This window comes from Streptomyces sp. NPDC002888, assembly GCF_042888465.1.
Lineage (GTDB): Bacteria > Actinomycetota > Actinomycetes > Streptomycetales > Streptomycetaceae > Streptomyces.
The window spans coordinates 106,415-164,085 of the sequence record NZ_JBIAPU010000025.1 but is presented as its reverse complement, the minus strand read 5'-3'; the positions used below and the strand labels follow the sequence as shown (position 1 = coordinate 164,085).

Annotated in this window: 40 protein-coding genes and 11 pseudogenes (1 of these 51 cut by a window edge); 16 read left to right on the top strand and 35 right to left on the bottom strand. The window is 70.6% G+C overall.

Annotated features, from left to right (window positions below):
• The 11 genes and pseudogenes from ACFYWX_RS34215 to ACFYWX_RS34165 all read right to left on the bottom strand — a co-directional run.
• On the bottom strand, positions 1–167 hold part of the coding region annotated (locus ACFYWX_RS34215) for an aromatic ring-hydroxylating dioxygenase subunit alpha (protein ID WP_389428709.1) (this coding region is incomplete at its 3' end). 471 nt of the annotated region lie to the left of the window's left edge; 167 of 638 annotated nt are visible.
• A gap of 130 nt (positions 168–297) precedes the next feature.
• On the bottom strand, positions 298–1,500 hold the full coding sequence (locus ACFYWX_RS34210) for an NAD(P)/FAD-dependent oxidoreductase (protein WP_389428708.1): 1,203 nt from the start codon (positions 1,498–1,500) through the stop codon (positions 298–300).
• Positions 1,497–1,859 carry a bifunctional 3-phenylpropionate/cinnamic acid dioxygenase ferredoxin subunit gene (locus tag ACFYWX_RS34205; RefSeq protein ID WP_389428707.1) on the bottom strand — a complete coding sequence of 121 codons (363 nt, stop codon included), beginning with the start codon at positions 1,857–1,859 and terminating at the stop codon, positions 1,497–1,499. The genes ACFYWX_RS34210 and ACFYWX_RS34205 overlap by 4 nt, the downstream gene beginning before the upstream one ends.
• A 248-nt stretch (positions 1,860–2,107) precedes the next feature.
• On the bottom strand, positions 2,108–2,740 hold the full coding sequence (locus tag ACFYWX_RS34200) for an MBL fold metallo-hydrolase (RefSeq protein WP_389428706.1): 633 nt from the start codon (positions 2,738–2,740) through the stop codon (positions 2,108–2,110).
• Positions 2,740–3,825: an S-(hydroxymethyl)mycothiol dehydrogenase gene (locus tag ACFYWX_RS34195; RefSeq protein ID WP_389428705.1), complete on the bottom strand. Its 1,086-nt coding sequence runs from the start codon at positions 3,823–3,825 to the stop codon at positions 2,740–2,742. The genes ACFYWX_RS34200 and ACFYWX_RS34195 overlap by 1 nt, the downstream gene beginning before the upstream one ends.
• A gap of 129 nt (positions 3,826–3,954) precedes the next feature.
• Positions 3,955–4,538: pseudogene (locus ACFYWX_RS34190) on the bottom strand (dihydropteroate synthase).
• Between the two features lie 77 nt (positions 4,539–4,615).
• Positions 4,616–4,870 carry a hypothetical protein gene (locus tag ACFYWX_RS34185; protein ID WP_389428704.1) on the bottom strand — a complete coding sequence of 85 codons (255 nt, stop codon included), beginning with the start codon at positions 4,868–4,870 and terminating at the stop codon, positions 4,616–4,618.
• Positions 4,867–5,292 (bottom strand): hypothetical protein, encoded by a 426-nt coding sequence (locus tag ACFYWX_RS34180; protein ID WP_389428703.1) that lies wholly within the window; start codon positions 5,290–5,292, stop codon positions 4,867–4,869. The genes ACFYWX_RS34185 and ACFYWX_RS34180 overlap by 4 nt, the downstream gene beginning before the upstream one ends.
• 14 nt (positions 5,293–5,306) lie before the next feature.
• Positions 5,307–5,471 (bottom strand): annotated as a pseudogene (locus ACFYWX_RS34175) (bifunctional 3-phenylpropionate/cinnamic acid dioxygenase ferredoxin subunit); the annotation flags it as partial.
• Positions 5,472–5,597: 126 nt separating this feature from the next.
• Positions 5,598–5,834: an RICIN domain-containing protein gene (locus ACFYWX_RS34170; RefSeq protein ID WP_389428718.1), complete on the bottom strand. Its 237-nt coding sequence runs from the start codon at positions 5,832–5,834 to the stop codon at positions 5,598–5,600.
• A 32-nt stretch (positions 5,835–5,866) separates the two neighbouring features.
• Positions 5,867–8,299, bottom strand: a complete 2,433-nt coding sequence (locus ACFYWX_RS34165) for a SpoIIE family protein phosphatase (RefSeq protein WP_389428702.1) — start codon at positions 8,297–8,299, stop codon at positions 5,867–5,869.
• Here ACFYWX_RS34165 and ACFYWX_RS34160 point away from each other — a divergent pair.
• Positions 8,208–8,966, top strand: a pseudogene (locus ACFYWX_RS34160) (DUF6805 domain-containing protein); the annotation flags it as partial. The gene ACFYWX_RS34165 and the pseudogene ACFYWX_RS34160 overlap by 92 nt on opposite strands.
• Before the next feature lie 35 nt (positions 8,967–9,001).
• On the opposite strand, the gene ACFYWX_RS34155 reads toward ACFYWX_RS34160, so the two are convergent.
• The 12 genes and pseudogenes from ACFYWX_RS34155 to ACFYWX_RS34100 form a co-directional block, all read right to left on the bottom strand.
• Positions 9,002–9,724: a FadR/GntR family transcriptional regulator gene (locus tag ACFYWX_RS34155; RefSeq protein WP_389428701.1), complete on the bottom strand. Its 723-nt coding sequence runs from the start codon at positions 9,722–9,724 to the stop codon at positions 9,002–9,004.
• The gene (locus tag ACFYWX_RS34150; RefSeq protein WP_389428700.1) at positions 9,715–10,728 is read right to left on the bottom strand and encodes an aldo/keto reductase; all 1,014 of its coding nucleotides are present in this window, start codon (positions 10,726–10,728) and stop codon (positions 9,715–9,717) included. The genes ACFYWX_RS34155 and ACFYWX_RS34150 overlap by 10 nt, the downstream gene beginning before the upstream one ends.
• Before the next feature lie 35 nt (positions 10,729–10,763).
• Entirely contained in the window at positions 10,764–11,801 is a 1,038-nt protein-coding gene (locus ACFYWX_RS34145; protein WP_389428699.1) for a sugar kinase, read from the bottom strand.
• Positions 11,798–12,430 carry a bifunctional 4-hydroxy-2-oxoglutarate aldolase/2-dehydro-3-deoxy-phosphogluconate aldolase gene (locus tag ACFYWX_RS34140; protein WP_389428698.1) on the bottom strand — a complete coding sequence of 211 codons (633 nt, stop codon included), beginning with the start codon at positions 12,428–12,430 and terminating at the stop codon, positions 11,798–11,800. Before ACFYWX_RS34140 ends, ACFYWX_RS34145 begins: the two co-directional genes overlap by 4 nt.
• Positions 12,427–13,188, bottom strand: a complete 762-nt coding sequence (locus ACFYWX_RS34135) for an SDR family oxidoreductase (RefSeq protein ID WP_389428697.1) — start codon at positions 13,186–13,188, stop codon at positions 12,427–12,429. The genes ACFYWX_RS34140 and ACFYWX_RS34135 overlap by 4 nt, the downstream gene beginning before the upstream one ends.
• The gene (locus ACFYWX_RS34130; RefSeq protein WP_389428696.1) at positions 13,185–14,228 is read right to left on the bottom strand and encodes a zinc-binding dehydrogenase; all 1,044 of its coding nucleotides are present in this window, start codon (positions 14,226–14,228) and stop codon (positions 13,185–13,187) included. Before ACFYWX_RS34130 ends, ACFYWX_RS34135 begins: the two co-directional genes overlap by 4 nt.
• Positions 14,225–14,662 carry an RbsD/FucU domain-containing protein gene (locus ACFYWX_RS34125; protein ID WP_389428695.1) on the bottom strand — a complete coding sequence of 146 codons (438 nt, stop codon included), beginning with the start codon at positions 14,660–14,662 and terminating at the stop codon, positions 14,225–14,227. The genes ACFYWX_RS34130 and ACFYWX_RS34125 overlap by 4 nt, the downstream gene beginning before the upstream one ends.
• Positions 14,653–15,209 (bottom strand): annotated as a pseudogene (locus ACFYWX_RS34120) (amidohydrolase family protein). Before ACFYWX_RS34120 ends, ACFYWX_RS34125 begins: the two are co-directional and overlap by 10 nt.
• Positions 15,202–16,536 carry an L-fuconate dehydratase gene (locus ACFYWX_RS34115; RefSeq protein WP_389428694.1) on the bottom strand — a complete coding sequence of 445 codons (1,335 nt, stop codon included), beginning with the start codon at positions 16,534–16,536 and terminating at the stop codon, positions 15,202–15,204. The pseudogene ACFYWX_RS34120 and the gene ACFYWX_RS34115 overlap by 8 nt, the downstream one beginning before the upstream one ends.
• 96 nt (positions 16,537–16,632) lie before the next feature.
• Entirely contained in the window at positions 16,633–17,679 is a 1,047-nt protein-coding gene (locus tag ACFYWX_RS34110; protein ID WP_389428717.1) for an ABC transporter permease, read from the bottom strand.
• 4 nt (positions 17,680–17,683) lie between these two features.
• Complete coding sequence (locus tag ACFYWX_RS34105) at positions 17,684–19,246, bottom strand: sugar ABC transporter ATP-binding protein (RefSeq protein ID WP_389428693.1); 1,563 nt, start codon at positions 19,244–19,246, stop codon at positions 17,684–17,686.
• A gap of 63 nt (positions 19,247–19,309) precedes the next feature.
• Positions 19,310–20,374, bottom strand: a complete 1,065-nt coding sequence (locus ACFYWX_RS34100; RefSeq protein ID WP_389428692.1) for a sugar ABC transporter substrate-binding protein — start codon at positions 20,372–20,374, stop codon at positions 19,310–19,312.
• Between the two features lie 463 nt (positions 20,375–20,837).
• Between ACFYWX_RS34100 and ACFYWX_RS34095 the strand changes: the two genes are divergently transcribed.
• The gene (locus tag ACFYWX_RS34095) at positions 20,838–23,069 is read left to right on the top strand and encodes an alpha-L-fucosidase (protein WP_389428691.1); all 2,232 of its coding nucleotides are present in this window, start codon (positions 20,838–20,840) and stop codon (positions 23,067–23,069) included.
• Positions 23,070–23,380: 311 nt separating this feature from the next.
• Here the strand turns inward: ACFYWX_RS34095 and ACFYWX_RS34090 are convergent.
• Positions 23,381–23,653, bottom strand: a pseudogene (locus ACFYWX_RS34090) (hypothetical protein); the annotation flags it as partial.
• Positions 23,654–24,154: 501 nt separating this feature from the next.
• On the opposite strand from ACFYWX_RS34090, the gene ACFYWX_RS34085 reads away from it, so the two are divergent.
• The 4 genes and pseudogenes from ACFYWX_RS34085 (at position 24,155) to ACFYWX_RS34070 (ending at position 28,401) form a co-directional block, all read left to right on the top strand.
• Complete coding sequence (locus ACFYWX_RS34085; RefSeq protein ID WP_389428690.1) at positions 24,155–24,538, top strand: hypothetical protein; 384 nt, start codon at positions 24,155–24,157, stop codon at positions 24,536–24,538.
• Positions 24,535–24,979 (top strand): annotated as a pseudogene (locus tag ACFYWX_RS34080) (beta-galactosidase); the annotation flags it as partial. The gene ACFYWX_RS34085 and the pseudogene ACFYWX_RS34080, both read left to right, overlap by 4 nt.
• A 39-nt stretch (positions 24,980–25,018) precedes the next feature.
• Positions 25,019–26,533, top strand: a complete 1,515-nt coding sequence (locus ACFYWX_RS34075) for a glycoside hydrolase family 43 protein (RefSeq protein ID WP_389428716.1) — start codon at positions 25,019–25,021, stop codon at positions 26,531–26,533.
• A 102-nt stretch (positions 26,534–26,635) separates the two neighbouring features.
• Positions 26,636–28,401 (top strand): annotated as a pseudogene (locus tag ACFYWX_RS34070) (cellulase family glycosylhydrolase).
• Positions 28,402–28,470: 69 nt separating this feature from the next.
• Here ACFYWX_RS34070 and ACFYWX_RS34065 read toward each other — a convergent pair.
• Entirely contained in the window at positions 28,471–29,451 is a 981-nt protein-coding gene (locus ACFYWX_RS34065; RefSeq protein ID WP_389428689.1) for a LacI family DNA-binding transcriptional regulator, read from the bottom strand.
• Between the two features lie 149 nt (positions 29,452–29,600).
• On the opposite strand from ACFYWX_RS34065, the pseudogene ACFYWX_RS34060 reads away from it, so the two are divergent.
• Positions 29,601–29,735: pseudogene (locus ACFYWX_RS34060) on the top strand (glycosyl hydrolase family 5); the annotation flags it as partial.
• A 121-nt stretch (positions 29,736–29,856) separates the two neighbouring features.
• On the opposite strand, the gene ACFYWX_RS34055 reads toward ACFYWX_RS34060, so the two are convergent.
• Both ACFYWX_RS34055 and ACFYWX_RS34050 read right to left on the bottom strand, forming a co-directional pair.
• Complete coding sequence (locus ACFYWX_RS34055; protein WP_389428688.1) at positions 29,857–31,158, bottom strand: cellulose binding domain-containing protein; 1,302 nt, start codon at positions 31,156–31,158, stop codon at positions 29,857–29,859.
• A gap of 31 nt (positions 31,159–31,189) precedes the next feature.
• Complete coding sequence (locus ACFYWX_RS34050; protein WP_389428687.1) at positions 31,190–32,836, bottom strand: glycoside hydrolase family 27 protein; 1,647 nt, start codon at positions 32,834–32,836, stop codon at positions 31,190–31,192.
• 660 nt (positions 32,837–33,496) lie between these two features.
• Here ACFYWX_RS34050 and ACFYWX_RS34045 point away from each other — a divergent pair.
• The 3 genes and pseudogenes from ACFYWX_RS34045 to ACFYWX_RS34035 form a co-directional block, all read left to right on the top strand.
• A pseudogene (locus ACFYWX_RS34045) lies at positions 33,497–34,104 on the top strand (xylosidase); the annotation flags it as partial.
• A gap of 52 nt (positions 34,105–34,156) precedes the next feature.
• Positions 34,157–36,205, top strand: a complete 2,049-nt coding sequence (locus ACFYWX_RS34040; RefSeq protein ID WP_389428686.1) for a non-reducing end alpha-L-arabinofuranosidase family hydrolase — start codon at positions 34,157–34,159, stop codon at positions 36,203–36,205.
• A gap of 95 nt (positions 36,206–36,300) precedes the next feature.
• Positions 36,301–37,266, top strand: a complete 966-nt coding sequence (locus ACFYWX_RS34035; RefSeq protein ID WP_389428685.1) for a glycoside hydrolase family 6 protein — start codon at positions 36,301–36,303, stop codon at positions 37,264–37,266.
• A gap of 162 nt (positions 37,267–37,428) precedes the next feature.
• On the opposite strand, the pseudogene ACFYWX_RS34030 reads toward ACFYWX_RS34035, so the two are convergent.
• Positions 37,429–37,707, bottom strand: a pseudogene (locus ACFYWX_RS34030) (hypothetical protein); the annotation flags it as partial.
• Positions 37,708–37,714: 7 nt separating this feature from the next.
• Between ACFYWX_RS34030 and ACFYWX_RS34025 the strand changes: the two are divergent.
• Complete coding sequence (locus tag ACFYWX_RS34025) at positions 37,715–38,275, top strand: PAS domain-containing protein (protein ID WP_389428684.1); 561 nt, start codon at positions 37,715–37,717, stop codon at positions 38,273–38,275.
• Here the strand turns inward: ACFYWX_RS34025 and ACFYWX_RS34020 are convergent.
• Positions 38,248–38,559 (bottom strand): hypothetical protein, encoded by a 312-nt coding sequence (locus ACFYWX_RS34020; protein WP_389428683.1) that lies wholly within the window; start codon positions 38,557–38,559, stop codon positions 38,248–38,250. The two genes, ACFYWX_RS34025 and ACFYWX_RS34020, sit on opposite strands and share 28 nt — an antisense overlap.
• A 104-nt stretch (positions 38,560–38,663) precedes the next feature.
• Between ACFYWX_RS34020 and ACFYWX_RS34015 the strand changes: the two are divergent.
• The 5 genes and pseudogenes from ACFYWX_RS34015 to ACFYWX_RS33995 form a co-directional block, all read left to right on the top strand.
• Positions 38,664–39,107, top strand: a pseudogene (locus ACFYWX_RS34015) (beta-L-arabinofuranosidase domain-containing protein); the annotation flags it as partial.
• Positions 39,108–39,193: 86 nt separating this feature from the next.
• Positions 39,194–39,970: a DUF4986 domain-containing protein gene (locus tag ACFYWX_RS34010; protein WP_389428682.1), complete on the top strand. Its 777-nt coding sequence runs from the start codon at positions 39,194–39,196 to the stop codon at positions 39,968–39,970.
• Positions 39,971–40,015: 45 nt separating this feature from the next.
• Positions 40,016–40,159, top strand: coding sequence for a DUF6805 domain-containing protein (locus tag ACFYWX_RS34005; RefSeq protein ID WP_389428715.1), 144 nt, complete (start codon positions 40,016–40,018; stop codon positions 40,157–40,159).
• Between the two features lie 340 nt (positions 40,160–40,499).
• Positions 40,500–41,789: a glycoside hydrolase family 27 protein gene (locus ACFYWX_RS34000; RefSeq protein ID WP_389428681.1), complete on the top strand. Its 1,290-nt coding sequence runs from the start codon at positions 40,500–40,502 to the stop codon at positions 41,787–41,789.
• Positions 41,790–42,077: 288 nt separating this feature from the next.
• Positions 42,078–43,259: a Cmx/CmrA family chloramphenicol efflux MFS transporter gene (locus tag ACFYWX_RS33995; protein WP_389428680.1), complete on the top strand. Its 1,182-nt coding sequence runs from the start codon at positions 42,078–42,080 to the stop codon at positions 43,257–43,259.
• A gap of 81 nt (positions 43,260–43,340) precedes the next feature.
• Here ACFYWX_RS33995 and ACFYWX_RS33990 read toward each other — a convergent pair whose 3' ends face one another.
• The 6 genes from ACFYWX_RS33990 to ACFYWX_RS33965 all read right to left on the bottom strand — a co-directional run bounded on the left by ACFYWX_RS33990 (position 43,341) and on the right by ACFYWX_RS33965 (position 57,544).
• Positions 43,341–45,578 (bottom strand): S9 family peptidase, encoded by a 2,238-nt coding sequence (locus ACFYWX_RS33990; RefSeq protein ID WP_389428679.1) that lies wholly within the window; start codon positions 45,576–45,578, stop codon positions 43,341–43,343.
• Positions 45,551–47,335 carry an N-acetylglutaminylglutamine amidotransferase gene (locus tag ACFYWX_RS33985; protein ID WP_389428678.1) on the bottom strand — a complete coding sequence of 595 codons (1,785 nt, stop codon included), beginning with the start codon at positions 47,333–47,335 and terminating at the stop codon, positions 45,551–45,553. Before ACFYWX_RS33985 ends, ACFYWX_RS33990 begins: the two co-directional genes overlap by 28 nt.
• Positions 47,323–47,469 carry a hypothetical protein gene (locus ACFYWX_RS33980; protein ID WP_389428677.1) on the bottom strand — a complete coding sequence of 49 codons (147 nt, stop codon included), beginning with the start codon at positions 47,467–47,469 and terminating at the stop codon, positions 47,323–47,325. The genes ACFYWX_RS33985 and ACFYWX_RS33980 overlap by 13 nt, the downstream gene beginning before the upstream one ends.
• Before the next feature lie 6 nt (positions 47,470–47,475).
• The gene (locus ACFYWX_RS33975) at positions 47,476–48,660 is read right to left on the bottom strand and encodes a glutamate--cysteine ligase (RefSeq protein WP_389428676.1); all 1,185 of its coding nucleotides are present in this window, start codon (positions 48,658–48,660) and stop codon (positions 47,476–47,478) included.
• Between the two features lie 258 nt (positions 48,661–48,918).
• Positions 48,919–50,076, bottom strand: coding sequence for a ricin-type beta-trefoil lectin domain protein (locus ACFYWX_RS33970; RefSeq protein WP_389428675.1), 1,158 nt, complete (start codon positions 50,074–50,076; stop codon positions 48,919–48,921).
• A gap of 145 nt (positions 50,077–50,221) precedes the next feature.
• A complete protein-coding gene (locus ACFYWX_RS33965) occupies positions 50,222–57,544 on the bottom strand; it encodes a hypothetical protein (RefSeq protein ID WP_389428674.1) in 7,323 nt (2,440 codons plus the stop codon).
• Positions 57,545–57,671 lie beyond the last annotated feature (127 nt).

The following is a 57,671-nucleotide window of genomic DNA, read 5'->3' as shown; positions in this document are numbered from 1 at the left end:
TCGACCGTCCGGAAGGCACCGGGCCCGGCCAGGTCGGAGGCGCGCGCGGCACAGAACCACATGGCTTCGAAGATGCGCTCCTGCTCCTGGGCGAAGACCCCGGGATCCGTGTAGGAGGAGCCGGGGAGAGTGGCGATCAGGCTGTCGGGCAGGCTGGTCGAGGTCACAGTGCACTCCTCGGGAAACGTCAAGGATCGGTCATTCACACGCCGGGAAGAGCGACACCGGACGTCACTTCACATGGAGAAACGCTGCGCGCTGTACGCGATAGCGACATGAGATGCAGGAGGGGTACCGTCAGGACAGTGCGGCCGCAAGCTGCTTGCGCCACCGCATGAACAGCCGTGGTTGGTTCATCCCGAGCACGGCGACCGGCTGCCCGGCACGCCGGTAGACGGCCAGGACGTTGCGGTCGTCCAGGGCACCTTCCTCGATCGTCACGCTGTCGGCACCTGCCGCGTGACCGACGAACTGGATCTTCACGCCGTACTGGTCCGACCAGAAATACGGCGGCCGGGGCACGCCCGGTTCCACCGCGCCCCCCGCCAGCAACGTGGCGGTGGCCGCGTCGGGACGCTCCCGCGCACCGGTCCAGTGTTCGACGCGGCGGTGGGCGCCCACGCGAGGGTCGTACCAGTTGGCACAGTCGCCGACCGCGACCACGCCCGCCAGGCTGGTGCGGCCGTCCGCACCGCAGATGACGCCGTTGTCGAGCGCGACACCGGATCCCTCCAGCCAGTCGACGCATGGGCGCGCGCCCACACCGACGACGACGATATCGGCGGGGATACTGCGGCCGTCCTCGAGCAGGACGGCATCGACCCTCCCCCCGCCTTCGGCCGGGGGGACCCTCATCTCGCTGCGCTCGTCGACGCTCAGCCCCTTGACGCCCACTCCGCACAACAGCCGTACACCGTGGTCCGCGTGGAGGGCGGAGACGAGGCCGCCCATGGTCTCCCCGAGCGGTCCGGCCAGCGGCGTCGGCGCCGCCTCGACGACGGTCACGTCGAGTCCGAGAGCGTAGGCGGTGGAGGCGACCTCGGCGCCGATGAAACCGCCGCCGATCACGACCAGCCTGCCGCCCAGGGCCAGTTCGTCCCGCAGGGCGAGGGCGTCGTCCAGCGTGCGCAGGGTGTGTACACCGGCCAGACCGTCCGTGCCCGGCAGCGTCCGCGCGGACGCGCCCGTCGCGATGACGACGCCGTCGGCCCGGACCTCCCGCCCGTCGGCGAGCCGCACGGCGCGGTGGGCGCTGTCGAGTCCGGTGGCACGAACTCCGAGCACCCACTCCGCCCGCAGATCCTCGTCGTCCGGCTCCAGCGCGAGATCGGCTTCACCTATGGTGCCGGCCAGGAACTCCTTGGACAGGGGCGGCCTGTCGTACGGGCGATGCGCTTCGTCGCCGATGACGACCAGTCGTCCGTCGTACCCCTGCTTCCGCAGCGAGCGCATGGCCGACAGACCGGCCAGCGAGGCGCCCACCACGGCCACCGTCCTCACGTGAGAGATCCGGCGAGCCGGGCTGCGACACAGGGCGGCAGGTTGGGGGCGGCCGTGGACAGACGGACGTAGATCACGCCGTCCTCGACGAGGACCTCGTGCGTGCGGACCGGGCGCTTGGCCGGCGGGGCGTCGACGGCGCCGGTCTTCAGGTTGAACTTGGAGGCGTGCAGGGGGCATTCGACCTCGCAGCCCTCCAGCCAGCCGTCGGCGAGCGAGGCGTCCTGGTGGGTGCATGTGTCGTCAATGGCGAAGAGCTCGCCGTCGTCGGTGTGGAACACCGAAACCGGCGGGTCGATGTCGAGCCGGAAGGCCTCACCTCGCGGGAGATCCGCGAGTCGGCACGCGGGAATCATCATGACACCTCGGTGCGTATAACGAAACGGATTGCGGTTAACGCAACGCCAGTTTGAGGGCGGCCCCGAACCCCTGTCAAGACATCCAGAGGGCGGGTCACCTCTCAAATTTGCGTTGCTCATGGCGAAACTCTATGCGTGACAAGCAACACAACGTGCCGACGGGCCCACGGCGACGATCAGCGCCTTCGACCTGATCAAGAGGGGTGTCGGCCGTGGGCCCGTCGGCACGAGGAGAGTTCGCGCGACGGTCAGAACCCGCGGTCGAACCATTCCTGGAGATGCGGGGCCTCGGCGGCAACGGTGGTGGTGTCACCGTGGCCGGTGTGTACGGCCGTCTCGTCCGGCAGAGCCAGGAGCCGGTCCCGGATCGAGTCGACGATGGTGCCGAAGTCGCTGTACGACCTCCCGGTGGCCCCCGGCCCGCCCGCGAAGAGCGTGTCACCGCTGAAGAGCGCCTTCAGGGCCGGCACGTACAGACAGACCGCCCCGGGGGCGTGCCCGGGCGTGTGCAGCACCGTCAGCTCGACCCCTGCCACCGCGATGGTCTGCCCGTCGGTCAGTTCGGCGTCGGGTGCCCGCTCGGGGTGGGTCTGCTTCCACAGTGGAAGGTCGTCCGGATGGAGCAGGACCGGAGCTCCGGTGCGCGTGGCGAGTTCGGGCGCGGCGTCGATGTGGTCGTTGTGGGCGTGGGTGCACACGATGGCCCTCAGGGTGCGTCCGCCGAGCGCCGCGGCGATCGCCTCGGCGTCGTGCGCGGCGTCGATGACGACGGCCTCGGTGTCGTCACCGACGATCCACACGTTGTTGTCGACGTCCCAGGTGCCGCCGTCCAGGGAGAACGTGCCCGAGGTGACGAGGTGTTCGATGCGGACTTGCGCCATCAGAAGACCACCACCGAACGCAGGACGTCGCCGTCGTGCATCCGCTCGAAAGCCTTCTCGACCTCGTCGAGGGCGATGGTCTCCGTCACGAACGCGTTCAGGTCGAGCCGGCCCTGCAGATACAGGTCGATGAGCATCGGGAAGTCGCGGGAGGGCAGGCAGTCGCCGTACCAGGAGGACTTCAGCGAGCCACCCCGCCCGAAGACGTCCAGCAGCGGGAGTTCGAGCTTCATCTCCGGCGTCGGCACGCCGACGAGGACGACGGTGCCGGCCAGGTCGCGTGCGTAGAACGCCTGCTTGTACGTTTCCGGACGGCCGACCGCCTCGATCACCACATCGGCACCGAAGCCGCCGGTCAGCTCGCGTACGGCCGCCACGGGATCACCCTTCTTGGAGTTGACCGTGTGGGTCGCCCCGATCCGCGCCGCGGTGTCGAGTTTCCGCTCGTCGATGTCGACAGCGATGATCTTGGCGGCTCCGGCGAGCCGTGCGCCGGCGATCGCCGCGTTTCCCACCCCGCCACAGCCGATGACCGCCACGGTGTCACCGCGCCCGACGTTGCCGGTGTTGATGGCCGCGCCGATGCCCGCCATCACTCCGCATCCCAGCAGGCCGGCGGCGGCCGCCGACGCCGCCCGGTCGACCTTGGTGCACTGCCCCGCCGCCACCAGCGTCTTCTCCGCGAACGCACCGATGCCCAGGGCCGGTGACAGCTCGGTGCCGTCGGTCAGGGTCATCTTCTGCCGCGCGTTGTGGGTGTTGAAGCAGTACTGCGACCGCCCCCGCTGACAGGCCCGGCACTGCCCGCAGACGGCACGCCAGTTGAGGATGACGAAGTCGCCCGGGGCGACGTCGATGACACCGTCGCCGACCGCCTCCACGACACCCGCGGCCTCGTGCCCCAGCAGGAACGGGAAGTCGTCGTTGATGCCGCCCTCGCGGTAGTGCAGATCGGTGTGGCAGACCCCGCACGCCTCGACCTTCACCAGCGCCTCACCCGGACCCGGGTCAGGGACGGTGATCGTCTCCAGGCTGACGGGAGCACCCTTCTTTCGCGCGACGACAGCACGGACCTGGTGAGCCATGGCTACTCCTCAGCTGGTACGAGACCCAGTCGAATGTTTCTCATTGCGGTACGTATCTCGCGTACCGCAACGAAGCATCGTGTAGGGGCGAGCGGTGGTCAAGGATGTTCCCGCTCGAATCCGGAGCGACTACGCGGCCGGGGCTGTGGTCTCGAGACTCCAGCGGGCGGTCACCCGCACCGCGTCGGCCGTCGAGGCGACGTCGTGCACGCGAACGCACCAGGCGCCCTGCACGGCGGCGAGGACGGACACCGCGGACGTGGCCGCGTCCCGCAGAGAGGCCGGACGGGGCCGGCCCGTCGCCGGGTCGGCCAGCAGCTGCCCCAGAAACGACTTTCGAGCCGCACCCACGAGCACCGGATGGCCGAGCGCCACGACCTCCCGGAGACGGCCCAGCAACTGCCAGGTGTGGTCGGGTTCCTTGGCGAACCCCAGCCCCGGATCGAGGATGAGGCAGTCCGGCGACACCCGGCCCGCAGAGCCGCCTCGATCCTCAGCCGCAACTCGTCGACGACGTCGGTGACGACGTCGTCGTACAGGGCCTTCGCCTGCATGTCGACGGAGTGCCCACGCCAGTGCATGATCACGTACGGCGTCCTGGCCTGCGCCATCAACGGCAGCATCTTGGGGTCGGCGAGGCCGCCCGAGACATCGTTGACCAGCCGTGCGCCGGCCTCGATGGCGTGGGCGGCAAGAACGTTCACCACGCCCATGACCAGGGTGCGGGCGGGCCGGGGAAGGCTTCGCGGGTAGAGCGCGGGAACCCCCTGGCCCGGCCGGGTCACGGTGGTCATGCGGACCCGACCCGGGCCACGGTGGTGGAGAGCTGCCGACGCCGGCGCGTGAAGAGCCTGGTCCGGTCCTGGCCCAGTACGGCGACGAGGTGCCCTGCACGGCGGCAGACCGCGAGGATGCCGCGGTCTGCCAGGACGCCGTCCTCAATCGTCACGCTGTCGGCCTGCGCGGTGTGCCCCGCGAACTGGATCCGCACGCCGTCGACCGTCGCGACACCGGACCCCCTGTGCCAGTCGGTGCGGGGAATCACTCCGATCCCCACGACGACGTCGGCCGGAATGCTGCGGCCGACGTCGAGCAGGAGACCGCGCTCACCCTCTCCCGGCCGCCGTCCCGAGCTGTCGCCGAGGGAGTGTCCAGCGGTTCCCTCGGCTTCCTGGTCACCCCTCGCACGCCGGTGCCGCACAGCAGGCGAACGCCGCGATCGGCATACAGGGAGTGCACACCGGTCAGCCCGGCTGTCATGTCGAGGATCCACTCGACGCCGAGATCCTCGCCGTCCGCCTCCAGGGTGAGCTCGGACTCGTCCATCGTGCCGGTGAGGAGCTCCCTCGACAACGGCGTTCTGTCACAGGGGCGATGGGGCTTCTCACCGATGGCGACCAGCCGCCCGTCGCACCCCTGCTTCCGCAACGAGCGCGCCACCGACAGACCGGCCTGCGAGGCACCCACCACGGCCACTGTCCTCACGCGAGACCCCCGGCGAGCCGGGCCGCGATGCACGGCGGCAGGTTGGGAGCCGCCGTGGACAGCTGGACATAGATCATGCCGTCCTCGATGTACACCCCGTGCGTGCGGACGGGACGCTTGGCCGGCGGAGCGTCGACCGTTCCGGTCCGCAGGCTGAACTTGCAGGGAGTTGCCCGCGGCGAGCTCTCCTTCACCGTGTGCGGCTGCCTGGCCGCTGTGGGAGGCGCGCCCCGGGTGGGGCCGGGGCGGGCTGCTGTTGGAATCGTTGGCCGGCGTTGCCGCCCGTCTCACACCGCGGGCCGCTGCATCTGCTGGTTGGCGCCGGTACCGCAGGGCCACTGGATGAGGCGGGCACCGTTGGCCGTCGAGGCGTCCGCGACGTCGAGGCACTTGCCGCTGTGCCGGGCCACCAGGCGGTAGTAGCCGCCTCGACGCCGGGCGGGGGTCGTGCCACGTGACGGCGCGGTCCCCGTGGCGTACCTCTCTTTCGGCTGCCTGGACTCCGGAGGCTGCGCCGGACGCAGACAGATCGTCGCGGTGTGAGTCGCCGGGACGCTCAGTGAGGCAGAGGTTGTTCGGCCCAGATCGTCTTGCCGGCGGTGGTGTGGCGGCTGCCCCAGCGCGCGGCGACCTGGGCGACGAGCAGCAGTCCGCGTCCGCCCTCGTCGAAGACACGGGCCCGCCGCAGGTGCGGGGCGGTGCTGCTGCCGTCGGAGACTTCGCAGATCAGCACGTCGGCGCGGATGAGCCGCAGCTCGATGGGGGCGTTGCCGTACCGGATGGCGTTGGTGACCAGCTCGCTGACGATCAGCTCGGTGGGGAACTCCAGCTCGGCCAGCCCCCAGGCGGCCAGCTGTTCGCTCGCCATCCGTCGGGCCCCGGCGACGGTCGCGGGGTCCACGGGCAGTTGCCACGTGCGGACCTGGTTTGCGCCGAGACCGGAGGTGCGTGCCAGCAGCAGGACGATGTCGTCGGCGGGCGGATCGGGCCGTACCTTGCGCATGACCTCGTCGCAGGTTTCCTCCAGGCCGGCGGCCGGGCGGCGCAGCGCTTCGGTCAGCAGCTCCAGTCCGACGTCGATGTCCCGGCCGGGGGCCTCGATCAGGCCGTCGGTGTAAAGGGCGAGCAGGCTGCCCTCGCCCACCTCGATCCGGGCTGCCTCGAAGGGCAGTCCGCCCAGGCCGAGCGGCGGCCCGGCGGGTAGGTCCAGGACTTGTACGGTGCCGTCGGGGGTGACCAGGACGGGCGGGGTGTGCCCGGCCCGGGCCATGTCGCATCGGCCGGCCACGGGGTCGTAGACGGCGTAGAGGCAGGTGGCCCCGACCTCTCCCGAGGCTCCCTCGGTCTGGTCTCGGGTGTCCGGGCCTTCCTCCCGGTCGAGGCGGATGACCAGGTCGTCCAGCCGGGTGAGCAGCTCGTCGGGCGCGAAGTCGGCGTCGGCGAGGGTCCGTACCGCGGTGCGCAGGCGGCCCATCGTGGCCGAGGCGTGCACGCCGTGGCCCACGACGTCGCCCACCACCAGCGCGACCCGTCCCCCGGACAGCGCGATGACGTCGAACCAGTCTCCGCCGATCTCGTCCCCCGACCCGGCGGGAAGGTATCGGTAGGCAAGGTCCACCGCCTGCGCTCGTGGCAGCCGCTCGGGCAGCAGACTGCGCTGGAGAGTGAGCGCGGTCCGGCGTTCGCGGGTGTAGCGGCGGGCATTGTCGATACTCACCGCGGCCCTGGCTGCGATCTCCTCGGCGAGCACCAGATCGTCCTCGCCGAAGAGGTCCGCCGTACGGTGCCGCAGCAGGTGCATCACGCCCAGGGTGACGCCCCGGGCGCGCAGAGGCACCATCATCACCGAATGGGTCCTGAACCGTCTCGTGCTCTCGGCACGGGCCGGGGAGGCCGTCGACCACTGGCGCAGCTGCGGGTCGCCCGCACGGTAGTAGGCGCCCTGGCCGGTGATCAGCGCCTGTGCCGGCGGGGAGCCGGGAGGGTAGACGTCGACGTCGCCCGTCCGCACCACGGATTCCGGGCATCCCGAGAGCACCGACCGGTGCGCGATACGGCGGCACTGCACCGGTGCGTCGGGCGGTATCGGTTGCGGCTCGTGCCCCTGGACGACCGACTCCAGCAGGTCGACGGTGACGAAGTCGGCGAAGCCGGCCACCGCCGCCTCGGCCAGTTCCTCGGTTGTCCGGGTCACGTCCAGGGAACTGCCGATGCGCGTGCTGGCCTCGTTGAGTACCGCCAGGCGGCGGCGGGCCCAGTACTGCTCGGTGATGTCGATCACCACCGCCGACAGCCCCAGCACTGCGCCCGCCCGGTCCTTCAGAGGTGACAGATAGACCGACCACGCGTGTTCGCGGACCTCCCCGGACGCCCGAAAGGGCTGCTCCTCGCGGAAGACCATCTCACCGGTGCGCACCACCTGCTGCTGGAGGCGGTCGATCTCGTCCAGCGGGGGTTCGGGATGGATCTCCCGCAACGTCAGGCCTCTCATCTCCTCCTGCGTGAACCCCATGGCACGGCTCATCGCCTGGTTGCAGGCCACGAACCGTGCCTCATGGTCGTATACGGCCACGGGCAACGGGAGCTGCGCGAGCGTGCGGTCCCACAGCTCCGCCGTCCCCGCATCGGTCGGCGCGGCGGGGTATGTCATCGCCGCCCGGGTGACGACCCAGTGGGTCCCGCCGCCCGCGTCCGCCAGCGGCGTGCCCCGGAGCTGCAGCTTGGCGCGGTCTCCGTCCCGTTTCCGCAGCGCCACATCGCTCGTCCACGGCTCCCGGGCGGCCAGGTGGCGCCGCATCGCGATGGGCAGCTTCGCGGCGAGCAGGTAGGCGGCCGGCCGGCCGATCACCTCCTCGGACTCGTACCCGAGCAGTCGCCCCGCTCCGGCGCTCCACGTCATGACGGCTCCGCGGGCGTCGATGACGACGGCGAAGTCCTCGGGTGGTCCCGCGCCCCTCGCTGCTGTGGTGGTGTCGGGTGTGTTGTCCATAGCGGTACCCCGACCTCGTTCCTGCAGCCACACAGCGCAGCACTGCGTCGCCCATCACGGGCGCTCCCTCCAGCATCCCGCTACCGCACACCCCCCTCAACCGGCCGCGTTCCGGGGCGTGCGGTCACGGTGGGCCGTTCCTCCGTCGCAGCGCTCGCCGTGTGGACCTTCGAGGGAGCAGCACCGGTTGCACGAGCCGATGCCGCTCCACGCCCCTGCGGACATTGTCCCCTTGGCCGAACCGGAACGGCTCCACGAGCGGCGGGCGGAGCTGCGCGCGGCCGACGAATCGGCACTCGCCCTGCACAGCCGAACCGTTGACGCGGTTGCCGCCGGCGAGCAACAGCCCGAAAGCGACCACCGGTTCGAGGGGCACGACACATGGTCGGGCCTCACCGACGGGGTGACATGGCGGGCCGCCACCGGATGCTGGTCCTACCGCCTGACAGACCCGGACGGCACCGCCACCGGCCTCCAGGTGATCCACCTCTCAGGCAGGAGTGCCGGACCGACCCGCGCGCTGATCGACGGGCAGATGCTGTGCACGCTCATGCCCTCGCCGGATCCCGAGGGCGAGGAAACCCAGGTGCTCCTGTTCGACGCGGACCGTCCTGCCGGGCCGGTCGAGGTTCGGTTCGAGGCGGTCGCCCCGGCGACCACCGTCCGGCTGCGCGAAGTGCATGGGCAGGCGACGCCCGCCCGTCACTTCCCCGCTGTCGTCCCGAAGGGGAGGGGTTCGCCCGAGCGCAGGTGCTCCCTCAGCCACTGCTCGGTGTTGCTCACGTGCAGCAGTGCCGCGGCGTGGCTGAGGGTGGCGTCTCGGGTGGACAGGGCGTTGAAGATCGCCTCGTGCTCGGCCAGGGTGCGGCCGGCTGCCCTGTCGTCCACCAGACCGCGCCAGATGCGGGCGCGCAGGGTGCGGCCGGAGATCCCTTCCAGGAGGGTGAGGAGGGTCTCGTTGCCCGTGGCCGAGACGACGGCGCGGTGGAAGGCGGCGTCGTGGGCGTTGAGCCGTTCGACGTCGTCGCGGGCCTCACGCATGGCGTCCAGGTGCCGCTTCACCTCGGCCAGCTGTTCATCAGAAATCCGCGTGGCGGCAAGTGCCGTGGCCATCGGTTCGAGGAGCCGCCTTACCTCCATGAGGTCCTGCAGCGCGACCGAGTCGCCCTGCAACAGCTCCACCGCACCACCGAGACCCTCCAGGAGCAGGCTCGGCTGCAGGCTGGTCACATACGTGCCGTCGCCCCTCCGCACCTCCAGAATCCGCGCGACGGCCAGCGCCTTGACGGCTTCGCGGGCGAGGTTGCGGGAGAGACCCAGCTGCGCGGCCAGGTCAGGCTCCGGTGGAAGCTTCGAGCCCGGAGGCAGCGCACCGGTCCGGATCAGCTCACGGATCTGTTCAATGGCCTTGTCCGTCAGAGACACCGCATATCCCTCCCCCCGCCGTGCTCCGCGAGCACGTCCGACCTGATCAGCCCCTGCGCCCGCAGATCGTCCCAGAGGCCGTCGGAAACGCGCTGATCATGGAGTTCCACGTTTCGTCCGACCTGTTCCGGAGTCCGCATGCCGAGGGTGACGTTGATGATACTGGGGTGCGTATACGGGAAGGCGATCGCAGCGGCGGGCAGGGTGGTCCCGTGCGCCTCGCAGACCTCGGCGATCGCCTGGGCGCGGGCCACCAGAGCCGGTGAGGCGTCCTGGTAGTCGTACTTCATGCCCTGGGCGGGCCGGTCGCGGGAGAGCAGCCCCGAGTTGAACACGCCCACCGCCACCACACTCTTGCCGAGTTCCCGCGCGGCGGGCAGGACGTCGTCCAACGCCGACTGGTCCAGAAGTGTGTAGCGCCCGGCCAGCATCACCACGTCGGCGGCCGTCTCGCGCAGGAAACGGGCGAGCATCGCCGACTGGTTCATTCCGGCGCCGATCGCGCCGATCACGCCCTGGTCGCGCAGTTCGGCGAGGGTGGGCATGGCCTCTTCGGCCCCCTGCCGCCAGTGGTTGTCCGGATCGTGCAGGTAGACGATGTCGAGGCGGTCCAGGCCGGTGCGCTCCAGCGTGCCCTCGATGGAGCGGAGCACGCCGTCCCGGCTGAAGTCCCACTGCCGGCGCAGGTCGTCGCGCACGACGAAGCCCTCGCTGTCGACGCCGCGTGGGTCCTCGTTGGGCACCAGCAGCCTGCCCACCTTGGAGGAGATGACGTACTCGTCACGCGGGCGGCCTCGCAGGGCGGCGCCCAGGCGACGCTCGGAGAGGCCGAGGCCGTAGTGCGGTGCGGTGTCGAAATACCGTAGGCCGGCCTCCCAGGCCGCGTCGACGGAGGCTGTCGCGTCGTCGACCGGGGTGACGCGGTAGAGGTTGCCGATCACGGACGCCCCGAAGCCGAGCTCCGTGAGGGAGACGGACGTGTTCTGGATCTTCCGGTGGTGCAAGACGTGCTCCTGGGATACGGGTGGTGGGGCGCCGGTCAGCGTCTGACGTGGGCCGACCCGCCCGCGATGAGCGCCTCGACCTCGGCGAGCGAGGCCATGGAGACGTCTCCGGGCGTGGTCATGGTGAGCGCGCCGTGGGCGGTGCCGTAGGCCAGGGCGCGCTCCAGGCCGGCGTCGCTGAGCAGTCCGTGGATCAGGCCGGCGGCGAATCCGTCGCCGGAGCCGATGCGGTCCAAGACGTGCAGGCCGGGCATGCGGGGGCCGGTGACGAGGCCGGTTTCGGCGGACCAGGCGGCTGAGGACCAGTCGTTGACGCCGGCCGAGGGTACGTCGCGCAGGGTCGTTGCCAGCACCCTGGCCGTGGGGACGAGGTCCGCCACCTCCGCGAGCGCGCCGGGCACCTCGTCGGGGCGGATAGGCCCCTCACCCGGGCGCGGGCCGGTCAGGCCCAGGGCGCCCACCACGACGTCGGCGTGCTGGGCGAGCCGCAGGTCGACCTCGCGGGCCCGATCGGCGCCGCCCCGGCCGGCCCAGAGGCTGGGGCGGTAGTTGGGGTCGTAGGACACGGTGACGCCGTGACGGCGGGCCGCCGCCATGGCCTCGTCCGCGACGTCCACGGTGGTGTCCGACAGGCCGGCGAAGATGCCGCCGGTGTGGAACCAGCGCACCCCGCCCCCGAACACCGCGTCCCAGTCCACGTCACCCTTGGGCAGCTGCGAGACGGCCGTGTGCGCGCGGTCGCTGACGCCGAGCGCGCCGCGGATGCCGTAGCCGCGTTCGACGAAGTTGAGGCCGTTGCGGGCGGTGCGGCCGATGCCGTCGTCGGGCACCCAGCGGATCAGTGAGGTGTCGACTCCGCCCTGGAGGATCAGGTCCTCGACGAGCCGGCCCACCGCGTTGTCGGCGAGAGCGGTCACGACGGCTGTCCGCAGGCCGAAGCAGCGCCGCAGTCCGCGTACGACGTTGTACTCGCCGCCGCCCTCCCAGACCTGGAAGGTACGGGCGGTACGGATCCGTTCCTCGCCCGGGTCGAAGCGCAGCATGACCTCGCCGAGGGCCACCACGTCGATCACGTCGTGCTCCTCTCCACGGCCTCGGCGGTCAGTCGGCGGATGTCCTCGTAGTCGCCCTGCTCCAGGTGGGCGGCGGTGGCCATCCAGCTGCCGCCGACGGCGAGGACCGCGGGCTCGGCCAGATAGCCGGACAGCTGGTCGGCGCCGATCCCGCCGGTCGGCATGAAGCGCATCTGCGGGAAGGGAGCCGCGAGCGCTCGAAGCGTCGGGATGCCGCCGAGCGGCTCGGCGGGGAAGAGCTTCACGGTGTCAAGGCCCGCCCTCAGGGCGCGCATCAGCTCGGTGGCGGTGGCGATGCCGGGCACCACTGGCACCCCCAGCTCGCGGCACTTCTCGACGACCTCCTCGTCGAAGCCGGGCGAGACCACGAAGCGGGCCCCGGCCGCCACGGCCCGCTCCACCTGCTCGGGCGTGAGCGCCGTGCCGGCGCCGACGGCCAGGCCCCCGTGGGCGGCCATCTCCTTGAGCACCTGCTCGGCCTCCGGTGTGCGGAAGGTGACCTCGGCGCACCGTGCACCACCGGCCGCGAGCGCGTCGGCCGGCGGGCCGGCGGTCGAGACGCGCCGCACCGCCAGTACCGGCATCACGCGGGCCCCGGCCAGTACGGAGGCCAGGTCGGTGCCGCTCATCGGCCGAGCCATCCGCCGTCGACGGGCAGCACGACGCCGTGGACGTACGCGGCGGCGTCGGAGGCGAGGAAGACCGTGGCGCCCGCCAGGTCGTCGGCGTTGCCCCAGCGTCCGGCCGGGATGCGGTCCAGGATCGCCCTGCTGCGCGCCGGATCGTCCCGCAGTGCCTGGGTGTTGTCGGTGGCGATGTAGCCGGGGGCGATGGCGTTGACGTTGACGCCGTGCGGGGCCCACTCGTTGGCCAGGGCCTTGGTGAGGCCGGCGATGCCGTGCTTGGCGGCGGTGTAGCCGGGGACCGTGATGCCGCCCTGGAAACTGAGCAGCGAAGCCGTGAAAACGATCTTCCCCTGGCCGCGGGCCACCATCGCCCCGCCGACCGCCCGGGTCAGCGCGAACTGCGCGTTGAGGTTGACCTGGAGCACCAACTCCCAGTCGGCGTCGCCGTGTTCGGCGGCCGGGGCGCGGCGGATCGTGCCCGCGTTGTTGACCAGGATGTCCACCCGCCGCTCGCGCCCCGCGAGATCCGCGCCGAGTGCCCGTACGGCCTCGGGGTCGGCGAAGTCGGTGCGGATCGCCTCGAACGTACGGCCCGCGGCGAGAACGTCCTTCTCCACCGCGCTGCCGGACTCCTCCAGCGTGGCGCTGACGCCGATGACGTCCGCGCCGGCCTCGGCGAGTGCGCGGGCCATGGCCCGGCCGATGCCGCGCCGCGCTCCCGTGACGACGGCGAGCTTCCCGGTGAGGTCGAAGGACGTCATACAGCGGCTCCCGGAGTGTCGTCGGTGCAGTCCACGAGGATCTTCATCACGTCGCCGCCGCCCTCCAGGGCCTCGAAGGCGGCGGGCGCCTGCGTGAGCGGCACGACCTTGCTGATCAGTCGTTCGGCCGGGATCGTGCCGTCGTCGACCAGGGCGACCGCCTTCTCGAAGTCGGAGCGGTCGTACAACCGGGCGCCGATGAGGGTGAGTTCGCGCCAGAAGAATCGGTGCAGGTTCACCTCGCGGGGACGCGGATGGATGGCGACCAGGCACAGCCGGCCGCGCACGCCCAGCACGTCCACCGCCGTGTCCACGCCGCCGGCCGCGCCGGACACCTCGAAGGCGACATCCGCCCCCGCCTCCCCGGTCCACTGCTGCACGAGCTCCGGCAGGACGTCGTCGCCCGGGTTCCAGGCCGTCAGCCCCAACTCCTCGGCGAGCAGCCGCCGGTGGGCGCTCAGCTCCACCACCCGGACGTCGGCGCCCGCGGCCCGCGCGACCAGGGCAATGAGGATGCCGACCGGCCCGCCGCCGACCACCACGACCTTCTCGCCCTCACGCACGGCGGCCCGTCCCACGTCGTGCACGGCGACCGCCGTCGGCTCGACGAGCGCGGCCCGGTCCAGGGGGATCGAGTCGGGCAGCCTGATCAGCGTCGAGGCAGGCACGGTCCAGCGCTGCTGCATCGCCCCCGGGGAGTCGATGCCGATGAAGTCCAGGTGCTGGCAGATGTGTTGATGGCCGGCGAGACAGGCCGGGCAGGTGTCGTCCCAGCGCAGCGGCATCACGGTCACCGCATCACCCGGCTGCCAGCCCTCGACGCCCGGTCCGACCCGCACGACGCGGCCGGACATCTCATGCCCCAGGACGGCGGGCGCCTGGACCCGGGCGTCCATGTCGCCGTGGAAGATGTGCAGATCGGTGCCGCAGATACCGACAAAGGCGGGGGCCAGCTCCACCTCGCCGGGCCCCGGGGAGCGTGTCTGCGCGGGAGCCGTGTCCAGCGTGCGGGCGGACGTGTAACGGACAGCGAGAGTCATCGTGTGATCAGGGTCCCTTCAGCGCGGACGCCGATGGTCAGCAGCAGGTTGGCGTAGGTACGGGTGTCGGCGGTGACGATCGCCAGCGCCAGGTCGGGCGAGCGGGCGGCGTCGTAGAACTCGAAGCGGCCGAGCGTGTCGACCGGGACGGGCGCCAGCATCGAGCGGTACTCGGCGATGGCGGGCGGTTCTGGTTCGCCCTCGGGCGGCACCATCACGTGGGCCGACTCGACGGGCAGCGCGCGCAGCAGAACGTCGAGGACGGTGGTGACGTCCAGCAGGCCGGGGGCCAGGTTGAGGTGGACGGTTCTGGCGCGCTCGCCGGTGGCGGTGCTCGCGGGGTAGTGGCCGTCGGCGAGCAGCACGCGGGCGCCGTGGCCGGCTCCGGCCAGGGATTCGAGGATGCCGGGGTGCAGCAGTTCCGTCAGGAGCACGGTGTCCCCTCCTTCGTGGGGGCGGGGGTCAGGCGGTAGAAGGCGGTCGCGGTGCCGGCGAGCACCGCGTGGATCTCGGTGCCGGAGCAGCCGTCCAGGAGTTCCTCGACCGTGGCGGCCCAGCGGTTCCAGCCGCCGGCGAGGACGCAGACCGGCTATGTGGAGCCAGTGCGGGTCGGACTCGCCCTGGACGACGTGCCGTACAGCCCGCAGGTACGGGCGCGCGTGCCCGGTCCGCAGGTTCGAGTACGTCGCCGATCGCGGGGGAGGTCAGGTCCGTCCAGCCGACGACGGCGCCGATCAGCGGGTCGCTGTCGGCCAGGGCGAGCAGGTCGCGTGTATCGGGCACGGACGCGACGCACTGGACGACCACCGTGCTCGTCAGTCGCCGTCCGGCGACCGGCCGGGTCGCGGCCGGTCGCAGGTCGTGTGAGCTGAAGCTGCGGCGGATCCGCTCGTGCCCGGGCTCGTCCAGCCAGGGCTGCGGCCGGACGTCCAGGTCCCATACATGGTGGTGGGCGTCGACGAGGGGTTGGACGTCAGACACGAGCGGTCCAGACGGGGCCGTCCGGGTAGGCGTACTCCTTGAGGGAGTCCGGGTGCATCTGGGCGCTCAGGCCTGGCATGGTCGGCGCGAGGTAGTGGCCGTCGACGATGCGCACCGGGTCGACGAAGTGCTCGTGCAGGTGGTCGACGTACTCGATGACCCGGTCCTCGGTGGTGCCGGAGACGGCGACGTAGTCGAACATCGACAGGTGCTGCACCATCTCGCACAGCCCGACGCCACCCGCGTGCGGGCAGACCGGTACGCCGAACTTCGCGGCGAGCAGCAGGATCGCGATGTTCTCGTTGACGCCGCCGACCCGCGCGGAGTCGATCTGCACGATGTCCACCGCGCCGGCCTGCAGGAGCTGCTTGAAGACGACCCGGTTGGCGATGTGCTCGCCGGTGGCGACCTTGATGGGGCTGACGGCCTTGCGCACGGCGGCGTGGCCGAGGATGTCGTCGGGTGAGGTGGGCTCCTCGATCCAGTACGGCTGGTAGGGGGCCAGGGCGCTCATCCAGTCGATCGCGGCCTGGACGTCCCATCTCTGGTTGGCGTCCACCGCGATGCGTATGCCGTCGCCGACCGTCTCGCGGGCGGTGCGCATGCGCCGTACGTCGTCCTCCAGGGACGCGCCGACCTTCAGCTTGATCTGGGTGAAGCCGTCCGCGACGGCCTCGCGGGCCAGGCGGGACAGCTTCTCGTCGGAGTAGCCGAGCCAGCCGGGGGTGGTGGTGTAGGCGGGGTAGCCCTGTTCGAGCAGGTGGCCGATGCGCTGTTCGCGGCCGGGCTCGGCGCGCTTGAGGATCTCCAGGGCCTGCTCGGGGGTGAGGGCGTCGCTGAGCCAGCGGAAGTCGATCTGGGCGACCAGGTCCTCCGGTGACATCTCGCCGAGGAAACGCCACACGGGCTTGTTCTCGCGCTTGGCCGCCAGGTCCCAGGCGGCGTTGACGACGGCACCTGTGGCCATGTGGATGGCGCCCTTCTCCGGGCCGAGCCAGCGCAGTTGGGGGTCGTGGACAAGGGTGCGGGAGAACGCCCCGAGGTCGGCGCAGACTTCGTCGACCGAGAGGCCCACCACGTGCGGGGCGAGGGCCGCGATGGCGGCGGCCTGCACGTCGTTGCCGCGGCCGGTGGTGAAGGCCAGGGCGTGGCCCTCGAGTCCGTCGCCGGCGTCGGTGCGCAGGACGACGTAGGCGGCGGAGTAGTCGGGTTCGGGGTTCATCGCGTCCGACCCGTCCAGGTGTTCGGACGTCGGGAAACGCACGTCCAGCACGTCCAGGGCGGTGATGCGGGCAGAAGCCGGGGAAGCGGACGGGGCGGATGACATGACGGCAACTCCTGGGAGGGCGGGGGCGATACGGCCCTGTGCGACGAGAGGTGGGGCGGCGGAGGATGTCGGGCGGCCCGGGACGGCCGCCCGGGGTCACTCCTGGACCTTGCCGCCCGTGATACGTGAGATGGCGAGGGCGACCAGGATGATCAGGCCGTTGAGGGCGCCGATCCACTGGGCGGGGACGCCACCGAGGGTGAGGACGTTCTGGATCATGAAGAGCAGCAGGATGCCGCAGAACGCCCCGAACATGGTGCCCTTGCCGCCGTTGAGGCTGATCCCGCCGATGACGGCGGCGGCGAAGACGGTGAATATGTAGCCGTTGCCCTGCGCGGAGGCGACGGAGGCCAGGCGCCCGGAGAGCAGCAGTCCGGCGAGGGCGGCGAGCACGCTGCCGGTGACGATGACGATCCACAGCACCCGGTCGGTGCGGATGCCTGCCGCCTTCGCGGCATCGACGTTGCCGCCGATGGCGTACAGCGAGCGGCCGAAGCTGGTCCAGCCGAGCACCACGATCGCGACGGCGAACAGCACCAGACAGATCCAGATGGACGCGGGCATCCCGAACCACTGCGCGGTGCCGAGATAGAGCATCGACTGCGGCAGCTGGAAGAACGTCTGGCCCCCGGAGATGCCGGTGAGGACACCACGCAGCACGATCAGCATGCCCAGGGTGACGATGAAGCCGTTGAGGCCGAAGCGGATGATGAGCAGGGCGTTGATCACGCCGACGAGCGCGCCCACGGCGAGGGTGACGGGGATGGCCCACGCGCCGGGGAGCAGTCCGAGTCCATGTCCCGCGCCGGTCGGCACCACCATCCAGGCCGCGACGCCGGGCGCGAGGCCCATGGTGGACTCCAGCGACAGGTCCATCTTCTTGACGATCAGGACCATCGTCTGGGCGAGGACCAGCAGGGCGATCTCGGACATGGTCTGCAGGACGTTGATGAGGTTGTCGGCCTGCAGGAAGACCGGGTTGACGATCTGTCCGACGATCGCGATGACCACGATGGCCGGGACGAGCGCCAGGTCGCGCAGGCGGGCCAGAGGTATCCGGCCGCCGAGCAGCGCGGTGCGCTTCGGCTGCCGAGGCTCCGGGGCCTTGGCGGCGGCGGTGTCCTCGATGACGGTTTCAGGCATCACCTCAGGCATGCAGGTCCACTCCTTCCATCGCGGCCACGAGGTCGTGGTCGTGCCAGCCGCGGGCGATCTCTGAGGTCACACGGCCCTGGAACATCACCAGGACCCGGTCGCACATGCGCAGGTCGTCGAGTTCGTCGGAGGCGATGAGCACTCCGGTGCCGGTGTCCGCGGTCTCCTCGACCTTGCCGAGGAGGAACTCCTTGGAGCGCACGTCCACGCCCGCGGTCGGGTTGATCAGGACCAGCAGCCGTGGGTCGTCGGCGAGGGCGCGTGCCATGACGACCTTCTGCTGGTTGCCCCCGGACAGGGCGGAGACGCACAGGTCGGGACCGGGAGTCTTGATCGCCAGGTTCTCGATCATGCCCGCGGCGAGCCGGTCCCGGCGGCCGCGGCTGAGGAACCCGTTCTGGCCGAGCCGCTTCGGCACGGACAGTGTGGCGTTGTCCGCGATCGACATGTCGGGAACGAAGCCCTGGTGGTGCCGGTCCTGGGGGACGAACCCGGCGCCGGCGGCGAGCGCCGCGGGCACGCTGCCCGGCCGGGGCCGCGTCCCGGCGATCTCCACGTCGCCCGCCGTTGCCGCCCGCAGCCCTACGACGGTCTCGGCGACCTCGGTGCGCCCGCTGCCCGCGGCGCCCGCGAGGCCGACGATCTCACCGGCCCCGATCTGGAAGCTGACGTCGTCGTACCCGTCGCCCCGCAGCGCGTGGACGTTCAGTGCGGTCGTGGCGCCGGGGTCGAGGGTGCTGGCCCGATCCTCGCGCCGGTCGGCCGCCGCCTCCCCGGTCATGGCGGCGACGAGGTCGGCGCGGGGGAGCTCCGCGACCGGCGCGGTCACGATGTGCCGGGCGTCGCGGAACACCGTCACCATGTCGCAGATCTCGTAGATCTCCTGGAGATGGTGGCTGATGAACAGGAAGGTCACGCCCTGGCGTTGCAGGTCGCGGATGCGGTCGAAGAGGCGGTTGATGGCCGCCCCGTCGAGCTGGGCGGTCGCCTCGTCGAGGATGATGAACCGCGCCCCGAAGGACAGCGCGCGGGCGATCTCGACGAACTGCCGCTGCTCGACGCTCAGTTCACCGGCCGGGGTCTGCGGGTCGACGTCCACCGACCAGGTCGACAGCAGGTCCTGTGCGCGGCGACGGGTGGCCTGCCAGCTGATGAGGCGGCTGGGGCCGTGGTCGTGCCGGTTCAGGAAGAGGTTCTCGGCGACCGTCAGTGTGGGAATGATCGTCGACTTCTGGTAGACGCAGGCCACGCGCCGACGCCAGGCGTCGCGGTCGCTGAGCCGGGGGGCCGACTCGCCGCCGAAGGTCACCGTTCCCTCGTCGGGGGCCTGCAGGCCGGTGAGGACCGACACCAGGGTCGACTTGCCGGCTCCGTTGCGGCCGACGAGCGCGTGGGTCTCGCCGGGCCTGATGGTGATCCGGGCGCCGTTCAGGGCCACCGTCGGACCGAATCGTTTGACTATGCCCGTCGCCTCGACGACGGGCGGGTCCGAGGGGACCCGTCCGTCGTCCGCCGGGGCGGGCGCGGGGGTGAGTGCTCGCTCCCCGTCGCTCATCTCAACCGCCTTGTTCTCGTGCGCCGTTGCGTTCCCGATGAGAAATCAGAGGGATCAGAGGAATCAGCCGAGGTTGTTGCCCCACAGCGACTTGTCGTCGCTCTTGACGCTGGGCACGCCGCCGTAGGTGCCGCCGTCGGCGGTGACGAGCGGGGCGGAGAGCTGGTCCTCGAGCAGGCCGTCACGGACCTGGATGATGGTGCTGTCGTGGTCGGTCTTGCCGGGCTTGAACGTCTTTCCGTCGATCGCGGCCTTGAGGTAGTAGAGGGCGTACTTGGCGTAGAGGTCTGCAGGCTGGGAGACGGTGGCGTCGATCTTGCCCGCGGCGATGGACTTGAGCTCCTCGGGGATGCCGTCGTTGGACACGACGAACACGTGCTTCTTGTCCTTCGGGTCCACCAACAGACCCTTCTGCTTCAGGACCTGGAGCGTGCCGGACAGGGCGAAGCTGGACTGCATGTAGATGCCCTTGATGCCCGGGTTGGCGGTCAGGTCGGTCTGCAGCTTCTGGGCGGCGACGGCGCCGTCCCAGTTGGTGGCCTCGCCGAACACCTTGATGTCCGGGTAGTTCTTCTTCATGCACTCGTTGAACGCCTCAGTACGGTCACGGCCGTTGATGGAGTCCAGGCCGCCCTGCAGCATCACCACCTTGCCCTTGCCGCCGAGCTTGGCACCGAGGTACTGGCAGGCCTTCTCGCCGTAGGCGCGGTTGTCGGCGCGCACGACCATGAACACCTTGCCGGTGTCAGGGCGGGTGTCGACGGTGACGACGGGGATCTTCTTCGCCTCCATCTGGGCGAGGGTGGGCGCGATGGCGGCGGTGTCCTGCGGGGCCATCGCGAGGCCCTTGACGCCCTGGCTGATGAACGTCTGCGCGTTGGCGGTCAGCTTGGCGACGTCGTTCTGCGAGTTGGTGGTCTTCAGGTCCAGCCCCAGCTCCTTGGCGTACTGGGGCGTGTACTTGATGTAGGAGTTCCAGAAGTCGGTGTCGGAGCGCGGGTAGTCGATGCCGACCAACGGCGCGCCGCTCGACGACGCAGCGGTGGTGGAGCCGCTGCCGCATGCACTGAGCAACGCCAGTGCGGACAGGGCGGAGACGGCTGAACAGAGGGCGGTTCTGAGTCTCATCGGTGCTTCCTCGCGCCGGTCCCGTAGCGGGAGATGTTTCGCCTCGACGACATCTGCGTATCGCCGTGCAGTAGAGATGGGATGTTTATAGGCGCGCTCCCGATGCACTGTCTAGCTCTTCGCTCGATCTGCAACAAACCCCCAGCTCGCAGCCCACCCATCGATAAGGAGTGACACCATCAGCCAAGATCCATCCCATTAATCTTCGCCACTGGATGGGCGCAATCGCCCATAAGGCCCTGACAGACATGCCATGTTTGGTCGGTCGCAAAGCGCATCAAACATGACGTAAGGGGCGTTATCACTTGACCGTACGATGCTTTTCATCCCTGCACGCCAGTTGACATCCCAGGGAGACATGGCAGACCTTCATGCGTAACAAGCGGCGCCCTGTGCACAGCAGCCACGCCGACTCGTGTCCCCTTGCACTCCCCTGTCCCCCCTCTGCACCAGGGATGTCTCCATGTCGAGTTCGATCAACAGACGCCACTTCCTGGCCGGTGCCACCTGCGTCGCCGCGGCGGCCGTTGCCGGAGGTGTGTTCGGCGCCGGCGTCGCCCAGGCGGCGCCCAGCACGTACACACCGGACTGGAACTCGGTCGACCAGCACCCGCCGGCTCCGGAGTGGTTCCAGGACGCGAAGTTCGGGATCTACTTCCACTGGGGCGTCTTCAGCGTCCCCGCCTACGACAACGAGTGGTACCCGCGGAGCATGTACCAGGCGGGCAGCAACGCCAACCAGCACCACATCGCGACCTACGGCCAGCCGTCGGCATGGCCGTACCACAACTTCATCAACGGGGCTCAGGACCTGGCGGGCAACACCGTGAAGTTCGCGCCGAAGCTGAAGTCGGCCGGCGGGAAGTTCGACCCCGACGAGTGGGTGCAGCTGTTCGTCGACGCCGGCGCCAAGTTCGCCGGCCCGGTCGCCGAGCACCATGACGGCTTCTCCATGTGGGACAGCCAGGTCAACGAGTGGAACTCGGTGAAGAAGGGCCCAGGGCTGGATCTCCTGCGGCTCTTCTCCACGGCCATCCGCGCCAAGGGCCTCAAGCTGCTGGTGGCCATGCACCACGCCTACCACTACAACGGCTTCTACGAGTTCGTCCCCGCCCAGACGGACCCCAGCCTCAAGAAGCTCTACGGGCAGCTGGGCCCGGCCGCCGAGAACCAGCTCTGGTACGACAAGCTCAAGGAGGTCATCGACCGCGCCCAGCCCGACATCCTCTGGCAGGACTTCAAGCTGGACGCCGTCGACGAGACACAGCGGCTGAACTACCTGTCGTACTACTACAACCAGGCGGGCAGCTGGGGCCGTGAGGTCGTCGCCACGTACAAGGACGGCATGAACGGCAAGGGCGAGGTCTTCGACTACGAGCGCGGTGGCCCGGCCGACCTCACCACTCCGTACTGGCTGACCGACGACAGCATCTCCAGCAGCAGCTGGTGCTACACCCAGGGCATCGGTTACTACACCGTCCAGCAGATGCTGCACTCGTTCCTCGACCGGGTCAGCAAGAACGGCAACGTGCTGCTGAACATCGCGCCCATGGCCGACGGCACCATCCCCCAGGCGCAGAAGGACATCCTGCTCGGTATCGGAGACCACCTGAAGCGCTTCGGCGAGTCGGTGTACTCGACCCGCGCCTGGACGGAGTACGGCGAGGGCCCGACGAAGATGGGCGGCGGCTCGTTCACCACTCCGCATGCCGGCACGCCGCAGGACATCCGCTTCACCCGCAACAAGGCCGACAACGTCCTGTACGCCACCGTCCTGGGCTGGCCCGGCAGCTCGCTGACGATCAAGACCCTCAGCTCGGACCGGATCAACCTCTCGTCGCTGACCTCGGTGAAGCTCCTCGGGAACACCGCCGGCACCTACATCGGCCTGCCCACACCGGCCCAGAGCGCCTCCGGCCTCACGGTCACCCTGCCCTCCTCGGCTCCGTACGGTGCGGGCGCCTACGTACTGAAGCTCTCCTTCTCCGGCACGATCCCGGGCCTGCGGCCGCTCGCCGGCGCCGTCGCCTTCTCGGACGTCAACTACACCGGCAACGCCGGCGTGTTCACCGTCGGCGACTACACCGCGGCCGATCTGACCGCGTCCGGACTGGGCGCGGGCACGCTCTCCTCCCTGCGGCCGGCCCCCGGCTACCAGGTGGTCGGCTACTCCGGAGACAACTTCAGCGGCACCTCGTGGACCTTCACCGCCGAGAACCCCGACCTGCGGGTCACCGGCAACAACGACCAGATCGCCTCGCTGAGGGTCCAGTTCAACCCGGCGACCTACTTCCGGATCACCAACGCCACCAACGGACTCGCCCTGGACAGCGGCGGCGGCGTGGCCTCCGGGTCCAACCTCAAGCAGTGGACCTGGGACGGCAGCTCCAACCTGCAGTGGCACGCGGAGGCGGTCGGAGGCGGCTACTACCGGCTGGTCAACCGGACGAACGGCATGGTCGCAGACAGCTGGGGTGCCACCGACAACGGCTCTCCGGCCCGACAGGCCCCCTGGAACGGCGGCACCAACCAGCAGTGGAAGATCACCCACCGGGGCGGCGACCGCTACTCGATCGCCAACCGCACCACCGGCCTGGTCCTCGACGGCGGCGGCAACGTGGCCTCGGGCTCCGTCACCAAGCAGTGGACGTACGGCAGCAGCACCAACCTGCTGTGGTCTTTCACGACCGTCTGATCCCTTTCCCTCGGCCCCCGCCGCCCGGCTTCCGTTCCGAGCCGACCGGGCGGCGGTGGGTCACCACGTCGGTGGGTCACCGCTCCACTCCCCCCGTCTGCGGCCGATGGAGCTGTCCGTCACGGGGACTCCTTGGTCCTGTCGGCGGCGCGTGGTCGGCCGCCGAACGGCACCCGTGACGTGACCCCACCGGTGATCTCCGGCCGTCTCGAAGGCGCACGCGACAAAGCGCTCGCGGGTGACTACGCAACGCTGCGCTCGCGGCACACCGCCCTGCACACCGATCTCTACGACCGCTCCCGCCTCGATCTGGGCGCCCAGGTCTGCAGGCTGTTGGTGCCCAACCCGGTCGCGGTGGGCCGGTGCCGGTGGAAGGCGCGCACCTCGACCGAGACCGCCTCGGCGACGGCACGCACCAGATCCTCGTCCCATGACGCCCCCATCCCCACGGCCTGGGGAAACACGGTCGCCACCCCCAGCCAGGCGATGCCCAGGCGTGGGACGGCCGGGACGTACTGGTGCAGCATGGCGAGCCGCTCGTCCAGGGTGAGCCGGTCCAGCAGGTCGTCGACGCGCTTGCTCATCGCAAGCGCGGGGTCGCAAAAGGGCGGCCGGGGGGCGGTGGAGGAGGACGGAGAAGCCACGAGACAGATCCCTCGGCAGGCGGGCGCGGACGTGGGGGTTGAGAGTGAGTTGTCGAAGCGCATCGACGCTGTCATTTTCGCTCACAACCTGTCAATGGACCAGAAGAGAGAAACTTTCCTCGTAACCGGGCCCTTGTTGCGTGCGAAACATGTCCGCTAGCTTCCCTTCGAAGTGAAGCGCTTCGACACTCTCCGCGGGAAGGGGTCACCGCCATGACGCACGGGTTGAACCGCAGAAGCTTCGTAGGCGCGGCAGTGCAAAAGGACGTGGGCGCACCGTCATGGTGACTGTCGCCGATGCGGCGAGACACCCGCGTGTCTCGCCGCATCGGGGCGGGTACGTCCCGACCACGGCGGAGATCGCCGTCTTGGTCACGACCAGCGGCCCGACAGCACGGCTACGACGTCCTGCTGGTCACCAACGACGAGGGTCCCGAGGGAGTGCGACGTGTCCCGGCCGACGCGCCGCCCGATGGCGTGATCGTCATGGACGTCGAGCCGGACGACCGGCGCATCCCCTCGATGCGCGCCCGGGGCACCCGGACCGTACTGATCGGCCCGCCCGCCGACCCGCACGGACTGGCGTACGTCGACCATGACTTCACCCCCGTCGGCGCCCTGGGCGCCGAGCAGCACGCGCCCGCGTTCACCTTCGTGTCCGGCCCGACGCGAGAACTGGGCCGCGTCGCGGCCGACCACGTGATCGGCCGACCGGCCGCCGCCCTGCGCGGTGAGCCGCCGACGGACGAACGGGCACTTCACACCCTCATGCTGACGACACGTCAGAGCAGCCCACGACTCTCCATACCCGAGGAACCGTCATGACGGCACGCAGCATCACCGACCGTCTGGGCGGACTCGCCTTCGGCGGCGACTACAACCCCGAGCAGTGGGACGAGCCGGTCTGGAGGGAAGACGACGAACTCATGCGCCGGGCCAGGGTCAACCTGGCCACCCTCGGAGTCTTCTCCTGGGCCCTGCTCGAACCCGAGCAAGGACGCTACGACTTCTCCTGGCTCGACGCCCACATCGAACGCCTCCACGCGAACGGGGTGGCCGTCGACCTCGCCACCCCGACGGCCTCCCCGCCGCCCTGGTTCACCCTCGCCCACCCCGAGGCGCTGGCGGTCAGGGCCGACGGCACCCGGCTCGTCCACGGCAGCCGAGACACCTACTGCCTCGCCCGCCTACCGCGTCGCGGCCCGCCGGATCGCCTCCGCGCTGGCCGAACGGTACGGCGACCACCCCGCCCTCGCACTGTGGCACCCCACGCCTGCATCACGAATCGACGAGAGGACCTATCGAGTGCCCCCTCTGCCCCAGGCGGACGGACGCTTCGCCAACCCCGTGATCCCCGGCTTCCACCCCGACCCCAGCGTCTGCCGCGTCGGCGACGACTACTACCTGGCCTGCTCCAGCTTCGAGTACTTCCCCGGGGTGCCCCTCTTCCACAGCCGTGACCTGGTGCACTGGACACAGATCGGCAACGCCCTGGACCGGCCGGACCAACTGCGTCTGCCCACCTCCATGTCGTCCTCCGGCGGCATCTACGCCCCCACCCTGCGCCACCACGACGGCCGCTTCTGGCTGATCGTCACCAACTGCAGCGAGGGCGGCGGCAACCTGATCGTCACGGCCACCGACCCCGCCGGACCGTGGTCGGATCCCATCTGGGCACCGGGCGTGCCCGGCATCGATCCCGACCTGGCCTGGGACGAGGACGGGACGTGCTGGTGCACGGTGGCCGGGGTGTCACAGGTCCGTATCGACCCGTCCACCGGACAGACGTACGGAACACCGCACAAGCTCTGGTCCGGTGGCCCTGGCGCCAAGGCCCCGGAGGCGCCACACCTGTACCGGATCGGCGACTACTGGTACCTGCTCATCGCCGAGGGCGGCACCGAGCGCGGCCACAGCGTGTCGATCGCCCGCGGCCGTACGCCCGGCGGCCCGTTCGAGCCGTGCCCGGCCAACCCGATCCTCACCCACCGGGGCACCGACCACCCCGTGCAGAACACCGGGCACGCCGACCTGGTCCAAGGCCCCGACGGCTCCTGGTGGATGGTGCTGCTCGGCGTCCGACCGGGCGGCGGCACGCCGGGCTGGCACGTGCTCGGCCGGGAGACCTTCCTGGCCCCCGTGTCCTGGGTGGACGGCTGGCCGGTCGTCGGCGAGGTCGCCCTGGACCTGCCCGAGCTCCCGTGGCCGCTCTCCCCGAGCCCTGTCGAGGAGCACCGGGACGACTTCGAGTTCAGCGAGCTGCGGCCGTCCTGGATCTCCGTGCGCGACCGGCCCGCCGAACACTGCACCACCAAGGAGCGCCCCGGGTGGCTGACGCTCCGCGCGCGGGGCAGCTCCCTGGACGAGCCCGACGTGGTGTTCACCGGTCGGCGCCAGCAGCATATGTCGTGCCGGGCGCGCACTCTGGTCGATGCGGCGGAGGGAAGCGGCGGCCTCGCCGTCCGGCTCGACGAGCGGCACCACTACGCGATCGAGGTGTCCGGCACGCGGGTGCGGGTCGTCGCGCGCGTCGGCTCCCTGCGCACGGTCGTGGCCGCACGGTCCGTGCCCGCCGGGCCGGTGGTCCTCGCCGTCACGATCACGGAACCGCCGTCTCCGCACGGGCCGTGCACCGGACCCGACGTCGTCTCCCTCGGCGTCGAGCAGCCCGACGGCACGTTCACCGAGCTCGCGACCCTCGACGGCCGCTACCTGTCGACCGAGGTCGCCGGCGGCTTCACCGGCCGGGTCATCGGCATGTACGCCACGGCAGGCGCCGTCCACTTCGACTGGTTCGACTACGAGCCCCTCGACGGCTGAACCCGCCTCCTCCTGACCACTGAACCGGGGCCCTCTCCGACCACTGATGGAACCAACCCGAACCGTCGGCCGAAAGGCACGACCGACCGAAAGGCATGACACGTGAAGGACATACGGCAGCCCGCGCGCCACCGCAGCCGCGGCCCCGGACGCCTGGCCGGCCTGCTGATGGCGCTGCTCGTCATCCTGGGACTGTCCGGCAGCACCGCGCTCGCCGCGCCGGGCGGCACGGCGCAGCAGACACGCCCCACGGTCAGAGTTCCGGCCCGCGCCATGGACGCCGTCGCCGCGATGCAGCCCAGCTGGAACCTGGGCAACACCCTGGACGCGATTCCGGACGAGACGTCCTGGGGCAACCCCAAGGCCACCAGAGAGCTGTTCGAAACCATCCGGGCGCAGGGGTTCCGCAGCGTCCGCATCCCGGTGACCTGGAGCGCGCACCAGTCCACCACCGCGCCCTACGCCGTCGATGCCGCGTACTTGAGCCACGTCCAGCAGGTGGTCGACTGGGCACAGGCCGAGAACCTCTACGTTGTGCTCAACGTCCACCACGACTCATGGCAGTGGATCTCGAAGATCTCCACCGACCACCACAACGTGCTCGCCCGCTACGACGCCCTGTGGACCCAGATCTCCGCGACGTTCCGGAACGAGCCGCGCACCCTGCTCTTCGAGAGCGTCAACGAACCGAGCTTCGACGACGCCACGGCCGCGCAGAAGACCCAGCTCATGAACGAGCTGAACACCTCGTTCCACAAGATCGTCCGCGCTTCGGGCGGCGGGAACAAGAGCCGCCTGCTCGTCCTGACCACACAAGGGGGCACCCCCTCCCAGGACCTCATGGACGACCTGTACACCACGATCAGCGGGCTGCGCGACAGCAACCTGGTCGCCACCGTGCACTACTACAGCTGGTACCCGTTCAGCGTGAACATCGCCGGCGGCACCCGATACGGCGATGACGCCCGCAACGACGCGGACGACGCCTTCGCCCGCATGCACAACACCTTCGTCGCCAAGGGCATCCCCGTCTACCTCGGCGAGTACGGCCTGCTCGCATATCCCGACGACAACCACCCCTCCCGCATCGAGCGGGGCGAGGCGCTGAAGTACTACGAGCACGTCGGACGCGCGGCACGCGTCGCCGGTGTCACCACCGCCCTGTGGGACCCGGCTTCGCCTACCTGAACCGAGAGACCCTGAAGTGGCGCGCCCCCGCCCTCTTCGCCTGGATCAAGTCGAGCTGGACCACCCGCTCGGGCACCGCCTCCTTCGACAAGGTCTTCGTGGCGAAGTCGAGCCGGATCACGGCCCAGTCGCTCATACTGAACCGGAACGGCACCAAGTTCCGGGGTCTGTGGCACGGCGACACCAAGCTGGCCGAGGGCCGGGACTACACCGTCTTCGAGGATCGGCTCACCCTCACGGCACCGGCCCTGACCCGGCTGACCGGCGATCGCGACTACGGGGTCAACGCGACGCTCCAGGCCCGGTTCTCCAAGGGGCTGCCCTGGCAGATCGACGTGGTCACCAACGACACTCCGGTGCTGTCGAACGACACGGGCACGGCCGAGAAGTTCACCATTCCCACGAAGTACCAGGGAGACGAGCTGGCGACCATGGAGGCCACGTACTCCGACGGCAGCAACGCCGGCCCGACCAGCTGGACTCAGTTCCAGGAGTTCAACAAGGCCTTCTCCCCGGACTACCCGAACGGCACGATCATCCTGACCACCGAATTCCTCAAGTCGCTGCGTGACGGCGATCCGGCGACGCTGACCTTCCACTTCTACAGCGGCGCCAAGGTGAAGTACAGGGTCACGAAGTCCGGAGACTCAGTCACCGGTACGGCTGTCAAGGAGTCCTGACCGACAGGCCCCTCGCCCTGGTTGCCCACGTCCCGGGCAACCAGGGCACCGGCGTCTGTGCGCGCCGCTTCACTCCGCTTTCGGCGGAGCCGTGCTCTCCCGGACGGCCAGAGTGGTGGCGATCTCCAGCCCCATCTGCGGCACCTGCTCACCCCGCCCGAGCGCCAGCGCCATCTCGGTGGCGGCCGTCGCCATCTCGGCCAGCGGCTGATGGACCGTGGTCAAGGGCGGATCCATCCAGGCCACGGCCGGTACGTCGTCAAAACCCACCACGCTGAGATCGTGCGGGATGCGCAGGCCCAGCTCGCGCGCGGCCTGGTAGACACCGAGCGCCTGCATGTCGTTGACGGTGAACACGGCGGTGGGGCGATCGTGGCGGGACAGCAGCTCCCGTGCCGCGGCGTACCCGTGCTCGCGGGTGAGCTGGGTCTTCACCACCAGGCCCGGTTCCATCGGCAGTCCGGCTTCCGTGAGAGCGGACGAGTAGCCGGACAGCCGGGCGAGACAGAAGGGGTGATCAGGCCCGCTGATCATGGCGATGCGCCGGTGCCCCAAGCCGACCAGGTGCCGGGTAGCCGCCTGCCCGCCTCTCCAGTTCGTGGCACCCACGAACGGCACGTCGTCGGGCAGCTCCTCGATCGGGTCGAAGACGACGAACGGGATGCCGTTCGCCGCCAGTTGCTCCCGCTCGGCTTCCGAGAGCTGCGCGACCGACAGGACGCATCGAGGGCGCCGGCCGACCGTGTCGTCGATGGTCATGCCCACCGTGTCATGGAGCCCGAACTCCGACACCAGCACACCGATCCGGTTCCTGCGGGCCACGCGCTCGACACCGCGGATGATCTCCACGGCCCACATGTTCTCCAGCTCGCGGAACACGAGCTCCACCAGGTTGCTCCGGCTCTTCGGGGGCTTGCGGTAACCGTACTGATGGATCAGTTCCTCGACGCGGGCCCTGGTCTCGTCCGACACCCCCGACCGGCCGTTGAGCACCTTTGACACGGTGGGTACGGAGACGCCCGCGGATTCGGCGATGTAAGCGATCGTCACCGATGCGGGTCCCCTGCCGCTCTCGCCGTGGTCCTCCGTCGAAGGTCTTCCCGCTCGGTTGTCCGGCACGGTCGCCTTTCCCTCATCCCCTCGCCTGCTGCCGCCACCATTCTCGCAGCCGTCAGAGGAAGCCACGCAGGGCGTTCCGTGCGTACGGCCACGTCGGCGACGCCGTGTACAACGCCTCGTACGACATCTGGCCGGACCCGACACCCCGCACCGACGGCGTGAACCGGAACGAGATCATGATCTGGTTCGTGCCGCCCGGCGCCATGTCAGCCATCCGCGGCGACGGCCCTCGCCGCGGATGGCACCGAAGAGACAGACCGTCTGCTCAAGTCCACACACCTTGGCCGAACAGTCGGCGGCAGTCCCGGCTCCGATGTCTCCGGCCGAACCACCTGGTCACTTCGGTGCACTCTCGGTGACAGCGCAGGCAGTGCCGTTGAGGGTGTAGGACGTCGGTGGGGCGGTGTTGCCGGTGTGGGCTGCCTGGAAGCCGATGTCGACCGACGCGCGTGGCGCGATGGTGGCGTTGTGGGAAGCGTTCCTGGCCGTCACCCGGTCGGAGGCGGCCGAGTAGTCCGCGTTCCAGCCGGAGGTGATGGTCTGGCCTTCGGGCAGGGTGAAGACAAGGGACCAGCCGTCGATCGCGGTCGTGCCGGTGTTGGCGATGGTGATGTTCGACGTCAGGCCCGTGTTCCAGGCGCTGACGGTGCCGGTGACCCGGCAGGTCGCCGTCCCCGGCGACGGGTTGGAGGTCTGGAACTGCGTGAAGAACTTCCAGACCTCTTGCGGCACCCAGGTCCTGGAGCCGCTGTCACCGGCGGCCCCGTCCTGCGGAGCGGCGATGTGCCCTTCGTCGAACGCGGCCCAGACGACCGGATGCCCGGCCGAGCATCCCGAGTAGGTGGTGACCCGGTGCGTCAGGCTGCCCTGCGCCGGCTCGGGCGGGTTCTGGGGAGTGCAGCCGTTGTTTCTGACGAACCTGTCCCGCAGCACCCTTCCGCCGGAGATACCGAGGACGCTGTCCCTGAGGCCGTGCACGCCGAGGTAGGCGATCGGCTGGGTGCCGCCGCTGCAGCCGCTGAGCTGTCCGCCGCTCAGGACCGCGACCGCGCGGAAGACAGTCGCGCGGGAACACGCGAGGGCGTACGACATTGCGGCTCCGTAGCTGAACCCCAGAGCGAAGCGCTGTGTCGTGTCGACGCACAGATCCGTCTCGATGCGCCTGAGCATGTCGTCGACGAACGTGACGTCCTCCCCGCCGTTGTTGGCCCAGCCGTTGTTGAGGCCTTGGGGTGCCAGGAAGATGGTGCTGTTGTCCGCCAGTCGCTGGACTCCGTAGTAGGCCCAGGTGCCCGTTTCCACGGTGCGGCCGGTGGCGACGTCGGTGGAGGTGCCGCCCCGCCAGTGGAAACCGAAGACCAGCCGGTAGGCGCGGTTGCGGTCGTAGCCGTCGGGGATGCGCAAGATGAAGTTCCGGCTCTTGCCGCCGCTCTGGATCGTGTGCGTTCCGCTCGTCAGGGTGGGGGTCTTGCCACAACCGGAGCTCGGGGCGGCGGAGCCGGCCGATGCGGCAGCCGTGCCGGAGGCCGTGAGCGGCGCGTTCCCGCCCCGGCCGTGGCCCAGTGCCGTGCCTCCCATGCTCAGGACAACCAGCACCGCGACCACGGCGGTCCATAAGAGGGATCTTGTCCTCGTCATCGTGGAACTCCCCTTCTGAAGCCGCGGTTGTTCACGCGCGGGTCCACTTCTGGTTGGCCTGGCCGTCGCAGGTCCACAGGACCAGTGGGGTCCCGCCCGCGGTGCCGGCCCCGTTGGCGTCGAGGCACAGCCCGGCGTGGACGTTGCGGATCGACCCGTCGGCGCCGACGGTCCACTTCTGGTTGTTCTGGCCGTTGCAGGGCCAGGTGATGACCCGGGTGCCGTTGGTGGTGCCCTGGTTGTAGGCGTCCAGGCACTTGTCGCCGAAGACGCGGATCTCGCCGCCGGCCCACGTGGTCCACAGCTGGTTGGCGGCCGTGTGGCAGTCCCAGATCACTACGGTGGCCCCGGCTGCGGTGGAGGCGTTGTCCACGTCCAGGCAGCGGCCGGATGCGTTGCCGCGCAGACGCGAGGTGGTGGCGCTCCGCGGGCTGCCCCCGCTCACCCGGAACACGGCCACGCCGTGCGCGGTGACGCTCGCCGAGATCTGCCCGGACGTGCTCGACGTGCCGCCGGTCCACAGGTCGGTAAGGGTGAACGGCCCGCCGGACAGGCCGACTTGCGCGGCCGTGGTGGTGACCGTCGCGGCACCCTCGCCCCGGTTGAACAGGCCCACCGCGACCGAGCCGTCGGCCAAGGGCTTGGCGAACACCTCGGTGCCGCCGTCGTCGCGCACCCTGCGCCCGCCCGCCCCCAGCGAGTCCTGGTTCACCGCCAGCAGACGCGGGTTGCGCAGGATCGCGCTCACGTCGGCGGACATGGTGCGGATGTCATTGCCGGCCATGAGCGCGGCACCCATCAGCGCCCACAGGGCGAAGTGGGAGCGCGACTCGGTCAGTGACAGGCCAGGACGGCCGACGACCAGCATGTCCGGGTCGTTCCAATGTCCCGGGCCCGACTGCGCCGCCAACGGCGCGGTGACGTCCAGGACGTTGCCGACTCCCATGGGATAGCTGTTGCTGTTGCCGTTCTGCCAGATGTCGAGCAGGTCCTCGGTCGTCCGCCACAGGTCGGCGACCTCGCCCCAGTTGTACGTGGCGCCGGTAATGGCGTGGAAGCTGTTGGGGTTGATGCTGTAGACGATCGGCCGCCCGGTGGCGCGCAGGGCGTCGCGCATGAGCGTGAACCGCGCGACCTGCTCGTCCCGGGTGCCGCTGGAGGAGCACCAGTCGTACTTGAGGTAGTCGACGCCCCACGAGGCGAACGTGGCGGCGTCCTGGGCCTCGTGCCCCTTGCTGCCCGTCGAGCCGGAATAGGCGCCGCTGGTCTGCGCGCAGGTGCGCTCGCCCGGCACCTGGTAGATCCCGAACTTCAGCCCCTTGCCGTGGATGTAGTCCCCGAGCGCCTTCATCCCGCTCGGGAACTTCGCCGGATCGGCCCGCAGGTTGCCCGCCGCGTCGCGCTGCGGGTCGAACCAGCAGTCGTCGACCACCACGTACCGGTAGCCGGCGTCCCGCATGCCCGAGGACGCCATCGCGTCAGCAGCCTCGCGGACGCGTGCCTCGGTGATCCCGCACCCGAAGCTGTTCCAGCTGTTCCAGCCCAGCGGTGGAGTGAGCGCCGGGCTGCCGGGCGCGGCCGAGGCGGTGGAATGCGCGGAAGCCGTCACGGACGCGGTGACCGTCAACGCGGCCGCCGCGAGGAGGCGTAGCAGTCGTCCGCCTGATCGTCTGGGCACCTGGGGCTCCTTTCCCGGAAGGGCGCCATGGGCGGGTGACGCCAAGATCAATGTCACGTCCATGACACTACGAAGAAGAGAGAAGGGCGTTACGAAATTTTGCGATCCATTCGGAAACTAGAGGCCTCACGGATACTAGGGAGGCGATCAAACATGTCAACACTCATGGCCGAACCGCCCCCACGATCCGGCCACACAGACTCACGGAAAGTGGCGCATCTACATGATGCGGGCAATTGTCCTGCGATGGCACGGAGTCAAACGCTTCGAATGTTTCGGGACATCCAACGTTTCATGCGAGAGGGATTGACGGGATTCACCGGCCCCCTATCATCCAGAATGCTCGGCACACCCGATCCCTGTTCGACATCTCGTATACACAGCAGCTGCTCCACGCGACCCAGTAGGGCACCTCCGGATACTCCAGCCGCCAACGGCTGGGCCACAGAGGGAGAACGCCACCTGTGCAGATGTCATGGCCTCATCACGTCCTGTCCCGTCGCCGCGCACTGAGGGCCGCCACGGGACTGGCCGCCGACACCCTGCTTCCTCCGGCAGGGACCCCCGGCACCAACTCCGCCCAAGGGCCGGCCATCGCGACCGCGGCGGCCTTCACGAACCCGGTGATCCGGGAGGACTTCGCGGACATCGACGTCATCCGCGTTGCCGGTCGTCCAACTCGTCAACGGCGCATGGGGCACCTCGTATCCCAGCCCGGCCGTGCCCCCTCCGCCCCGGCAGGTCACCCCCATGATCGGCGTCGATACCTTCGACGGCACAGTCCTCAAGCCGAGATGGGAGTGGAACCACAACCCGGACAACACCAAATGGTCGCTGAACAACGGCCTGACCCTGCGGACCTCGACCGTCACCAACGACCTCTACTGGGCCCGCAACACCCTCACGCACCGCATACAGGGCCCCACCTCCACCACCACGGTCCAGCTCGACCACACCGCGATGCGGGACGGCGACCGCGCCGGACTCGCGCTGCTGCGTGACTCCTCCGCACAGAGGTCGCGAGCGCGGCCGTGTCGGGCAGCCGCCTCTGGCTGCGCGCGAGCGCGGACATCCGTCCCGGCACCGGACGCCTCGGCACCTTCTCCTACAGCACCGACGGCACCACCTTCACCCGCCTCGGACCGGCCTTCTCCTTGGGCAACGACTGGCGGTTCTTCATGGGCTACCGATTCGCCCTCTTCAACCACGCCACGCAGGCACTCGGCGACTCAGTCCGCTTCACGCGGTTCGAGCTGACCACGCCCTGAAGCGGTCCACCGATCGCACCACGCAACCCCCCACCCACCCGTGAGGAGATTCATGAACCCGCTGAAACGGCTCGGCCTTCGCCGAGCCTCGGTCCTGGGCCTGCTGGCCGCGACCGTCCTGGTGACACCCGGGACCGCGACCGGCGCACCCGACGCCGTCCGGGCCTCCACCCTGGGCGCCCAGGCGGCCCAGTCCGGACGGTACTTCGGAACCGCCGTGGCCGCAGGCCGGCTCGGCGACGGTACGTACACCCGCATCCTGGATCGTGAGTTCAACTCGGTCACACCCGAGAACGAGATGAAGTGGGACACGACCGAGCCGTCCCGCGGCTCGTTCAACTTCGGCCCCGCCGACCAGATCGCCAACCGCGCGCAGGCCCGCGGTCAGCGCCTGCGAGGCCACACCCTGGTCTGGCACTCCCAACTGCCCGGCTGGGTCAGCTCCATCAGGGACGCGAACACACTGCGCAGCGTGATGAACAACCACATCACCACGGTGGCCGGCCACTACAAGGGCCGGATCCACACCTGGGACGTGGTCAACGAGGCCTTCGCCGACGGCGGCAGCGGCCAGCTCCGCAGCTCGGTCTTCCGGGACGTGCTGGGCAACAACTTCCTGGAACAGGCGTTCCGCACGGCCCGGACGGCCGACCCGGCGGCCAAGCTCTGCTACAACGACTACAGCATCGACGACTGGAACGCCGCCAAGACCCAGGGCGTCTACCGCATGGTGCGCGACTTCAAGGCACGCGGCGTGCCCATCGACTGCGTCGGCCTCCAGGCCCACTTCGGCGCCGGCGGTCCCCCCGGCAGCTTCCAGACGACGATTTCGAGTTTCGCCGCCCTCGGCGTGGACGTCCAGATCACCGAACTGGACATCGCGCAGGCGTCGCCGACCGCGTACGCGAACACGGTCAGGGCCTGCATGAACGTCTCGCGCTGCACCGGCATCACCGTCTGGGGCATCCGTGACAGCGACTCCTGGCGCAGCAGCGAGAACCCGTTGCTGTTCGACCGCAACGGCAACAAGAAGGCGGCGTACAACGCCGCGCTGACGACGCTGGGCGGCACACCCAGCGCCACCCGCAGCACGCCCACTGCCACCAGCGGCACGCCCGCCGCCCCGCGCAGCGCCACCAACGCCGCCGCCCTGCCCGGCCGTTACTCGTGGAGCTCCAGCGGCCCGCTGATCGCGCCGAAGCCGGACTCGACCCACAACATCGCCGGGATCAAGGACCCGACGGTCGTCCAGTACAACGGCAAGTACCACGTGTTCGCCAGTACCGCGAGCTCCTCCGGCTACAACCTGGTCTACCTGAACTTCAGCGACTGGTCCCAGGCCGGCTCGGCCACGCACCACTACCTGGACCGCACCGCCATCGGGTCCGGCTACCGGGCCGCACCCCAGGTCTTCTACAACGCACCTCAACGCCTGTGGTACCTCGTGTACCAGACCGGCAACGCCTCATACTCCACCAACCCCGACATCAGCAACCCGAACGGATGGAGCGCGCCGCGCAACTTCTACTCGTCGATGCCGGACATCATCCGGCAGAACATCGGCAACGGCTACTGGGTCGACATGTGGGTGATCTGCGACAGCGCCAACTGCTACCTGTTCTCCTCCGACGACAACGGACACCTGTACCGCTCGCAGACGACCGTCGGCCAGTTCCCGAACGGGTTCACCAACACCGTCATCGCCGCCCAGGACTCCAAGTACGCGCTGTTCGAAGCGAGCAACGTGTACAAGGTGCAGGGCAGTAACCAGTATGTGCTGCTCGTCGAGGCCATCGGATCGGACGGCCGGCGCTACTTCCGGTCCTGGACCTCGGGCAGCCTGGCCGGTTCCTGGACGCCCCTGGCCGCATCCGAGAGCAACCCGTTCGCACGGGCGAGCAACGTCTCCTTCCCCTCGGGCGCCTGGACCCGGGACATCAGTCACGGCGAGATGATCCGTGCCGGCTACGACCAGACACTGACCATTCCCGCCTGCCGGCTCCAGTACCTCTACCAGGGCATGAACCCCAACGCGGGCGGCGACTACAACCTTCTCCCGTGGCGGCTCGGCCTCCTGACCCAGACCAACTCCACCTGCTGACCGACCGTGCCGTGGGGAGCGCTTCCGATGGGAGCGCTCCCCTGCTCGCCGCCGACCTTCGCCCGCACCCCTGTCAGAAAGCCGAGGTACCCGTCATGCGCCGCAGACTCCTCGCCCTGGTGGCAGCGCTCTCCTCACTGCCGCTGGCGCTCGCCGCCGCCCCGTCCGCCCACGCGGCCGACCCGACGACCATGACCAACGGGTTCTACGCGGACCCCGACTCCAGCGCGAAGCGGTGGGTCACCGCCAACCCCGGCGACGGCCGAGCGCCCGCGGTCAACGCCTCCATCGCCAGTACCCCGACGGCCCGCTGGTTCGGCTCCTGGAGCGGCACCATCGGCACCGCCACCGGTGCGTACGTGGGCGCCGCGGACACCCGGGACAAGCTGCCCATCCTTGTCGCCTACAACATCTACAACCGCGACTACTGCGGCGGCCACTCCGCGGGCGGAGCCTCCTCGCCGTCCGCCTACGCGAACTGGATCGCCCAGTTCGCGGGCGGGATCGCCGGCCGCCCGGCCGTCGTCGTCCTCGAACCGGACTCCCTCGGGGACTACGGCTGCATGACCCAGGCGCAGATCGACGAACGCGAGAGCATGCTGACCGGAGCGCTCGCCCAGTTCAACCGTCAGGCTCCCAACACCTGGGTCTACCTCGACGCCGGCAACCCGGCCTGGGCGAGCGCGGCGACCATGGCCCGGCGCCTTCACGAAGCGGGCCTCCGGCAGGCCCACGGCTTCTCGCTCAACGTCTCCAACTACCTGACCACGGCCGAGAACACCGCGTACGGCGACGCCGTCAACAGGGAACTCAGCGCGCGGTACGGCTACACCAAGCCGTTCGTCGTGGACACCAGCCGCAACGGCAACGGCTCCAACGGCCAGTGGTGCAACCCTTCAGGCCGCCGTATCGGCACCCCCACCCGGCTGGGCGGAGGCGCCGAGATGCTCTTGTGGATCAAGGTCCCGGGCGAGTCCGACGGCAACTGCGGCGTGGGAACCGGTTCCTCGGCCGGACAGTTCCTCCCGGAGGTCGCCTACAAGATGATCTACGGCTACTGATCCGGGGCCGTACACCGTCAAGCTGTCGCCGCGCTGTTGAAGCAGGTGGGCATCACCCCCTGGCTACGAGGGCACCTACAACGCGCTGCGGGCCGAGGTCGACCGCGCCTGAGAAGGACGCGGACCGGCCTCGGCCCTGATGTCGGATCAGCCTTCGTTGATAAGGGAGTCGATCGTCTTGTTGATCGTTTTCGTTGAGTTGGGGTAGGACTTGATGCCGCCGGTGTTGGGGTGGTCGGCCCACACACCCCAGCCGGTCCCGGAGTTGGCCCAGGTGCACTGGCTGCCCGCGCCGGAGCCCCAGATGTTGTTGTAGAGCCTGTACCCGTCGAGGCTGGTGCCGGCCCACTGGTCGCAGGAGTTCCAGACTGCTGCCGAAGCGGGGGCGGCGGCGAGGCCGACGGTGGCACCGAGAGCCATCGCCGGCGCGAGCACCGCCATGGTGATCATGCGTTTGCTGGTCGATCCCCCGCCACCCGGCTTCCCCGAGGGCTACGGCGTCGGCCCCGACCCCACGGGGTTCATCCCCCTGCGGCACCGTGACGGTTCCACGGTGGACGCCGTGGTGACGGCTCACCCGCTGTTCGGCCCCGACAGGCGGGCACTGGGTCACGTGATGACCGTCCAGCGCTGGGGACGCCGCCCGGTGATCGCCGACCGGGCCTTCGAGCAGTGTCCCTTCGCTCTGGGCGTCTACGACCCTGAGCTGCAGTTCCTGTGGGTCAACGCCTCCGCATGCCGGGTGATGGCGCACTCCGAGGAGCAGGTGCTCGGTGAGAAGTACCGCGAACTGTTCCCCGAATTGGACGACAAGGCCAACACCGACCTGGGGGCGCCAGGTGCCCGGGTTCTGCCAGACGTCGCCGGACACGTTCTGCAGGGCACGGTGGTAGAAGGTCCGGTACGTGACGTCCGGCGAGCCTCCGTTGTAGTTGCGCACCGTGCCAAGGCCCGAGTAGCCGTTGATCCGGTAGTCGGCGTTCAGTGCCGGGCGGCGAGGGCGCCGTAGCTCACGTCGGAGTTGGTATTCCGCTTGACCTGGTCCCAGGTGCAGGTGCGCGAGGTCGAGAGGTTGCCGTAGCCCACCGTGAGGGAGGCGCCGATGAACTCGATCTGGCGGTTGCGGGCAGCCGGTTTGCTCAGTACGGCACCCCCGGGCGCGGCGACGAAGCCTCCGAAGGCGCTGGTGTCCCCCGGGGTGTCGTTGCGCTTGACGAGCCGGACGGTGTGCGTGCTGTTGGACAGGCCGTTGATCCAGTGCGTGGTGTTGCCGGACCCCCGGCCGGGAGCCATGGTCGAACGGCTGGTTCAGGGCGTCGTCGAGTGCCAGGACTCCCTGGGCACCGGCTACGTCGGGGGCATCCCCGACGGCGTGCGGCTGTGGCAGCGGGTGGCAGGTGGAGCGGGACTCGTTCGAGCTCGGTGGTGCCTGGGTCCCGTGGTACAACCTGCACAAGCTCTTCGCCGGCCTGCTGGACGCCCACCGCCACGCCGGTTCGGACCTGGCGCTGACCGCCGTCCTACGGCTGGCCGACTGGTGGGCCCGCGAGGCGGCGGGGATGGACGACGACACCCACGAAGCCATGCTCCGCACGGAGTTCGGCGGGATGTGCGAGGTTCTGGCGGACCTCGCCGATGTCACCGGCACGGAACAGTACGCCGCCCTGGCACGACGGTTCCTCGACCGGTCCCTGCTCCACCCGTTGCGCGAGCACCGCGACGTCCTCGACGGGATACACGCCAACACCCAGATCGCCAAGGCCGTCGGATACCAGCGGCTCGGCGAGGCCTCCCGCGACCCGGCTCTGCGGGACGCCGCCCGGTTCTTCTGGCAGACCATGACCCGGCACCGGACGTTCTCCATCAGTGGCAACTCCGTGCGCGAGCACCTGCACTCACCCCGGTGCGGCCGGGCCACTACCGCGTGGTGTCGACGCCCCAGGACTGCTTCTGGTGCTGCGTCGGCACCGGGCTGGAGAACCACGCGAAGTACGGCGAGCTGGTGTACACCACCGAGGGCGATGACCTGTTCGTCAACCTCTTCATCGCCTCCCGGCTCAGCAGGCCCGAACGCAACCTGGTGCTGGAACAGACCGGGACAGCCCCCTACGACGACGAGGTCAGACTCGTGGTGCGCGGGGCCCCCGCCACCCCTGTGGCGATCCACATACGCGTGCCCAGCTGGCACGAGGGGACGCCGGACGTCCGTGTCAACGGTGCGCCGCCCGAGGGTGGACCGGCCCCGCTCACGACGCGCCCCGGAACAGGCGGACAGCCCCTGACATACGTGCGTGTCGAGCGGCAGTGGTGCGAAGGGGACACGGTCACCGTGTTCCTTCGCCCGCGCATCAGCGCCGAGTTGCTCCCCGACGGCTCGCCGTGGGTGTCGTTCCGCTTCGGGCCCACCGTCCTCGCGGCCGAGGGCGACCGCAACGACCTGGTCGGGCTCTTCGCCGACGACTCCAGGATGGGTCATGTCGCCGACGGCCCCTTGCGCCCCCTGGAACACCTGCCCGTCGTGCTCACCGGGACCACCTCCGATCCGGCGGCCGGCGTGCGCCGACTCGCCCCGGACCGGTTGGCGTTCGCCCTGGATCACGTGGACGCACGACCGGGTGAGTCCGTCGTCCTCGTGCCTTTCGCCGACATCCACGAATCCCGCTACGTCCTCTACTTCCCCCTGGCGGAACCTGAGCGGCTCTAGGAACGGCGGGCGGAGCTCCGCGCGGCCGACGAGGCGGCACTCGCCCTGCGCGATCGCACCGTTGACTCCGTTGCCGCCGGCGGGCAACAGCCCGAAAGCGACCACCGGTTCGAGGGGCACGACACATGGTCGGGCCTCACCGATGGGCTGAGGTGCCGGGCCGACCCGAGTACTGGTCGACGGCCATGAGCTGGGCACGCTTACACTCCTGCCAGATCCCGAGGGCGAGGAAATCTCCCAAGTGCTCCCGCTCGACGTGGACCGTCCTGCAGGCCCCGTCGAGGTTCGATTCGAAGCGGTCGGCCCCGCAAGCACCATCCGGCTGCGCGAAGTGCGCCTGGTGCGCTGACGTGACCCAGATGGCGAAAGGCACGCCGCCTTCGCGCGCACCACCTCGCAGCTGCCCCGGACGTCAGCAGCCGTTTCGATCCTGCCCCGGCCCCGTCGAGGGCCGGCTCACCGAGCCGGTCTGCGCGGTCCTGCCCTACTCTTTCACCGTTCTACGCACCCATACAGGAAACGATCAGTCATGACCCGATTCGCCCGTCCGATCCCCGAGCGGCACCTGCGTCCCCCGATGGGCTGGAACAGCTGGGACTGCTACGGCACCGCCGTCACCGAGGAGGAGGTCCTCGCCAACGCGGCCTTCATGCACGAGCACATGCTGGCCCACGGCTGGGACACCGTGGTGGTGGACATCCAGTGGTACGAGCCCACCGCCCGCGCCCACGGCTACAACGAGGACCCCCCGGTGATCCTCGACGCCCACGGCCTCCAGCTGCCGGCGCCCAACCGGTTCCCCTCGGCGGCGGACGGCGCGGGCTTCCGGCCGCTGGCCGACCGCGTGCACGAGCTGGGCCTGCGGTTCGGCCTGCACATCATGCGCGGCATTCCGCGCCGTGCCGTGGCCGCCCGACTGCCCGTGGCGGGCACCGACTTCACCGCCGACGAGATCGCCGACACCGACTCCGTCTGCCCCTGGAACCCGGACAACTACGGCCTGAACCACGACCACCCCGGCGCGCAGGCCTACTACGACGCCCAGGTCGCCCAATTCGCCGAGTGGGGCGTCGACTTCATCAAGAACGACGACATGCTCTTCCCGTACCACGAGCGGGAGATCGCCGCCTACGCCCGGGCCATCGCCCACAGTGGCCGGGCCATCGAACTGAGCCTCTCCCCCGGCACCGACGTCTCCCTCGCCCATCTCGACCACCTGCGGGAGAACGCCACCATGTGGCGCGTCTGCGACGACCTGTGGGACCGGTGGGATCACGTCGAGGCACAGTTCGCCCGCATGGCCCGGTGGGCTCCCTCGCAGGGCAACGGCAGGTGGGCGGACGCCGACATGCTGCCCCTCGGCCACATCGGCATCCGCACCGATCAGGACCGCCTGTCCCGGCTCACCCGGGCCGAGCAGATCAGCCTGCTGACCCTGTGGTTCATCTCCCGCTCCCCGCTGATGATGGGCGGCGACCTGCCCACCAGCCCGCCGGAGACGATCGAACTGCTCACCAACGACGAAGCGCTCGCCGTCCTGTGGCACAGCAAGGACAACCGCGAGGTTCTCCGTGAGCGGGACCTCGTCCTGTGGACCGCCCAGGACACCGACGGACACACCCGCTACGCCGCCGCGTTCTCCCTCGCCGACACCCCTCGGCGCGTCACCGTCCCGCTCGGCTCCCTCGGCGCCCGTCCCGACGACCACGTCCGCGAGCTGTGGACCCGCACCGACACTCCGCACGACGGCCGCAGCCTGGTCGCCGACCTGCCCGCGCACGGCGCGGCACTCTTCCGTCTTGGCCAGGACGTGAGGTAGAGGAAGCTGGGCTTCTTCTGGTTGTTGCGGGACATGACGTGCGTGACACAGCCCAATGCCGGTGAAACCGAGGTGCCTCGAGTGGCATCAGTCGCGTAGCGTGCGGGCCATGTCGAGTCCTGAGTCAGACAAGGTGGGGGCTTTCGGTCACGCCGTCAGCCCCCTGAACCACTGAGCTCGTAGCCCTGTCGTCGCGCCGCATCATGTGGTGGGACGAGTGTGCCCTCAGGGGCTGGCCGCGGTGACGAGATGACCTTCTCGTGCTTCTCCTCACCTCGGAGCCACTCGATGCCTCTCCCGCTGTATCTGCTTGCCATGGCGGTCTTCGCCATGGGCACCTCGGAGTTCATGCTCGCCGGCCTCCTGCCGGACATCGCGTCAGATCTCGATGTCACCGTCGGGACAGCAGGCATGCTCACCTCGGCCTTTGCTGTCGGCATGATCATTGGTGCCCCCCTTGTCGCTGCACTTGCCCGCAACAGGTCCAGGCGCTTCAGTCTTCTCGGGTTCATCCTCACTTTCGCGGCAGCTCACGCGGTGGGCGCCGTCACCACGAGCTTCGCGGTCCTGTTCGCCACCCGGGTCGTCGCCGCGCTCGCCAACGCAGGGTTCCTTGCCGTCGCGCTGACGGCTGCCGCCACGCTCGTCTCGCCCGACAAGAAGGGACGTGCTCTGGGCGTGCTTCTGTCAGGCACGACGGTGGCCACGATCGCCGGTGTCCCTGGTGGGGCGGTACTCGGCGCGTTGCTCGGCTGGCGGGCCACATTCTGGGCTGTCGCCGCTCTCTGCCTGCCTGCAGCTCTCGGCATTCTGAAGGGGATTCCAGCGGGACGTGTGAAGGAAGAGGCGACTGGTGGGCCGGCCTTGCGAGCGGAGCTCGCCCAGCTCTCCAAGCCGCGGCTGATCCTGGTGATGCTGCTCGGCGCGCTGGTGAACGCGGCAACCTTCGCCGGCTTCACCTTCCTCGCCCCCGTCGTGACCGACACCGCCGGGCTGAGTGAGCTGTGGATCTCTGTCGCCCTGGTGCTCTTCGGCGTCGGTTCCTTCGCCGGGGTCACCGTCGCCGGCCGGCTGTCCGACCAGCAGCCCGGCCCGGTCATCGCAGTCTGCGGTCCGCTGCTGCTCATCGGCTGGCCGGCCCTGGCCGTGCTGGCCGACAAGCCGGTCGCTCTGCTCGCCCTCTTGTTCGTGCAGGGCGCGCTGTCGTTCGCGCTGGGCAGCACCCTGATCACACGGGTCCTCTACGAGGCCGCAGGAGCCCCCACCATGGCCGGCTCGTACGCGACCGCGGCCCTCAACGTCGGCGCCGCCGTCGGACCCCTCATCGCCGCCTCCACCCTCAGCACCGCAGCCGGAAACCTCGGGCCGCTGTGGTCGAGCGGACTCCTGGTCGCTGTCGCACTGCTCATCGCGTTCCCCCTGCGCACAGTGATCACGGCTGGCCGGAGCACCGAGGTGCTCCACCAGTGATACATGCGAACGGCCCTTTGACCATCGAGGGGATGCGGGACAGCAACACCAAGAGTCCCGCATGACTGCCGACAAGGCGGTTCAGCCGGTCAGGTGGCGTTCCAGCCAGTCCGCGGCGGTCCGGCGGAACAGTCGCCGGTTGTCCGCGCGCAGGAAGTCGTGGCCTTCCTCGCGCAGGGTGAGCAGCTCGGCGGGGATGCCGCGTTCGCGCGCCGCCCGTACGAACTGCTCGGACTCCCCCGGCGGCACGTTGGTGTCGTGTTCGCCGTGGACGGCGAGCAGAGGGGCGCGCAGCGCGTCGATGCGGGTCATCGGCGAGAGCGCCCGCAGCAGTTCGCGGTCGCGCTCGGGGTGGCCGTACTTGTGGGCCGCCGACTCCGCGAGCCAGGGCTCGGTACCGGCGAAGAAGGTCGCGAAGTCCGACATGCCGCAGACGGCGACCCCGGTGCGGAACAGATCCGGGTGCCCCACGAGCGAGGCGAAGGTCAGATAGCCGCCGTACGAGCGCCCCATGACGGCCAGCCGGGTCGGGTCGGCGGGGCCCGCAGGCACCGTGTGCGCCGCGCAGTCCGCGACGTCGTCCAGCGCGGCGAAGCGGCCGGTCCCCAGGTCGGCGTCGACGAACGATCTGCCGTGCCCCGAGGAGCCTCGGACGTCGGGGGCGAAGACGTCCAGTCCACGCCCGGTCAGCTCGTGGTAGAGCGGGTGGAAGACCGGGCGTTCCTGCTCCTCCGGACCGCCGTGCAGGTGGATCACACAGGGCGCCGGGTCGCCCGGGGCCCGGCCCGGTGCCCTGTAGTACCAGCCGCTCAGGGGCAGCCCGTCCCGCGCGGTGAGCCGCAGGAGGACGGGACGCACGGGCGGACGACCCGGCGGAACGGCGTCCTCGTCGCGGGAGGACCAGGGGGTGCGCAGCAGGGACACGCCTTCGGAGGCCCACCACACACCGGGCCGGCGCTGGGACCCGGACAGGGCCGGCAGCAGTAGCCGCGGGCCGACCGCCGCGACGCGCGTGACGACCTCGTGGGGCAGGGGAACGGGCGTCGTCGGCAGCGGGCCGTGCGGTGCCTGGCGCGTCGGGAAGGTCTCGACGAGTTCGAGCCGGCTCGCGCCGCGTTCGTTCCAGGACAGCGCGGCGGTGCGGCCGTCGTGCGACAACACCAGGAGATCGAGGTCGCTGTCCTGCCGTTCCGCCACGACGGACATGCCGTGCGGTTCGCCGTCGGTGCCGAGGACGACGGCGAGGAGCGCCGCGTACTCGCGGTCGGCGTCGCTGCGCAGCCACAGCGTCCGCCCGTCGGGCGAGAACCGTCCGATCCACGGATCGCCGTCGGCGACCGGCACGGTGCACGTCGTCGCCGAGTCGGCCGTGCGTCGGACGACCGCCTCCCGTCGTCCGCGCGGCCCCCTGCGCAGCAGGACGAGTCCGCCGTCGCGACTGATGTCGCACACCCGCAGGGTGGCGGCGTGCGTCTCCGTGGCGAGCAGGACGGGGGACGCCAGAGCGTCGGGATCGATCAGGTAGGCCGACAAGCCGCCGTCGGGCCGGACCGCCGGTACCGGAGGAGCCATGGAGTCGGCCGCCGTCACGGTCTGCCCCGTCCCCCGTGCGGTGGTGTCGTAAGGGGTTCCGCCCAGGAGCGTCGCACGGCCGTTCCGGTCGGCCCAGTTCGCCGTCGGAGCGGTGTCCGCACGCGCCGGCCCCGTACCGTCCGGGGGCGTGCGGGCGGCCGGTGCGGCGAGGGTGACGGCGACGGCCGAGCCGTCGTGCGCCCAGCAGCCCAGGTAGGCGGTACTGTCCGGGTCGGCACCGGCCAGGACGCGGCGGCCGGTGCCGTCGGGTCGTACGCACAGCACCCGGGAGTGCTCGCCACCGCCCGGTGCGGTGGTGTAGGCGATCCAGCGGTCGTCCGGTGACCAGGACACCTCCTTGACGGGATCCGGAAAGGAGTCGAGCAGTCGCACCTCGTCGCCGTCCACGGGCCCGGCCCACAGTTGGGGAACGCCGCCCCGGTCGCAGATGAAGGCCGCCTCGGAGCCGTCGGCGTTGGCGGAGGGATACCAGCAGCCGTGAGCGCGCAGCCGGGTGACGGCGTCCCGCGGGCCGCTCGTTTCGGGCAGGGGAACCGGCGCCGGGGCGGCGGCGGGGGCGGAGCCGTGCGCGTCCGCCGACCAGGTGTCGGGGGGCGGCGGAGTGACTGGGGCGACGCCGGGTGCCCCCGGCTGGGCGACGACGGACGGCGAGGTGGGCACCGTGCCGAGCTGGGCCGCCGGTGTGCTCCGCTCGTCGGTCACGTGATCCCGTGCGTCTGCAGCCATATCTCCAGCAACGCTACCTGCCACAGGGCGTTTGCTCCCCGTTTGGTGCGGTGCTCGTCCGGCGCCGCGAGGAGCTCGGACACGTACGACTCCTGGAAGAGGCGTCGCCCCCTCGCCTCGGGTGCCTCCAGCGCCTCGCGCACCCGCTTCAGGACGGGGCCGGCCATGTGCCTGATGGCCGGGACCGGGAAGTAGCCCTTGGGGCGGTCGACGACGTTCCGGGGCAGAAGCTGACGGCCCGCTTCCTTCAGCACGCCCTTCCCGCCGTCGGCCAGTTTGAGTTCCGGCGGGCAGGCCGCGGCCAGCTCGACCAGTTCGTGGTCGAGGAACGGCACGCGGGCCTCCAGCCCCCAGGCCATGGTCATGTTGTCGACCCTCTTGACGGGGTCGTCGACGAGCATGACGTGCGTGTCCAGGCGCAGGACCGCGTCCAGGGCCGTCTCGGCCCCCGGGACCGCCATGTGGTCCCGGACGAAACGGCCCGAGGCGTCGTCGTCGGGCAGCATGCCGGGCTCCACGATCCTGGCGAGGTCGGCATGGGGCCGGTCGAAGTACGTCTCGGCGTACCGCTCGGCCGCGTCCGCGCGGGCGACCTCGGCGAGCCGCGGGTACCAGTCGTAGCCGGCGAGCACCTCGTCGGCGCCCTGCCCGCTCTGCACGACCTTCACCTCCTTGGACACCTGCTCGGACAGCAGGTGGAAGGCGACCACGTCGTGGCTGGTCATCGGCTCACTCATCGCCGCGACGGCACCGTCCAGGGCCGTCGAGACCTGGTCGGAGGGAACCATCAGCCGACGGTGGTCGGTGCCGAACCGCCGGGCCACCAGATCCGAGTACCGGAACTCGTCGCCCTCCTCCCCGCCCTCCGACTCGAACCCCACACTGAACGTCAGCAGGTCCCGCTGCCCCTCCTCGGCCAGCAGCGCGACGATCAGACTGGAGTCCAGGCCGCCGGAGAGCAGGACACCGACCGGGACGTCGGAGACCATCCGCCGGCGTACGGCCGTGCGCAGCGCCTCCAGCATGGCGTCACGCCAGTCGTGCGCGCCCATCTCCGCGTACTCGGCCCGGCGTGTGTACGACGGCTGCCAGTAGCGATGGTCACGGTGGGTGCCGTCCGGTTCGACGACCCGCACGGTGGCCGGCGGGAGCTTGCGCACACCGTCCAGGACGGTGCGCGGGGCCGCGACCGTGGCGTGCCAGCTCAGGTACTGGTGGACGGCCACCGGATCGAGTGAGGTGTCCACGTCACCGGCGGCGAGGAGGGCGGGCAGGGAGGACGCGAACCGGAGCCGGCCCGGCGTCCGTGCCAGGTACAGGGGCTTGATGCCGAGCCGGTCACGGCCCAGCACCACGCGCCCGGACCGGTGCTCGACGAGGGCGAAGGCGAACATGCCGTAGAAGCGTTCCACGCAGGCGGTGCCCCACTGCCGGTAGGCCTTCAGCACCACCTCGGTGTCGGACGTCGACGAGAACCGGTGTCCCAGGCTCCGCAGCTCTTCACGCAGCTCCTGGTAGTTGTACACGCAGCCGTTGAAGACTCCGGTGATCCCGCCTCGGGAGTCGGTCATCGGCTGTGCCGCGAGGTCCGACAGGTCGATGATCTTGAGTCGCCGATGCCCCAGCGCGACCGCGCCCCGCGTCCAGATTCCCCGACCGTCGGGACCACGAGCGGCGAGCCGCTCACTCATGCGCTCGACGGCCGCGAGGTCGGGTCGGCAACCGTCGAAGCGGATTTCCCCACTCAGACCGCACATGACGCGCCGCCTCCGTTCTGTTCGGCGTAGGCCGGGTGCCGGAACGTGGGTGCAGGGTTGTCGGGGTAGAGGGACGGGTCGTAGGCGTAGGGCCACGGGTCGTGGGCGTAGAGGGACGGGTCGTGAGCGTCCATACCGATTCACCTGCGAGTCAGCGGCCGAACGGACCGTTGGGAGGGACCTGTCACGCCGGCGGCCGGGAGGTTCTTGCGGCGGGTGTCCGCCGCCCCGCGCGGCGCGCGTTCACCACGGGTTTCGGCGATCAGCATGTCGACACAGGCCAGCAGATCCTCTTCCTCTGCGATACGGCGCAGGCGGCGGGCCGCGCTGCCGTCGGCGAGGGCCGCCTCCGCCAGCGCGCGGACGGTCTGCCAGTCGCCGTGCGCCTCCAGGGCGAGGCGCAGCCGGGCGAGCAGCTTCCGCACGACCTGCCCAGCGGGCGCCTCCTGGTGGGTTTCGGGATCCACCAGTCCGGCTTCGAGCCCTGACCGGGCGGCCCGCCAGGAGGCGCCGCGCAGCCACTCGTGCCGGCCTTCGCAGCCCGGAGCACTGCCCGTGCGAAGCCTCTCGCGGGCCTCGGTCACCAGGGCGCGGAACAGTCCGGCGACGAGCACGACGGTTTCCACGCGCGGGCACGAATCACAGATGCGCAGTTCCAGCGTCTGCAGATGCGCGGAGGGGCGTACGTCGTAGTAGATCATCCCCGCGTCGCTGATGACGCCGGCCCGAACGAGGTCGTGCACCGTGGCGTCGTACTCGGCCGCGCTCGTGAAGCAGCCGACCGGGCCCGCGGTGGGCCAGCGCTGCCACAGCATGGTGCGCCAGCTCGCGTAACCGGTGTCGGCCCCCTGCCAGAACGGCGAACTGGCGGAGAGCGCGAGAAGCACGGGCAGCCAGGGCGAGACCACGCACATGACCTGTACCGCCGTGTCGCGGTCGGGTACGTCCACATGGACCTGGGCGCCGCAGATGAGCTGCTCGTCGGCGACCGTGCGGTAGTCCTCGACCATGTGGCGGTAGCGCGCACCGCCGGTGGGGTGCGCGGGTGCCGCGGGCGCGAGCGGCGCCGTACCGGCGGCCACCACCGCGAGCCCCAGCGAGGAGGCGGCCGCATCGAGCCGCCGTCTCGTTCCGGCCAGGTCGGCGTAAAGATCGTCGAGGGACGTGTGCACCTCGCTGTTCGACTCCACGGTGGACTGGTGCAGCTCGGTCGTGAAGGTACGCCGGGGGAGGCGTCGCAGGACCGGGGCGGCGCGCGGCACGAGCAGCCCGCTCTCCACCTCCAGAACGTGAAACTCCTCCTCCACTCCGATACGAACGCTCACGGTCACTCCTCGGGGCGATGCGGAGGCTGCCTGCCGCCGGCGAGAGGGTGTCTCACCGGCGGACACGGCGGCGCGTGAGGACCTTCGAGTCACCAGAATGCCGACTTATAAGCCCATATGCCCTATATAACGTTGATAGCTGCTCAAATGAGCGACTTCTGGGTGCGCCGCGGCACGACGCTCAGGCCCTGGCCCAGCGGTCGCGGATCGTGCCGGAGTGCGCCGAGGGACACTCGATCACGGAGGCCGCGTACCGTCTCAGACCCCGCTCCACTTCTGGTGGTCCTGCCCGTTGCAGTCCCAGAGTTGCAACCGGGCGCCGTTGGATGTGCCTCGATCCTTCACGTCGACGCACTTGTCGGACTTCGGATTGACCAGGTCGTGCGAGGAGTTCAGACGGAACTGCTGCGCGGAGGAGCCGTTGCACCTGGCCACCTGAATCGGCGTGCCGTTGGTGGTGGAGGCCCAGGCTGCGTCCATGCACAGGCCCATGGAGCGCACCGTCCCGTCGGACATGAAACGCCACGACTGCTGCGGGGATCCGACGCAGTTCCAGATCTGCAGCGGTGTGCCGTCGCCGCCGCCGTTCGGATCGTCGATGCAACGGCCGGAGGAGTGGCTCCTGACAGAGATGCCTGCGACCGTGGTGGAGCTCCCGGAGGAATTACTCTTCTTCGGCGGCTTGCTGGTGCTGGGCGGCTTGCTGGTGCTCGACCGACCGCCGCTCGACGATCCGGAGGCTCCGGAGGACGAGGACGCCTTGCCGCTCGTCGACTTGCCGCTCGTCGACTTGCCACTTGTCGACTTGCCGCTCTTCGACCTTCCGCTCGTCGATTTCTCGCCCGTCGACGCTCCGCCGCCGTCCGCGTCCGCGCCGTTCTCGGACTGTCCGCCGTCCGCGGAGGTCTTCCTGCCCGTTCCCGCTTCGCCCGCGGACTCACCCGCGGCCTTCGACCCCCCGGAGTCCTTCTTGACGGAGTCGGACTTGGCGGGAGCGCCGTTCGCCGACGGCGGTGCCGAGCCGATGGCGCCGTACGGACCTGCGTCCGCCGCGTTCCCCAGCACCGATCCGGGTGTCGCCCCGGCCGACACCTTGCCGCCGCCGTCGTCCTCACCGGTCACCAGGAACGGAACGGCTATCAGCAGCGCTCCCGCGATGGCCGCTCCGGCCAGCACGCTCTTGTGGGGTCTGCCGGGGGCGGCGGGGGGCGTGGCAATCTCTGCGGTGGCAGTGGTGCCGGGCGCCTCTCCCGTTTCCTCCTCGCCGTTCTCCCCCGTCGCGGCCTCCTCCGCTGCGGTCGCGGTGGGGGCTTCCCCGGCGACTGCCGCCGCTTCCGGCTCCTCGGCCGTGCCGGGGGCCGACGCCACCTCGGCGGCCGTTTCCCCGGCCTCGGTGGTCGCGGCGGTTTCGGCCACGGTTGCAGCCGGCTCTCCTTCTGCAGTGGACGGGGTCTGGGCCGGTGCGTTCTGTGGGCTCGGCACCTGTCGGGAGGTCATGGGCGCTCTTTCTGTGCGGTGAGGGGGGTGTGGTGGTGTTACGGCCCTGCGGCCAGATGCGCTGTCAGCCGGAGTCGCCGGGTGCCGCGGAGGCGGGCTCCTCGGGCTCCGAACGCGGCTGTTCCAGTCGCAGGAAGGCGGTGCGTACCGCCTCGGGGAAGAGTCCCGGGTTCGCGCGCAGCAGGGCCGCGAGGTCTTCCGGGTTGAGGCGGACAGCCCTCAGCGGCAATGCGATGTCTTCGAGCATCCAGGTGGCGCCGGCACCGGACGAGTAGTCGAGTCCCGCCACGTGCTCTCGGCGCACCGGGGTGTTCAGGACTTCTTCGGAGGCGAGCAGTTCCTGGAGCTCCTGCTGGTCCTCCTCCGACTCCGCTGCTTCATCCGCTTCGTCAACATCATCGGTGCTGTCGCGGACGTCCGCGTCATCGCCGCTCGGACGGGTCACCGTCTCCTCGGCGGCGGGGCGGGCCAGCAGGTACTCCCTGCCCCTGCGGTACAGGATCACGTCGCGTGCGCTCGGCCCGTCTCCGGAAGTGTGGGTGTCGGCGGTGCCGTCCTCGTCGACGACGGTCACGTCGGCGCCGAGGGCATCGGCCGCCTCGCGGACCGCGGCCCGTTCGCTCGCCCGGTCCCCCGGGCGGGGGACGTGGGTAGGCGTGGCGACGCTTGCGCGTTCCTCGTCGGTGAGCCCCGGCAGAGCGGCGAAGGCGGACCAGAAGCCGTTGCCGTCGCCGGTCGGCTCGACGAGTTCGTAGGCGGCGCCGTCCGGTGCGGCCAGCGACGTCAGCCGGCCCTCGGTGACGACCGGGCGCCAGGTCCCGAACCGGGACGCCCAGGGGGCCGTGTCGTACGCGGGCAGCGGCGGCCGGTCCGGTGTCTGCCCTCGCTCGCCCGTTGTCTGCGCCGCACCGGGAAGGGGCGCGGGCAGCGGGGGCCGGCGCCGGGCGTCGCCGACCGGCAGCGCCAGTCGATAGTGACGGTTCGTCACTTCCAGTACGACGTGGGTGAGTTCACCCTCGCCGGTGTCCTCCTCCGTCTCAGACGTCGTCGGCCCGAACTCCTGGAAGGCACCGTTCGCGCCGACGACGGTGATCCGCGTGTCGAAGGCCCGGGCGGCCAGGGCGGGCAGCAGGTCGGCCGCGCCGTGGTCCCAGCCGGCGTCACCCGCGGTGTCTCCGGGACGGTTGAGCTGCGTCCCGGCGAGAGCGGCGCGCTGTCCGTCGGTCAGCCGGGCGTGCAGCGGTATCCGTCCGGAGCCCTCGAACTCACGGCGTTCGGGGGTGTCCTGGCCGAAGTCCACCCCGCTGTCCAGCAGTTCGGCGTCGCTGAACGTGTCGGTGCTGTCGGGCGAGGTGTGGTCCAGCAGGTCGGCGTTCTCGGGCCGGCCCAGCTCGTCGGCGAGCAGCTGCCGCAAGCCCGCGACGATGCTCGGCCGGTCCGTCATGGGTATGCGGCCTGCGAGCGTGCCGGGGTCGGCGTGGTGCAGTCCTTCGGCCAGGGCGTGGAAGAAGGCGTCGCCGTCGGCGGGGACGTCGTGGAGCGTGTAGAGGTCGTTGCGGGGCGAGATCAGGTGGTCGGGGACGCCGTCCGGCCGGGTGTAGCGGGCAGGCGCGGCGCCGGCGGGCCCCGTCGGCGCCGGCTCGTGGCGTACGGGCGGCGGTTCGGTGAGGCCCTGGCGCCGTTCCGGCTCGCCGGGCGCGTGTTCCTCGGCCGGCAGCTGGTGCCAGCGGGTGAGCCGGTCGGCGGCCGCCCGTACCCGGTGGTACTCGGCCGCCGCGGCCTCGGCCCGGTCGAGCAACGGCCGCAGCAGCTGCCGCTTCAGCGTCGTCACCAGGTCGCCGCGGGTCAGCTCGGGCGTGCTCTCGGACAGGCCGCCCAGGGAGCGGCGCTTCGCCCAGTAGGCGTCGTCCGCGGCGGCCCAGGCCTTGCCCGCCGCGGTGACCTCGCCCCAGGCGTCTGCGACGCGCCGGGGGAAGTTCGCGTCGTCGATCAGACCCCACTGCCGGGCGGTGCCCTCCTGCACCAGGACGATCAGCTGCGTCCGCGTCTCGACGGCCTGGGTGCGCACGATGCGGCCGAACGGACCGCTGGGCGCGTCCACTTCGGCGACGCCGAGCCAGTCGGTCGGGATCGCGAGGACGAAGCTGCGGCCGACCGGCTTGACGGTGAGCTGGGCGCCGTCCCCTTGGGAGCGGACACGGCGTTCGGCCGCGGCGGTGTTCGGGCCGGACAGGGAAGCCGACGGGACGGCCGAGCCGAGTGAGCCGGCGTCCAGTACCGGCTGCGCTCCGAGTGAGGAGTCGAACCCGCCGCTGCGGGAGGCGGTGGCGCCCCGGGTCCCGGTGTGCCGCTCGCTGCTCTCCATGGTGGTGTCCGCGATCACCGCCAGCAGGGCCGCCCGGGTGAAGTCCGGCCGGGAGTAGAGCCGGTAGGCGCCGTGGGCGCGGCCCGCCTCGTTCAGTCCGGGAACCTCATAGCCGTCGGCGCTGCCGCTGTCCTCGAAGAAGGCCGCCAGCGCCGCGTCGCCGACCGCGCTGTCCAGGGCCAGTGCCGAGCCGCTCCCGGGCCGGGTCAGCCCGGTGCGGCGGGCCCGCGCCACCGCGGCCTCGAGCTCCGCGCCGGTCAGTTCACGGGGGCCGTCCCAGGTGGGGGCCACTGAGGTGCCGTAGGCCCGGGCGAGTGCCAGGACACCGGCGTCGCGCAGGGTGTCGAGGCCGACGATCCTGCGGACGTGGAAGCCGCTGGAGGGCGCCCGGAACGGCCCGCGGGCGCCGTTCGGCAGCGGCAGGGAGCGCCAGGCGTCGATGTCCGCCTGGGTGACGGTGGGCCGTCGCCACAGCGTGACGGAGGGGTCCGGCCGCTCCACCGTGGGCGGCCCGAGCGGATCGTCCGTCGGGCCGGTGCCCGGCTCGGGAACGGTCATGCTCAGCGGCACCTGCTCCCGCAGCGTGCCCGCCTCGCCCTCCGAGTGCAGGCGGTCGCCGTCGCCGAGGTCGAGGGTCAGCCGCAGCCGGTAGCGGATGAGGTACTCGGCGTGCGGCTCGCGTGCGTAGAAGGACTGCCGCTTGGTGCGGGTGCGCGAGAGGCTGCGGGAGGTCTCCTCGGTTCCGGTGACCATCCCTTCGTACGGCGTCCGGACGGCGCTCAGGTCTCCCGGCTGCGCTGTGGCGCCCGAGGGGAGCGTTGCCACACCGTGTGTCAGGCTCACCCCGGCCCCGCGGGACGCGCCCTGGGAAGTCCCCTCCAGCTCGGTCACGGTGGCCGTCCGGGTGTCCTCCAGGACCGCTTTGTGGCCGATGCCGTCGAACCGCGTCTCCGTCGCCAACAGTTCCACCCTCATCAGGCCTGGCCGGCTCCCGACGCGGACCCCCGAGACCCACCGTCCGGCCCGGGCGCGTGCCGAGGTGCCGGTGGAGCTCATCTGCTCGCGCAGTGCCCGTACGGCACGCGGGGTGACCAGGGAACGCACTCGCTCCCGGTCCGTCTCGTCCACACCCCACTCCCGTAGCTGCCGGTCGAAGTCGGCCAGCACGCCGGTGGTGTCGAGCGAGTTGACGGGATAGGAGCCGAAGGGGTGGTCGTGCCACCAGGTGACCTGGGTCCACGCCTGCGACGTGTAGCGGGGCACCTCGCCCAGCCCGTCGTTCAGGAGTCCGAGCCGGTGCGCGGCCTTCTCGGGGACATGCCCGAGATAGCCCGCAGGGAAGGTGAGCCGCCTACCGGCCGGGCCCTCGCGGTAGAAGGGGGTCAGCGCCGGGCGGAGCAGCCCCTTCGGGCGCACCGAGCCCACGATGTCGTGCTGGGTGTCACCGGACACCAGGACCTTGAGGCTGCCGTCGTCGACGTTGACGTCCGAGCTGACCGTCCGGGTGACGCTCGTGACGGCGGCGGAGGAGAGGCCCCGGCGGAGCAGGAGGCCGGAGAAGGTGGTCAGTTCCGTTCCGCCGGGACGGGTGGTGGCGCTGCCGCCGATGACCGCGGCCAGGCCGAAGCTCCTGGCCGCGGTCATCGATCCCGCGATCCGCAGATCGCTGCCGATGGCCAGCTCCATGGCCACGGCGACGGGCTCCGACACCACGCGCAGGTCGAGGACCCGCACACGGTGCACCACGTCACCCACCCGGTGGCGCAGGACGCCTTCCGCGAACAGGGAGATCCGGGAGCCGGCAGGCCCGGACAGCTGGTCGAATCCGGCGGTGAGGGAGTGCGCCTCGAAGAACCGCACCATGGCGTCATGGGGTACCGCGCCGCTCCTGGCGAAGTGCCAGGCGTCGCCGGACAGCCGTGCCATGAGGTCCTCGGCGGCGCGGGCGAGTGCCGCGGGCGCGCCGACGGCGACGGTCTGGTAGAGCTGGTCGCCGAACACCTCCGGCCCGTGCTCCTCAGCCGCCGTGCGGTCCCCGGTCAGCAGGGCCAGCGCCTGCTCCCGGGTGAGAGCCTGCTCGGACGGCCGCGCGGGGGACGCCGTCGCCAGGTGCGGATCGGCGGCCGGGGAGTGCTCGCCCGGTACGGCCAGCACGACCCGGCCGCTGAACGGCGCGCCCGAGGCGCCTCCGACCAGGTCGGTGCTCTCCTGAGGCCGGGCTCCCAGCACTCCCAGCGAGAGGATCCTCGGTCCCGTGCGGTAGCGCTGGAAGCCCTCGATGCCGGCGGTGAGTTCCAGCCGGTAGCCGTACAGGTGGGACGGGCCGGCGCTGGCGGCCAGCGGCTCGTGCGTGGCGGTGGCCCCGTACTGCGCCTCCCGGCCCGTGGACCGTCCGAACATGGGGCCCACCGAGGCGCCGGCAGGGTGGGAGGAGCCGCCCCGCAGCGTCACGCCGAGTCCGGCGCTGTCGGTGTGCGTCACGCCCTGGGCGCCGTCCAGGCGTTCCGAGCCGGGTGCGCTGGCGCGCAGGAGGAGGTCGTTCTGGGTGCCGAGGTAGCGGCGGCCGGTCAGCTCGCCGGCGACGCGCAGCGTGAGGTGGGTGCGCCGGAACGTGCCCGGCGGAACGTCGAGTGCGAGCGACAGCCCGGTGGTGGTGAGCACTTCGAGGTTGGCGGCGATGCCGTGGTGGGACAGGGCGTTCAGCACGCGCAGGGTGTTCCCCAGTGCCATGGCGAAGTGCTGTGGGCCGCGCCAGCGGGAGTCGGCCGGGTCGCCGAAGTCCGCGAGCGGGGCCAGCACCCCCGGGTATCTGTCGGCGGCTGCGCGGATCACCGTGTCGGTGAACGCCCCCAGCCAGTCCCGCGGCCGGTCCCCGCCGCTCACCGGCTCGCCGTCGTCGTAGGTGAAGGCCTCGGGCCTGCTCATCCCGAGCACCGTAGGGCGGTCGTCGGTCAGATAGACCGGGGCATGGGGTGCGTTGCCGTTCCGCGCGCGCAGGGTGGTGCCGTCGTCCCAGCCGGCGAGGCGCCGGGCCTCGGTGTGCGTCATCCGGTCCAGGCTCCAGGTGTCGAAGCGGAGGACGTCGTCCGTGCCGCTCCTGCGCACCTGGACGGTCTTGCGGACCAGATAGAGCACGGTCGGGACGTTCTTGGCCCGGCCGACGATCTTGCGGCTGCCCGAGCCGCCGAATCCGCTGCCCTCGATGTCGCTGCGTTCCCGGCCCGCGGTAAGCCCGGCCGTGGCCATACCCACGGGGCCGAGGTCGACCGCGGCCCCACCGGTGACGGTCATGCCCCGCGAAGACGTCCGGGACAGGGTCCGCTCGTTGCCGGCCGTCTGCTGCACGGTGTTGCGCATCTCGGCGGCCCGGCTCTCGGTGATCAGCTCGGCCTCGCCCGGCACGACCCGCTCCACGACGAACGCTCCCAGCGGCGTCCCGTCGTCGTCGAACAGCACGTCCGTGGTGACCGCGCCCCTGGCCAGGCGGTCCGCCGACCGGTGGAAGTTCTCCGAGCTGAAGAACGCGGTGAGGTACGCGTGGGCGGCGCTGCCGGGACCGGCCCCCAGCTCCGCCACGAGCCGGTCCCGCAACGGCCTGACCGGTCCGTAGCCCTCGGTGTGCACCAGCCGGTAGTCGGACCGCGCGTCGAGCGTCATACGGCCCGGGACCCGGCCCGGTCCCGGGGGCGAGGTCAGACTGTCCGGCAGCCGTACCGCCAGTCCGTTGCGGACCGTGAAGCCGAAGGTGGCCTCGGCGACGGCAGAGGGGCCGGTCACTGCCGGGGCGGCGGACCCCTCCACCTCGCCGAGGCGGGCCTCTCCACCGACGAACACCTCATAGTGCAGGTCGTCCAGGTGCAGGTGCGAGCCCTCCGCCATGCGGGTCTCCACCTGGCTGAGGGTGTGGTCCTGCATGCCGTACTGATACGAGCGGGTCACCCCCACGCTCGCGCTGACACCGCCGAACCCGGCCGGACCCGCCGCCGGTACGGCGGAGACGCCCGCCGTGACCCTTTGCCTGGCGCTCGCCGTACCGACCGTGCCCGTACCGGTCTGGCTGCGCTGGCCCGTGTCCACCTTGGCCGGATGGTCCTGCACGTCGGTGAACCGCTCCCAGTTGCCGAGCGGCCGCGTCATCACCCGCAGCGTCACGCCGGTCGAGGCGTCGCCGAACGCCGGGGACTCGTACCCGTCGCCGTGGAAGACCTGCGGGGTGGTGTCGAGCGCCCGACGCAGATCGGCCAGCGCCTCGCCGAGCCCCGGTACGGCGGACAGGTCGCCGTACCGCCCGCCGAGCCGGTCTCCGACCTCCCGCACGACGAGGTCGGCGCCGCGCAGGGTGACCTGGCTGTGCCCGTAGCTGCGCCCTCCGGCAGCGCCGGCGCCGTATCCGGTCAGGTGCTCCGGCAGACGACTGCCGTCGGTGAAACGCACCTGTCCGCCGTCGGGCGAGAGGGACGGCGACGGCATCGAGGCGTCGATGCGCGCCGGCCGGTGGACGTCGAGCGCCGCCTCGATGTGGGGGAAGACGCGGTCCCGTTCGGCGGCTTCGGCAGCTTCGGCGGACTCGGGTGCGGACTCGGACTCGGGTGCGGACTCGGGTGCGGACTCGGACTCGGGTGCGGCTTGCGAGCCGTCCTCCGTACCGGGCAGGCGGCCGCTTTCCGATGCGCCGTCCTCGTCGGACGGTTCGGATGGCTCGGACGGCTGGGACGGTTCGGACGACCTGTCCGGCTCGGATGGTTCGGACGACCCGTCATCGGCGGCAGCAAGGGGTTCCGCCGGCGGGCGGGTCGGATGGATGTCGACGACGAGGCCGTTCTCGATCGTCATGTACAGGTCCGTGTCGCCGAACCTGCCGTGCACGGTTGTCCCGTCAGGAACGGGGGACGGCAAGGTTCGAAACGCCACGGCCGCGGCGTAGCGCAGGTCACGGCGGGTCCACCCGGCGGGAAAGGCGCCTTCCGGATAGTCGGTGCGCGGTGCCTCGGGGGCGAGCACCCCGAACAGCTCCGAATCCACTGTCGGCTCGGGATACTCCTCGGAATCCGATGGCCACCCGGAATCCGACTCCGAGTCGTCCGACGAGGACAGCCTCGGATCGTACTCGGTCTCGGCCTCCGACTCCGACGAGGAATCGGAATCCGAA

What these genes read in the sequence shown, in the direction of transcription:
- ACFYWX_RS34205 (WP_389428707.1), bottom strand. Translation starts at nt 1,859, where the DNA reads ATGATGATTCCCGCGTGCCGACTCGCGGATCTCCCGCGAGGTGAGGCC.
- ACFYWX_RS34200 (WP_389428706.1), bottom strand. Translation starts at nt 2,740, where the DNA reads ATGGCGCAAGTCCGCATCGAACACCTCGTCACCTCGGGCACGTTCTCC.
- ACFYWX_RS34195 (WP_389428705.1), bottom strand. Translation starts at nt 3,825, where the DNA reads ATGGCTCACCAGGTCCGTGCTGTCGTCGCGCGAAAGAAGGGTGCTCCC.
- ACFYWX_RS34165 (WP_389428702.1), bottom strand. Translation starts at nt 8,299, where the DNA reads ATGGACAACACACCCGACACCACCACAGCAGCGAGGGGCGCGGGACCA.
- ACFYWX_RS34140 (WP_389428698.1), bottom strand. Translation starts at nt 12,430, where the DNA reads ATGAGCGGCACCGACCTGGCCTCCGTACTGGCCGGGGCCCGCGTGATG.
- ACFYWX_RS34135 (WP_389428697.1), bottom strand. Translation starts at nt 13,188, where the DNA reads ATGACGTCCTTCGACCTCACCGGGAAGCTCGCCGTCGTCACGGGAGCG.
- ACFYWX_RS34130 (WP_389428696.1), bottom strand. Translation starts at nt 14,228, where the DNA reads ATGACTCTCGCTGTCCGTTACACGTCCGCCCGCACGCTGGACACGGCT.
- ACFYWX_RS34115 (WP_389428694.1), bottom strand. Translation starts at nt 16,536, where the DNA reads ATGTCATCCGCCCCGTCCGCTTCCCCGGCTTCTGCCCGCATCACCGCC.
- ACFYWX_RS34110 (WP_389428717.1), bottom strand. Translation starts at nt 17,679, where the DNA reads ATGCCTGAAACCGTCATCGAGGACACCGCCGCCGCCAAGGCCCCGGAG.
- ACFYWX_RS34105 (WP_389428693.1), bottom strand. Translation starts at nt 19,246, where the DNA reads ATGAGCGACGGGGAGCGAGCACTCACCCCCGCGCCCGCCCCGGCGGAC.
- ACFYWX_RS34100 (WP_389428692.1), bottom strand. Translation starts at nt 20,374, where the DNA reads ATGAGACTCAGAACCGCCCTCTGTTCAGCCGTCTCCGCCCTGTCCGCA.
- ACFYWX_RS34095 (WP_389428691.1), top strand. Translation starts at nt 20,838, where the DNA reads ATGTCGAGTTCGATCAACAGACGCCACTTCCTGGCCGGTGCCACCTGC.
- ACFYWX_RS34055 (WP_389428688.1), bottom strand. Translation starts at nt 31,158, where the DNA reads ATGACGAGGACAAGATCCCTCTTATGGACCGCCGTGGTCGCGGTGCTG.
- ACFYWX_RS34040 (WP_389428686.1), top strand. Translation starts at nt 34,157, where the DNA reads ATGAACCCGCTGAAACGGCTCGGCCTTCGCCGAGCCTCGGTCCTGGGC.
- ACFYWX_RS34035 (WP_389428685.1), top strand. Translation starts at nt 36,301, where the DNA reads ATGCGCCGCAGACTCCTCGCCCTGGTGGCAGCGCTCTCCTCACTGCCG.
- ACFYWX_RS34025 (WP_389428684.1), top strand. Translation starts at nt 37,715, where the DNA reads ATGCGTTTGCTGGTCGATCCCCCGCCACCCGGCTTCCCCGAGGGCTAC.
- ACFYWX_RS34020 (WP_389428683.1), bottom strand. Translation starts at nt 38,559, where the DNA reads ATGGCTCCCGGCCGGGGGTCCGGCAACACCACGCACTGGATCAACGGC.
- ACFYWX_RS34000 (WP_389428681.1), top strand. Translation starts at nt 40,500, where the DNA reads ATGACCCGATTCGCCCGTCCGATCCCCGAGCGGCACCTGCGTCCCCCG.
- ACFYWX_RS33995 (WP_389428680.1), top strand. Translation starts at nt 42,078, where the DNA reads ATGCCTCTCCCGCTGTATCTGCTTGCCATGGCGGTCTTCGCCATGGGC.
- ACFYWX_RS33990 (WP_389428679.1), bottom strand. Translation starts at nt 45,578, where the DNA reads ATGGCTGCAGACGCACGGGATCACGTGACCGACGAGCGGAGCACACCG.
- ACFYWX_RS33985 (WP_389428678.1), bottom strand. Translation starts at nt 47,335, where the DNA reads ATGTGCGGTCTGAGTGGGGAAATCCGCTTCGACGGTTGCCGACCCGAC.
- ACFYWX_RS33980 (WP_389428677.1), bottom strand. Translation starts at nt 47,469, where the DNA reads ATGGACGCTCACGACCCGTCCCTCTACGCCCACGACCCGTGGCCCTAC.